This is a genomic window from Sunxiuqinia sp. A32 (assembly GCF_052690465.1).
In genome coordinates this window covers 1-57,671 of record NZ_JBQYLI010000011.1, presented here as the reverse complement: position 1 = coordinate 57,671, position 57,671 = coordinate 1, and the positions used below count along the sequence as shown (strand labels likewise).

Here is a 57,671-nt window from a genome sequence, read left to right as displayed (position 1 = left end):
TCGACTCTCATGAAGATTATTACCGGCTATTTGGCTGCCGATTCCGGATCAGTTATGATTGAAGGAAATGTGGTTCGTCCGGAAGATCATCAACTGAGAACTCACATTGGCTACTTACCCGAACACAATCCACTATATACGGATCTTTACATTAAGGAATACCTGGAAATGGTTGCAGGGTTCTATAAACTGGACCAACGCATAAAACGAATCACCGAAGCCATCGAAATGACTGGCCTTGGATTGGAGCAAAAGAAGAAAATTGGAGCTCTTTCAAAAGGCTACCGGCAACGGGTTGGACTGGCACAGGCTCTGATTCACGATCCATCGGTTCTAATTCTGGATGAACCAACCACCGGGCTCGACCCCAATCAACTGGAAGAAATTCGTGCCCTGATTCTGCGTGTTAGCCAGGAAAAAACCGTGTTGTTTTCCACCCACATCATGCAGGAAGTAGAAGCTATTTGCTCTCGTGTCTTGGTCATCAATCGGGGGAAACTGATTGCCGACGGTTCGGTGGATGAGTTTAAATCCCGTAAGCTCACCAAAAACCAGCAAGTATTTGTGGAGTTCAACCAAGCGGTAAAAGAAGATTTGCTCAACAGCTCGCTGCCGATCGGAATTGTTGAGAAGAATGGCCTTCACAGCTTTCTGCTCACATCATCCGGCGAACAAGACCTTCGTCCCTTGCTTTTTGACTTTGCTGTAAAAAATAATGTGAAGATACTCGGCATGAATGAGCAGCAGTCCAGTCTCGAAGGCATTTTCCAACAGCTAACGCAAACCGTTTTAAAATAGTATTTCCTGTTAAACTCAACTTAAAGGGCTATCGGGGTCACGACATGTCGTGACCGTCGATTACTCTTCTTCATCTGGGGATATTTTGTTGCGCCCGCTGGGATTAACTCGGTCTAAGTTTTTGTAGACGGGGCACCCATAGGATGAAAAGGATGGCCGTCCAATGACGGAAAAAGAAAAGCTGTCTGAGTCCGTAAAAACGGACGAGTTCTTTTCTTTTAATCGTTGAATCCATCATGGGTCGGCGAGAAACCAAAGTCTTGATCTTTTCGTTCTTTTGGATCAAGCCAAAAGGACATTGAAGTTGATCATCCTCAAGCCGGAAGGCTTTTCATTTTTCATTCGATAAAAGCGAAGATCGGTGGTTATATATACTGACTCTCCCCTGATTTGGATACAATCCTTTTAGTTTGATCCAACTCTTCCCCTCTCTACCTGTAGCGAGGGGCAAAGCAAGCGCAGCAAGCTTGGGGTGAGTCAAAAAATTATGCCTGATAAAATATATGTCTTATCAATGCGGCGCATGAAGCGATATATCCCCAATAAAACATAGCTAAAGAGTGATTGGGGGTCGACAATAGCCAAAAGGACAATGGAAATGCGATATGAAACAAAAAACCCCTCGCTGGAAACGAGGGGCCGTAAAGGCTGGGTTACGAATTCAGCCTACCTTTTCTCAACCATAAGAATATTTTTATTGCTTGTCAAATACGAATTTCTCGGTTCGATCTCCATACGAAGAAGAAACACTGGTCTCCACTACCAAATCTCCATCACTCAACTGATACACCTCTACAATGGTTAATTCACCATTATCTCTCATTGGAAGTTTGGAAGTAATCGTCAGTTCTTTCATATCAACTCCCCAAACAGCGGTGGATTTCTTTTGAGAATCTCTCCATCCCTTATTAATACATTCCTTACCATCTAAGGTAAATTCATCGTTAATGGTATAATCATTTCCTTGATAAGATGCATGTTTTTCAAGCTTCAGTTCGTTATCCGCCTGAGCAATGATAACTGATTTTGGAGCCATACTCCAATCCTCATTGAGCGTACTTTTTGAACTGTTTAATGTCCAGCTGCCAGAAAAATTGGATTGGGAATAAGCAGTACTTAAAATCATGATAGCTGCTAAAAGAAAGAAAGTCTTTTTCATTACGTTTAGTTTTAGTTGATGAGATTTAAGAACTTGTTACATGCTTAGAATAAAAAACTTACAAAAGGTTTAAACATGATTCAAAATAAATTCGATACTGTTAGTTTGATCTTCCCAATCACCACATCTAACAAGCGCTTCCAATTATGAAAAAAGAATGAGTGAATAAAACGGTTACAATTAGACTGACTTTTTATATCTTGCTCAACACTAATCCAAAAGCATCATATCATGAAAAATGCCATTCTATATTTATTTTCGATCGTTGTTCTTTTTTCCATTTCGATCTCGTTTAAAAATCCTCCGTCCAAAACAACTGGAGTTGGAGCGAAAGCACCTAAAAGTGCAGAAGTTCTTTTTGATGGTTCCCGCGAAATGCTGGACACGAAATGGACCTATTGGGAAGGCCCTCGATTATCAGCAGAATTGCCTATTAAATGGAAAATTGTTGATGATCCGGTAAATAAAGGAACTGCAGTAAACAGCAATGATCCAACAGCTGCAGGTGGTCAATATGGAACCGCAGACATTGTTACCAAAAAGAAGTTCAGGGATTTTCGATTGCATATTGAATTTTTAATTCAACGAGAGAAAGGGAATAGTGGTGTATACCTGCAAAATCGTTACGAGATTCAGGTATTGGATGGCGACTCGACTTCTCACGGAATGGCTACGGTTATCAACGAAACTGAATCACCCTATTTTGCCTACAATGGAGTGAGAAAATGGAATGCCTATGACATTCAGTTCAGAGCAGCTCGTTTTGAAAATGATATTTTAACCGAAAAACCAATGGTAACTATGTACTTCAATGGACAAAAAGTTCACACCAACGTACAGATCAATAAGGTTTGGGGCGGAAAATTCTCTGGCCTTGATGGAGGTAACGACGATGGCAAAGGAATCACAGACCGCCCCGGAGGCATCAAGCTTCAGGCCGAAGGTCATCCGGTAATCTATCGCAACATCTGGATTGAGGAATTGGATTTAAAGGAAGCCAATACTGACTTTTAAATAAATCAAATACTTTATTAACAAACATTTTAATTTCGTTAACACTACACATGCTAAGTGTTTTCTATTTTTGGATTGAACCAAATAATTAAACTTTATCATGAATATCAAAACCCTGCTTCTGGCTCTAATTCTCCTGTTAAGTAGCAATTTAACTTCATTATTCGCCTCCGGACTTTATCCAGCAAAAGATGACTCCAACTCTATTGTGGAAATTGAAAATGTTGATAATCTGTATCAATGGGGAGATATGTTTCTTGGTGGACAGCCCAACCTGGAAACCATGAAAATGCTGCATAAAAAAGGAGTTGACCTGATAATTAATCTGCGTTCGGAAGACGAAATGGAGGAATTTGCAGAGTCGGCATTTAACGAAGAGCAAATGGCCCAACAATTAGGAATGAAATATCTTTCCGTTCCTGTGAGTGGCTACCAATCGTATTCACCCGAAACTGTAAAGAAATTCAATCAGGCAATTAATACGCCTCACACCAATGTATTTATTCACTGCCGAAGTTGCGGCCGGGTTACCCAGATTATGATGGCATACCTGGTGAAGTACAAAGGCTATTCATTGGACGATGCTGTCGCAATTGGCAAAAAACTTAAATACCAATCAACTTTAGAGATGCTTCTTGGACAGGATATTTCTATGAAGCTAAAAGAAGATTAGGCACACATAAAACAGAGACAGGTGATTAACTATTTCTTTTAGTTAGCTTGATAAGGACATAATCTTTTTTGATGTGATTTTTGTTAATTTAGGCAAGACATGTGAAAACCACATGATAAAACAATTTAAATATCCTTCATTAAAGCCTACTACTGTGAAAAGAAATTTAGCCATTTTTATCCTTACCACCCTGATCATTTCCTCCATCCAAACGATAGCACAATCGGTTGTAAAAGGAGTTGTTTTCGAAGATCTCAACCAAAATTCGACACAAGACCGCAAAGAAAAAGGCATTGCTGGTGTTGCGGTTTCAAATGGAGTTGATGTTGTTCAAACCGATGATAATGGGGAATATCAATTAAAGGTGTCTAATGATCAAATCATCTTTGTAATAAAACCTTCGGATTACCAGATCCCGGTAAATGAATTCAAACTTCCACAATTCTATTATATCCACAAACCGGGTGGTTCGCCAGAATTAAAATATGAAGGAACTCAAGGCACCGGAAAACTACCGCGAAATGTTGATTTTGCGCTGTATTCAGATTCAAGCCAAGATCAATTTAAAATGCTGGTTTTTGGCGATCCCCAACCTTACTCTAAGAAGGAGGTTGACTTCTTTGCTAAAGGTATTGTAAGTGAGTTGGAAGGAGTGGAAGGGGTTTCATTTGGGTTGAGTATGGGTGATTTGGTTGGTGATAACCTCAATTTGTTTCAACCATACAAGGAAGCTGTTCAACGCATTGGAATTCCATGGTATAACGTGATGGGCAACCACGATATGAACTACGATGGAAGCCAAGATAATTTATCAGATGAATCTTTTGAACGGCATTTTGGACCAGCAAACTATTCATTCAATCATGGGAAAGTCCACTTCATTATTTTGGATGATATTTTATACCCTGACCCAAGAGATGGGAAAGGTTACTGGGGAGGTTTCCGAAAGGATCAGTTAGACTTTGTTGAAAATGATCTGCAGTTTGTTCCAAAAGATTACCTGATCGTTTTGGCTTTTCACATCCCAATTAGCGAACCGGATGGAGGTGATCCTTTTCGGGATGAAGACCGCGACCGGCTTTTTCAATTGCTAAAGGATTTTCCGCAGACACTGTCAATCTCAGCTCACACTCATTTACAACGGCAGGACTTATTTTTTAAGGAAGATGGCTGGTTACAGGATGGATTTCACCATCATTTCAATTCCGGAACTACCTCCGGAGATTGGTACAGCGGACGCTTAAATGAAAAAGGTGTTCCAACTTCCACCATGCGGGACGGAACACTCAAAGGTTATTCCTACATCAGCTTTGATAAAAATCAATATCAGATTAAATACAAAGTAGCAGGGAAACCAGCCGATTATCAATTTGAAATCTATGCCCCGAAAGTGCTCGAGAAAGATAAACGGACCTCTTCCGGGATAATCGCAAACTTCTTTATGGGTAGCGAACTTGACACTGTTTTCTATCGAATTGATGACGGCTCATGGAATCAGATGTACCCCGTGGATGATTATGACCCTTCGTATTATCATTTGGTGCAGGAATGGGATTTTACGGATCAACTTCTTGATGGCAGAAGACCATCAAACCCAAAAAAATGCACTCACCTTTGGGCGGGAAATATCCCAACCAATCTTGAAGCCGGAGAGCATATCATTCAAGTAAAAGCTACTGATCTATTTGGTCAAACACATGTCCAGGAACGTAGTTATCAACTATTAAATCGATAACCAAACCAGTAAAATTGGGAGCAAAAAATAGCCTTCATTCTTTCGGATGAAGGCTAAAATATATTAATTGAGTAAACTATCCTTTCAAAATATCTTCAATTGTCTGTAGTTCTGCAGCTGAGAAATCCAGGTTATTGGTCATTGCCACATTATCTTCCAATTGGGCTACAGAGCTGGCACCAATTAGTACGGTAGTAATGCGAGGATCTTTCACGATCCATGCTAATGCCATCTGTGCCAAAGACTGCCCACGTTGTTGAGCCAATTCATTCAACTTCTTCACTTTTTCAACCGCTGGCTCCACTTGATCTGCCTTTAAAAATCCCCAGGATTTGGCAGCACGCGATCCCTCAGGAATCCCTTTCAAATATTTGTTGGTCAGCAATCCCTGCGCCAATGGTGAAAAAGGAATACAACCGATACCTTCTTCTTCCAATACATCCAACAACCCATCTTCAACCCAACGCTCAAACATCGAGTATTTTGGCTGATGAATCAAACATGGAGCCCCCAAATCACGCAGAATTTGAGAAGCTTCTTTCGCACGGTCCGCAGGGTAATTTGAAATCCCAACATAAAGCGCCTTTCCCTGACGAACAGCATTTGCCAGTGCCCCCATGGTCTCTTCCAATGGTGTTTCAGGATCGGGACGGTGTGAGTAGAAAATATCTACATATTCCAATCCCATGCGTTTCAAACTTTGGTCTAAACTTGCGGTCAGGTATTTGCGGCTTCCCCAGTTTCCATAAGGTCCGGGCCACATATCGTATCCAGCTTTGGTAGAAATAATTAATTCATCGCGATAAGGAATAAAATCCTGCTTCATAATCTTCCCAAAATTCTCTTCCGCTGATCCATATGGAGGACCGTAATTATTCGCCAAATCGAAATGTGTAATTCCTAAATCAAAAGCCCTGCGCAACATAGCACGACCATTTTCAAATACATCTACACCCCCGAAATTATGCCATAAACCCAGCGACACGACTGGTAAATTTAAGCCTGAACGTCCACAACGTTTGTATGGAATTCGCTCATAGCGTTTTGAGTCTGCTTGATAAATCATGGTTTACTTTTTTAGTCGATATGTAAAGATAAGCTTTCATTTACTAAATTTAAAAAACGAATTCAAAATCATTTTTAAAGCTTTATTGTTTAACAAGATAAAGATTTCAAACGATGGACAATCAGACACCAAAAAAACCGACAAAACCCATTTATGTTGTATCCGGAGGAAAAGGACTGGCAGGAAACAACATGGTTCAGTCGCTGCTAATTCAGTATCCCAATAACAATGTGCCGGTGATTATTGTCCCCAATGTAATTAGTGAAGACGAGATTGAGAAGGTGATCTTGAAAGCCAAAAAGAATGGTGGATTGGTAACCCACACCATGGTAATCCCTTCACTGAGAAAAAGACTGATTGAGCTAGCCAATCAACACGAGGTAAAACAAATTGATTTTATGGGAGAATTGGCTTCTCACCTGGATGGTGAATTAGGCATCTCCTCCCTGGAGTCTCCCGGATTATTCAGGGAAATAAACCAACAATATTTTAATCGTATTGATGCAATTGAATTCACTTTAAGGCAGGATGACGGAATGAGTCCAGAGCGATTGAATAATGCAGAAATCATTCTATGCGGCGTATCCCGCGCCGGAAAAACCCCACTGAGTGTTTACCTGGCAATGTATGGATGGAAGGTTGCAAATGTTCCGCTGGTAAACGGAATCAAACCTCCACGCGAACTTTTCGAAGTAGATCCGCAACGGGTTTTTGGCTTGCATATTGGGCTGCAACATTTAATTGCTCACCGCATTAAGCGCCTTAAAAGCTTCAACAACATGGACAACACCTTATACATTGATGAACGAAAAGTGAGGGAAGAAATTCGAAATGCCAATTTTATTTTTGAACGAGGTGGATTTACGGTGATTCATGTTTCCAACAAACCAATTGAATCAACTGCAAATGAAGTGCTGAACATTATGAACGATCGGTTCGATTATGGAGGACGTAAGATTGTCTCTCCATATAAAGATAGTGAAGTGACCGGTTTTGAAGACAACATCGGCCAATCTCCCGGACAGGGATTTTAGAAAAACTGCTCAATTTACCGTCTACATTTGGCAAATGATCATCCTGCATTGAAATTTCGATTTTCAATAGGATCGAATTTCATCCATCCCAAATTTATATTGTAAAAATATCTTCAAGAATAGACATTCTTAAATTTCTGAAATCTAAGGAGTAATAATTCTTTTGTGAAAAAAATGCCTTTTTTTAGCATTATATCCGCAAGTTTTCAGCCCTTCTCGTGTCAAAGCTGGTAAAATTAATATGTATTAGAAATAGCCACTCTTAAAGGAAAGGTGGACTAGAAGTAGTTAAGCAGAAACGTAAAAGATCATTTACTATGAAACAATTAATGCTAGGCTTTTTTTTGGTAGCTGTAATCTCAATTTTACCATCAGTTATAACCGCCTGTGAGATTGAGTATAAAATTTTGGAAAATGAAAAGGAGTACTATCAAAAAGGAGATGTTCTCGTTGTAAAAGTCAAAGTAATATATACCCATAAGCAATGCCCCGAGGGAATAGATGCCACAAAGTTTAGTTTCGATGGTTTAAAAGTTCTAGGAGCCACCAAATGGAAACAAATCACTTCGAATGAGTTTGAACGTAAGTTTAAGATTGAGGTTTCTAAAGATTCAAGCAAAAAACTGGTTTTCGGTACTGTTCGAAAATGCGACAAAGAAGGGGGAGCCGGAAGTATCAAATTACAGGTCGGTTAGCTCCAATTGACCAGTCTAACCAATTTTAATATAAACTGAACGTATGAAAGCATGCCCAAAAGCAGTGGTTAAGGTCTTAATATTGACTTCGCTATTGCTTAATTTTTCTATTTTAAGAGCTATCTCGCAGGATGACTTTTCACCTTATGAAGAAAACACCGAGCAAACCGAACAATTAAAGCATGAAGATGAGTTTGAGAGTTTCGAAGAATTTGAAAGTTTTGAGCAATCAAATATTGCAGTTGAAACAGTTTGCATCGGAGAAAAAGGTTGTTGCAAAAAAGATAGAACCGTCGTTTGGGTTCTTAGTATTCTTGCACTCACTTTGCTAATTGGGTTTCTCGTTAAATATCCGGCAATTCGGAATTTGAGAGGTATCTTCCTAATTGCATCAGTAGTAGTGCTCGGTTTTTACAAAGGAGGCTGTCCCTGTCCTATTTCCAGTTTTCAAAACGTAATACTTGGGGTTCTCGGTGTCGATACCCACTGGAAATCGATGATATGGTTTATTGGGTTAATACCTGTCACCTACCTGGTGGGAAGGGTCTATTGTGGTTGGCTTTGTCATTTAGGAGCAATACAGGAACTCATCCACCTTCCTGGTAAAATAAAAATCCTGCAAACTGAAAAATCTCAAAAAATAATGAGACTGGTTCGTATTGTTATTCTCGTCGTGTTGGTCGTACAGCTGGTTACTACAAGAACAAACATTTTTATTCATTACGACCCATTTAAAGTTGCTTTCAATATGATTGGCGTCCACACCTTAAGCTGGATTTTACTGGGTTTGTTGTTGGTTAGCTCCGTATTCATATATCGTCCTTTTTGCAAAACTGTTTGTCCAATTGGACTGATTCTGGGTTGGGTTAATAAAATTCCAGGTGCCCGTGTAATTGGGAACAATGGAAAATGTGTGGGTTGCAAAACGTGTAACAATGAATGCAAAATCAGAGCTATAACCCGCGATGAAAAATTCAGCAAGCTGGACAATCAGGAATGTATTGTGTGCGGTGAATGCATCGGTAGTTGCCATAAAAATGCACTTTCCCTTTTTAGAAATAATAAAAAGAACCATCATGATCAGATTAAATGTGAGCGTTTGGAGCTGGAGTAAAAGAGCGGTACTGGTTTTGACGGTGATGGCCATCACTCAATTAAAAGGAAATGCGCAGGCTGAATGCCGAAGTATACTTGGCGCATACCTAAAACCCTTTTCGGACGAATCGCAATGGAGCTGGGGAACCGAATTAATTGCTTCTCCAGGTGTCATGAGTGACCGCTTTATCTTTAACGGGATGAATTACTGGGGACTCAATTATGAATCCGTCTCCATGAAACATCAGTTCTATTTTGAAGGCGCAGCTAAATATTGGTACAACAGCAGTGATGGTCCCGGTTTAAGTGGGACCGGTACAGCCTATCAGGATTTTAACAAACCGGAAAAGAAACATGTTGGATTTCGAGAACTCTATTATTCGCACTATGGAAAATGGAATATGAAGGCTGGTATTCAAACAGGGAAATCGGAAGGGAGTTTCTTGTTTGATGAGCGCTTTTTGGGAATAAAGCTTTCAAAAGAATTGGGGTCTGCGAAAATTTCAACTACTGCAGGGACAGTTTATGATGATATTGCCCGCATGCAGGATGTTTGTGGTACCCGGCACTTATACAATCTCGCCCGTGGAAATAAAATCAATTTTGTTGGTGACAAATGGCTTCAGTCTAATTTTGTTATGACAGAATTCAGTTGGTATCCCAACAAACAAAAAGAAGCTGTTGCTTCATCAACAAATGAGTTCGCAGTTTTAAAGGATGATTCTGAATCCGAAGAATTTGATTCCTTCTCAAGTGATATCAAAGATGAATTTGGGACTTTCGGTGATAACTCGAAGACTAAAAAAGTATTCCAGTTAAATCAATTCTCGTTTAGACTCTACGAAGAGTTTGGGGAGGTTTTTTATTCCTATCAGTATTATGGCGGGCTGAATGTAAACTTGCGAATTCTGGAAAGTATTGACTTAAAAACAGAACTGCTTGCTCAACATTTTGATGGGAATAATGCACTTATCTATCAATTGGGAATAAGTAAAGAGAAGTTTTGGAGTAATGGGTCCTTCTCTTCTTTCAATATTGAGTATGATGGCATGCACGCGCTCTCCGATAGCATCAGTCATTTTCCATCGTTTTCTAATCTTTTTAAAGGTGAAGTCATGCGGCTGGATATGATGCATTTACCATTAATGGAACTATCATTTGATCATCAGCTCTCCGGTAAAACTAAACCTGGGTTTGGCCTAAAATACATTCATCAATTTAAAGATGCCCATACGCGTGAAGTAGATTTGGAGTTTTCCTTAAAACCATGGAAGCACTTTCAGTGCTTTGCTATTGGGAGCTATGTGAAATCAGACATTTTACCTGAAGACAACTTTTTACTCAAACTGGAAGCCCATTTGGCTTTTTAAATGATTAAGCTATGGATTTGAATAGACGTATCTTTCTTCAACGATTAGCGGCATTAGGTGCCGGAGGTTCTTTACTTTCTTTAACATCATGCGAGCTGGCACAAATTGATCCTTTTTCCCTCTATTATATCAAAGATGATGAATGCTTGGGGTGTGGCAAGTGCATTGATGTATGTGGTTACGATGCAATTTCTCTAAACAAAAAAAGTACCTTCGAACTGGATGCAGACTCTTGCTCATTGTGCGGAAGATGCATTGATGCATGTGACGAAAAGGCGATTCATGTTCCGGCAGTCAAGTATTCTATTATACCGTCAGAATGTACCAGTTGCGGGAAATGTAAAGAAGTATGCGAACCTAATGCAATTGTTTTAGCCGAAGTCAATTATGTTTTTGAAGAATCCTTGTGTGTAGGTTGTGGAGATTGCATAGAGGCATGTAAAAAAGAAGGAAATTGCATCTCCTACGAACGTGAAATTTATTCTGTGCGAGGACGGTGTAATGGTTGTAGAGAGTGTATCCCTGTTTGTAAGTCAAATGCTATCACGATTTCTTGGGGGAAGGCTGTAATTGATAATTCAAAATGTACAAAATGTGGGAAATGTGTTATCGCATGCCGCAGATATGCAATAAATCCAGCGAGAGTAAAAAAAGACGATGAAGAGTGCACAAATTGTGGAAAATGTTTACCCACTTGTGATTTTCACGCAATTACAAAAACGTCGCAATCAGAAGAAATAGTTGACCCTTACATTGATAGAGCAAAATGTGTTGCTTGTAACAAATGCTACGAAGTTTGCGAATTAAATGCAATTGAAAAGGAGGTACCTGAGGTAATATTTGCTCCTTATATTGATAAGGATGAATGTAGCTCTTGTGCGCGTTGCTATAGCATCTGTGTGGACGACAACGCCATTAAAGCAACTATTGAAAAAGCATCAGTTATTGAATCGGCATGTAAATTATGTGGAGAGTGCCTCGATGTATGTGAATTCAATGCTGTTGGCCGTTAAATACAGAATTTAAAGTTGTTAAGTAATCTACATAAAAAACCCGGAACAAAGTCCCGGGTTTGATCAGCTAAAAGCTAAATTATGGAATAACTACTTAACTTCTCCGGCATTAATAAGCCATTCGGCTATCTGAACTGCATTTAAGGCAGCTCCTTTTTTAATTTGATCACCTACACACCAAAAAGTCAATCCTTTTGGATTCGAAATGTCTTTACGCAAACGCCCCACATAAACATCATCTTTACCCGCTACAAATAGCGGCATCGGATACTCTTTGCTTTGTGGCTTGTCAATCACGGTCAATCCTTCAAAATTTTCAAAGGCTTCACGAACCTGCTCAACACTTAATTCTTCTTCAGTTTCCAACCAGATAGCTTCAGAGTGAGAACGAGCAACAGGAACGCGTACGCAAGTTGCACTTACTTCTGCATCGGTATGCATAATTTTTTTGGTTTCCCAATTCATCTTCATTTCTTCCTTGGTATAATCGTTATCCAGGAAAACATCTATGTGAGGGATAATATTCATTGCCAATTGATACTGAAACTTATTAATGGTAGGCTCCTCTCCATTGGCTATTTGCTTGGTTTGTTCTTCCAGTTCGGCAATTCCCTGTGCACCGGCACCGCTGGCAGCCTGGTAAGTCGCGACCTGAACCTTGGTGATTTTTGAAAGATTATCAATCGGTTTTAAGGCAACCACCATTTGAATAGTCGAACAGTTTGGGTTAGCAATGATATTACGAGGACGATCTTTCGCATCTTCAGCATTTACTTCAGGAACTACCAACGGAACGTCATCATCGTTACGAAAAGCACTGGAGTTATCAATCATGATGGCTCCATGTTTTGTAATTGTTGTAGCAAATTCCTTAGAAATGGAAGCACCAGCAGACGTAAGGGCAATATCAATGTCCTTAAAATCGTCATTGTGCTTCAATTCTTTTACAGTCAGTTTTTCACCTCTGAATTCATACACATTACCGGCACTTCTAGCCGATCCAAATAAAACTAACTCATCAAGGGGGAAATTACGTTCGGCCAAAACGTTCAGAAACTCCTGGCCTACCGCCCCACTTGCTCCAACAACTGCAACTTTCATAAATCTAAAAATTTTTGTTAATTTGATAGCAAATATTAACGTTCTTCATACGTTGTTTAACGAGCGTAAAATTAGTTGATTGCTTTTAATATAACACACCATGAGCCACAAATCTTGGTTATTTCTATTCCTGATTATAAATTTCTTAACAATTGAAAGTTTTGGTGAGGGGAAATTGGCTGCAACTTCCAAATCAAAAGCTGAATTGACAATTTCTAAAAAATCGGAAATAATCATCAACGAAATACTGTTTGACTGCTATCCGGGAGGTGCCAACTTTGTAGAACTGTACAACAATTCTGATCAAACAATAGAGCTCGATCAGATGATGCTTGCAACCAGAAACGAAAATTCAGAATTGGAGCAACTAACTCCCATTACGAATGAAAAGCGACAATTAAAACCGAAAGAGTATTTGGTAATCAGCAAATCAGCTGAAAAAGTATTGGTATTCTACCAAACTAAAAACAAAAAGAATTTTATTGATGTGGAGCAAATGCCCAAACTTTCAAGTAGCTCCGGAAACCTTGTTTTGGTGGATAACAATCAGGAAGTAATTGATGAAGTGAATTATTCATCAAGCATGCACCATGCCCTGCTAATTGATGAGGAAGGTGTTTCCATTGAACGGATTGATCCGAATACCGATAGCATGGATAATGCAAATTGGACATCTGCATCCTCCCGCGTGGGATATGCAACCCCCGGTTACCAAAACTCCATGACTGGAAATTTTGTAGAAATCAGAGATGAAATCTTCATTGAACCCAAAGTGATTACCCCCAATAATGACGGTGATAAAGATTTTCTTAGTATTTATTACAATTTTGAGAATCCGTCTTATAAAGCAAATTTAAGCATTTACGATTCCAGAGGCTCTCTGGTAAATAAAGTAGTGAAAAACGAATCTCCGGGGCAGCATGGGGAATGGGTTTGGCTGGGAACACGTGATGATGGATCAAAAGCATCGCTCGGAGTGTATGTTATTCTAATTGAGTTATTTGAAAAAAACAGAAAGGTCAAGGAATTTAAAAAGAGCTGTTCAATCACCGACCGACTGTAATTTTTTGACACACGTAACGACCCATTAATAAAATAATTTCACCCTAAAAACTGACACTGTGAAAAGAAGTCTATTTTATTTCACATGGAAAGAGGTATCTCGTTCTTCCCACCTGGGAAAAAGCATTTCCACCAAAATAATCCTTGGATTTATCGCTTTGTACTTTGCCGCTAACTTTCTGGTTATGGGAATGTTCATTCCACAAATATTGGCTAACAAATTCCCAAACGAAAATCCCGTCAGCAAGTTCAACAGTTTTTTGCTTATCTATTTCGGATTTGACCTATTGATACGGGAAATGCTGCAAAATCTTCCAACAATTAGCTTTAAGCCATTGATTATTCTAAATGTTAAACGCGAACGAATAGCTCGGTATTTACTGCTTCGTTCAGTCTTTCATTTTTTCAATTTTCTCCCTTACTTCCTACTGATCCCGGTTTGCTTTTCATTAACCTTTGTCCATTATCCAGGCTTACCAGGAATCGCATGGCTTCTCTCCCTTATTTTGCTCATCTTCACGAATCATTTCTTGTCAATTTATCTGAAATGGTGGATTAACAGCAACAGTTTTGGCTTTTATGTTTTTATCGGGCTTTTTGCTACAATCTATGCCATTGACTATTTCAATATTGTAGATATTGCTGGTGCTTTTGGGAGTTTTCTGGATACGCTTCTTCTGCATCCCACATGGATCCTCGCAATTTTGGTCTTACCGGTGTCACTGTATGTACTAAATTATAACTACCTGCGTAGCAAACTTTATCTGAATTTAATTGAAAAGCAGCATAAAAATGCCAAAATCCGTGATTATGGATGGTTAAGCAGATTTGGTGAATATGGCAAATTTATTTCGCTGGAAATGCGACTGATATGGAGAAATAAACGTCCGCGATCACAATTTCTAATGACCATTGCATTTTTGCTTTATGGATTACTGATTTATAAAGACACGGGAAGTGGCATTCCTGATTTTATCCTCATCATTGGAGGACTAATGATGGTATCTATTTTCTCTATTTCCTATGGCCAGTTCTTCCCCGCCTGGCACAGCAATTATTTCTCTATGTTGATGGTTCAAAACTTCCGCATGAAGCAATTTCTGCAATCATTCTATTTCTTGAACCTGGCAGTTTGTTTGATATATTATCTACTCACTCTTCCTTATGTTTTATTAGATGATCGGGTCATCTATTATCATACGACCATGCTGATTTATCACATTGGCATCAATATGAACCTGATCTTTTTATTCGGAAGAGGAAGTAGCAGGGCATTGGATCTAGGGGGATCATCCATGTTTAATTACCAGGGAATGGGTGCCACCCAATGGTTAATCGCTTTGCCAATGATGCTGGTGCCGGTACTATTATATATTTTATTCAAGCTAATTCTAAATCCTATGGGTGCCCTGCTGGTTTTGGCCGGATTAGGGTTAACAGGAATACTGGCTCAGCCTTATCTTTTTCAGTATTTCACGAAAGAATATCTTAAACGTAAACATCAACTAATCAAAAACTACAAAAACTCCTGATCATGATTGAAGTAAAAGAACTTATCAAAGCATATAATAAGGAAATCGCACTCAATATTCCGGAACTAAAAATTGAAAATGGTCAGTTATTTGGGTTGGTAGGAAATAACGGAGCTGGAAAAACCACCTTGTTTAATTTAGTTCTTGATTTAATTATTCCCAGCAAAGGAAGTGTCTTTAGTGGAGAAATTGAGGTTCAAGAATCCGAAGACTGGAAAGCGTATACAGGTGCGTTTATCGATGAAAGTTTTACTATTGGCTATCTGACACCTGATGAATATTTTGCTTTTGTTGGCGAACTGCGGAATATGAACCAAGCAGACATAAAACAATATCTCGATAGTTTTCAGGAATTCTTCAACGGTGAAATATTAGGTAAAAGCAAATTTATCCGTGATCTCTCAAAAGGAAACCAAAAAAAAGTGGGTATTGTTGCTGCAATGATGGGAATTCCGCAGGTAGTTGTTCTGGATGAGCCTTTTGCCAATCTGGATCCAAGCTCTCAATTTAAACTTCGAAAAATTATCAAAGAGTTTGCCGCCACGAATGGCTCAACCTTCCTGATTTCTAGTCACACGCTTGATAACATCACTGATGTATGTTCCAGAATTGTCATCCTTGAAAAAGGGAAAATCGTGAAAGATGTTGCTAAAACAGAAACCACACTCCAGGAATTGGAGGAATTCTTTATAGCTGAGAAAAGTGTAGCTTTTGATAGTTGAGAAGAATTCGGAAAGCTCAAATGAGTGCAAACATTATCACCAGCAAAATAAAAAGCATAAAAAGAATTAGCTGATTGCGCACGAACAATCCCAATAAGATTAAAGTTTCCAGCTCTTCGCAATTTGCTATATAAATCTCAATGGTTCCTTTGTCTTTGGTGAGCAATTCATTGCTTTGGTAAGTTATAATTTCTTCCCCGTTAAATTTCCATGCCCAACGAGATTGCCAAAAGTTTTTGATCTCCAATTCAAATCGTTTGCCATTGATAAGAACATCACTTTTGGGATTGAATAAATTTATCATGATTGATGCCAAAAGCGATTGATTGTTAGCATCGAATATTTCAAGTTTGGAAAGAAAAAAATCGCGTGAAAGTAAAAAACGGCGTCCCTGCAAAGTAGCAACAGCATCTGAACTCACCATATTTTTCCACTCAATCTGACCAATCTGCTCCTGGCTTCTGGAAATGATGAGCTTACTTCTAAACACTCCTTTTGTCCAAAAAAGCTTTTCCATATTTCATTGCATAACCGCCATGCAATTTATAAAAAATTGACTAAAAAAAACGAAGATTGATATTGTTTGAATATTAAAAAAGCTTCTTCCGTTTAAGCAAAAAACCATGGAGTACCTGTTGAAATTTCTCGTTAATATCGGCCTCAATCAAATCGATGTGATACTGTCCGCATTTTACTTTTAAATCATCAAAATATTCCTGTACGGCCTTGGTATAATTCTTTTTCAACTCATTAGGAGAAAACCGGATATGCTGACCACTTTCCAAATCAACAAACTTGTACGGGCGATTCTGGAAATCAAACTTTCGCTCCTGTTTGTGGTCAGTAACATGGAAGAGAATCACTTCATGCTTATTGTAACGCAGATGTTGCAGTGCTGAAAATAATTCATCGGTTTTGGTTTCATCCATCATATCACTGAAAATAATGATCAACGAACGTTTATGAACTTGCTCTGCTATTTGATGAAGTGCAGCGACTGTATTGGTCGTTTTTCGCAGTTCAGTCTGGTCCGAAGTCAATAGTCCTGACAGTTTCCCGTATAAAAGCTCAGCATGCACCGATGAAAGTCTATTTTCGGAATGGAATTCAATGTGATCAGAAAAAAGAGTTAAACCAACCGCATCCCTTTGCTTTCTCATCAGGTAAATTAGCGCGGCCGCTGAATAAACTGAAAACGCCAATTTGTTGAAAAGCTTTTTTTTCTTCCCCTTTTCATACGGGAAAAGCATGGAAGAAGAGGTGTCAATCACCAGCTGACAGCGAAGATTGGTTTCTTCCTCGTATTGCTTCACATACAGGCGATCGGAGCGGGCAAACAATTTCCAATCAATGTGTTTGGTCGATTCACCAGCATTGTACTGCCGATGTTCAGCAAATTCAACTGAGAATCCATGAAAAGGACTTCGGTGCAATCCAGTGATAAATCCCTCCACCACTTCTCGGGCAATGAGTTCCAAATTATCAAACTGCTGAAATTCCTGTATGTCAAATAGCTTATCCATGTATTGCAAAAATAGCCGAATTCAAGCCGAAAGCAAACTTATTTCACTACACATAAACGCAGCTTAACAAACATTCAGAAAAAGAAAATGCCATCACAATACCGGATGGCATCTATATCATCTTTATTCAAGCAGATTATTTAACTGGAATCTTAATAATGGAGTTCGAATCAATATTTAATGATTCCATTACTGAATTTATACTATTAATTTCAAGGGACTTATTTTCATAGCTGTCTGCTGGAATCACCGCAATCCTAAAAGTTTGATTTTCAGTTTCAGCTGGCAGCAGTCCGCCAACAGTTTCTTCAATGAAAATTTTGACATCTTCCACTGTATAATCAAAATTGTACTGAATTAATCCCTCATCCAGAAGAATAGTTTGTGGAAGCGGACGCCAAACATCCAGAACTCCATTATCTGTTTGAACTTCTTCCCACAAAAGGTAAACCATCACGATATCGGTAGAATAAATTTCAAAATCATTCGGAAAAACGAAAAACGCTTCAAATCCATTTTCTTCTGTAAAATCGACTGTTTTTTCAAAAATAGTCCCTAACAAAGAAGTCCCGTCAAATCCGTCCTGACCATCCACGCCATCTCGTCCCGGAGGACCAATAGGGCCTTCACACGAAGAAAAAACAGCAATTGAAAGGACGATTAAAATTTTAGTAATTGTTTTCATATGATTAAATTTTCAAGTTATTGTATTCAGATCTCTCGTTTATGAATTAATACTAAGAACGTGTATGGTACCCGTTAAAACAATATTAATGCCAGAAAATAGAGATGAAGATTTTCTGTCTGCTTAATCTAGAATGTCAACCAATCGAATATCAAAACTCAATACAGCATTCGGTGGAATCTTACTACTTGTTCCTTTTCGTCCCCAAGCCAATTCCGAAGGCACCCAAAACTTATATCGACTCCCTTTTCCCATTAACTGCAGTCCTTCCTGTAAACCTTCGATTAACTCTTCTAATTTTACTTCATCCGGCTTATTCTTTCGGTAGGTGTCTTCCAAAATATTTCCATTTAACAACAAGGCTCGTTGATGAATTAAAACAGTACTGTACACATTGGGTTTCTCACCTTCAACGTCTTCAACTACCTTGTATTGAAGTCCACTGGATGTTTCAAACACCCCTTCTTTTTGAGTATTTTGCTTAAGAAAGTCTTCACCAATTTTTTGATTGTATCCAGCCGAACTTTTATTCTTTTCTCGTTTCTCTCTTTTTGCCACAACTTGTTTTTTGCACAAAAGTAATAAAGATTAAATCCCTTTTCCACCAACAAAATACCCGTTGCGTGAAATTGCAACTATTCAAATTGCTCCGCACAACGGGTATTGTAGCCTGTTTATTAAAAATCAAATACCGCTAAAATCTATATTTTCAAATAATAATGACGGCGTTTGCCATGAGGAATCCAACCTTGGATCATTTCCCACTTCTGCGAGACTCATCCACAAATCCATCATATTTCCAGTAATATTCATTTCAGAAACCGGTTTTACCAATTCACTATTTTCAACAAGAAATCCATCAATCCCGTATGAAAAATCACCAGTAGTGCCATTGGTATTTCCACCATTAAAACCTGTCACCAGGATACCGTCCTTCATTGATTTAACGAGACTCTCCAGATCTTTGTCACCAATCTCAAAAATCAAATTCGATGTTTCACCTGTGGTTGGGTCCATTTCCAGCTTTTTACCATAATAGGTATCAATGAAGTAAGTTCCAAGTACGCCTTTATCAAAAACAGTGCGTTTTTTTGAAGCCAAGCCTTCTCCGTCGAAAAGTTGCGAACCTCGTCCTCCAATAATAAATGGGTCATCGGTCAAGGTCAACTTATCGGATGCAACCTTCTCTCCCAACTTGCCGATTAAAAATGAATTCTTTTGCTGCAGGTTGTAGCCATCCAGCGCACTCAAAAGCGGATAAAATAACCGACCAACAGAACGGTTTTCAACAATCATCGAATATTTCCCAGACTTAATTTTCTCTTGCCCGATTCGTTTAACCGCACGAGACAGGGCTTTTGAACCAATCTCCGTTTTCTTCAACTTGTCAAAGAAAATGGCATTTTCGCTCCAATGATCACTTGGACGAGCATCACCACCATCAATAGAAACAGAAGCAGAAATACCAAAATTACTGTTCTGAGTATCTCCTTCAAAACCATTACTGTTCACCATAATTCGACTATTCATCCCGTCGTTGTATGAAGCCGTAACTGAAATAATCCGCTCATCCTTTCCAACAGCTTCCTTTTCAGCCTCAAAAGCTAATTCTACTTTTGTAGCAGGATCTATTTCATCATAGGTAATGTCAAGAGTTTGTAAGTCTTTTTCCTCTCCTTTAAAATACAATTCTGGTTCAGGAAGAGTGCGCAAAGGATCTTCAGACAGAAAACGTGTGCCAGCAATTCCCTGCTCAATAAAACGAGCGAGCTCGTCCTTTTTCAACCGGTTTGTCCGTTGTACCGAATATTTGTTATCCACAAATAAACGAATGGTCATGCTACTTTGTATTGCTTCCTTAAGTGTGTCAATCTTTTGTTCGCGGACATCAATATTACTACTTTTACTTTCAGAAATGATTACACCAGCCTGACTAGCACCACTGTCCAAAGCATGTTGCATCGCCCATTTGGCTAATTTATATTTTTCTTCTTTTGTCATTTTAATTCAGTTTTTTCAGATGAATAATCAGTTAGGCATTCACACCACCTACCGTTAATTTCTTAACCAAAACGGTTGGCAACCCACAAGTAACCGGTACTGATTGTCCGGATTTACCGCAAGTCCAGGTGCCATTATCTATTAAATAGTCATTGGCACACATTGTAATATCTGCCAATGCTTGTGGCCCATTACCAATAATGTTAATGTCCTTTATTGGTTGTGTTAATTTGCCATTTTCAATCAGATAACCTGATTTAACGAAGAATGTAAAATCACCAGCTCCAATTTTAACTTCTCCATTACTGAAATTATCAACGTAAATTCCGCTTTTCACATTGGTGATAATATCGTCTTTCGAATGTGGCCCAACTTCCATGTATGTTGAACGCATTCGCGGGAGTGGCACGTGACGGAAAGATTCCCTTCGTCCATTTCCGGTTGGACTGACATCATAGTGCTTGGCACTGATTCGGTCGTGAATATAACTGTTCAGTACGCCATCTTTAACCAAATAGGTTTTTTCAGATTGAGTACCTTCATCATCCATATTGATTGAGCCCCGGTTGCCCGGAAGTGTACCATCATCAATAATATTGACAAAATTTTCTGCCACTTTTTTGCCCATTTTATCTGCAAAAATAGAGGTGCCTTTTCGATTGAAGTCTGCTTCAAAAGTATGACCTATTGCCTCATGCAATAAGATACCCGATCCTCCAGCTCCCATTACAACCGGCATTTCTCCTGCTTTGGGTTTGGTCGCGTCAAACAAGATCGACGTTTTGTCAATCGATTCCTGAGCAAGCAAATCGATGAGTTCGTCATTTAAAAACTCAAAGCCTTTGCGAAAAGAACGGGACGTATATGAGTTCTCCATTTTCCCGTTTTTCTCCATAATACATACTGCTCCCATACTGACCAATGGACGATAATCGTAAGTAACCAAACCCTCTGAGTTATAGAAAAGCACGTAGCTTACCTCGTCTGTCTGGTATACATTCACCTTTGAAACTCGCTCATCCAAAGAAAAAATCTTATCATTCAACTTTTGAACAAAGGATACTTTTTGTTGAACACCCACTTCTTCCCACGACTTTTCAACAGAATAAAAATCAGGGGGAATAGCTTCTGCCAACTCATCTGCCGGAATATTTTTTGTCCCACTTGCAATATTTGCAGCTGTCTTGGCTGCTTTCAACATGGCATCAGTGCTTATGTTCTCTGAATATGCAAACCCCGTTTGGTCTCCTTTCAACACCCTGATTCCAACACCGAAATCAATATTGGAATATGCCCTATTCACTTTCCCGTCTTCCAAGCCAAGACTATTCAAAATTTTATGCTCAAAATACAAATCAGCATAATCGCCACCTTTACTTAAAGCTGTAGAGATAACTTTTCTCAATACACCTGGGCTTACTTCAAAATGATCCAGATAAGCTTGAACATTAGGAGGAATTACTGTGCTTTGACAAGACTGCACAATGGATGGAATTAATAAACTCCCAGCCATTCCAGCCCCGCTTGTTTTTAGAAATTTTCTTCGGTTAACATTCATTGTTGTTTTTTTAAGGTTATAGAGTTGTAAGTATTATCAAATGTTGTTTTGGGGGTTAATAATAGAATATGTATTGAAGTGAACATTAAAATTACGAAATGTTCGGCAAAAGATTACATAGTGAAAAACATAATTTCAATCGCCTTCCAAACAATATACCGCATACTGCGTAATAGGGGGTACTTCAAATAAAAATGTATTCTTTTTCCCAGCACAGGGTGTTTTTACAAGAAGGGCCTCCAGCAAAAATAAGACTTATGAAACATATCCCTATCAGACAAAGGGGATTTGATCAAAAAGACAACAACTATGTAAATTTTGTATTAATTTTTTACAATTTGTTTCGATAATATTTATAATTTTGGCATTTCGTTCTATTTTTGATTCCAAATTTCTGAAAAATAATATCATTAACTTATAAATTGTAACAACATGAAATCAAAATTGGAGTATATCTGGTTGGACGGATACAAGCCAACACAAACATTGAGAGCAAAAACAAGAATTGCTGAAAATTTTAGTGGAAAATTAGAGGATTGTCCAGTATGGTCTTTTGACGGATCTTCAACTCAACAAGCTGAAGGTGGAGACTCTGATTGTTTATTGAAACCAGTTGCTATTTATCCAGATCCAACAAGGAACAATGCTTATGTTGTAATGACAGAAGTATTAAATGCTGACGGAACTCCTCACGCAACGAATGGTCGTGCGACTATTACTGAAGAAGATGAAGATTTCTGGTTTGGATTCGAGCAAGAATATTTCTTGATGGATCCTCAAACTAATAAACCTCTTGGATTCCCAGCTGATGGTTATCCAGCTCCTCAAGGACCTTACTATTGTGGTGTAGGTGCTGATAAGGCTTTTGGCCGTGAAATGGTTGAAGAACATTTCGATGTTTGTTTAGAAGCTGGGTTAAATGTTGAAGGTATCAACGCAGAGGTAGCTGCCGGACAGTGGGAATATCAAATTTTTGCTAAAGGTGCTCATGACGCAGGAGATCAAATTTGGGTTTCACGTTACTTTTTAGAAAAAATTGGTGAAAAATACGGAGTTGTTGTTGACTGGCATCCAAAACCACTTGGAAAAGAACTTGACTGGAATGGTTCAGGTATGCACGCAAACTTCTCTAACGGTTTAATGAGAACTTGTGGTGACAAAAAAGTATTCGATGCAATTTGCGAAGAATTCGGAAAACACATCCAAGAGCACATTGACGTATACGGAGCTTATAATGACCAACGTCTAACAGGTCTTCACGAAACTGCTGCAATTACTGATTTCAGCTATGGTGTATCTGACCGTGGTTCTTCTATCCGTATTCCTGTTGGAACTGTTGAAGATGGTTGGAAAGGTCGTTTGGAAGACCGTCGTCCTGCCTCAAACGGTGACCCATACAAAATTGCTGCTGTGATTATCAAAACTACTCACAAAGCAGTTGCTGCATTGTAATATTGACAAACAAAGCATATAAAAAGCTGTTCCGTTTGGAACAGCTTTTTTTGTATCTATTCTATACCTCTAATATACAACTACTCCACAGCAACTGATTCACATACATAGTTCGGTATTATTCCAGAACTTCGGATTTTCATTTTTGCATTCTCAGGCAAAGTATTCCCCGATAAAACCAGGGCAGTGTCAAAACCGAATTTATTACCACCAATAATATCAGTATACAAAGTATCTCCCACCATTAAAATTTCATCCTTTCGAAGCGGTCCTTTATTTTGAGCCATTTCATAGGCGAACATAAACATCTGAGCATCGGGCTTCCCAAAACGAATGAAACGTTTACCAACAATTTCCTCAACCATATCAGCTAGTCCGCCAATCGCAACAGCAATATCCTTTCGATTAACCGGATAATTTATATCCGTATTGGCAACTACAACTGACATATTTCTACGTCGCAATAAATTAATCACCTTATTAATATCATGATTCCAGTCAAATCCTTCATCATCTAAAAAAACCAGGCATTTAATACGATCCAAATGCTCTTCTTCATCCAAATTTAACGTGCTAATGGGGAGCGTTTGAAGTCCGGCAGTCTCAATATAATGTGCAGAGCGCTCTGTTCCAAGATAAGCAACAGTACCCGTCTTAATTTTAGCTTTCAGGAAATCCATCGCGAGCATCCCCGAAGAAATTACCTTATCTGTTGTGATCGTGCTAATCCCTTTTGAGTGATAACCTAATGCCAAATCCTTTTGACTTCTTGAAGCATCATTTGTCAGAATGTAATAATCAATTCCTAGAGAATCCAGGTATTCAAAAGTCTTATCAATTCCATTGATTAGGCCCTTATGATTTTTTAAAACACCAAATGCGTCAAAAAATACAGTTTTGTAATTTTTAACTATTTCTCTAAACTCCACTGTCTTCATCTTTCTATAATTTTAGGGTTTTCAGGATCTTCTCTACCTGATAATTTTTATCTATTGCTGGAAAATAGAGATCAAATGCTTCTTGTCTAAGCTTTTTGGCAAAATTCTCCCTGAAAAAGTAAGGCCCATCCTTAATCACATAATTCAATATAAAGAATCGATAAACCTCTTTTATCAATCTAACTTCGGGCTCAGTCAAAGGATAAATTCGATGATATTCTTTCAGGAACATCATGAAACGCTCCTCCATCAGGGGATCAACGAGATAGCTAAATACGGTCCGATCACCAACATCAGAAACCACCCTGCTGAAGAAATAAAAATCCATCACACGGCTCGATTCACGAAACCAATCATAATCCCAGCGTGAATAAAATTTACCATCACTCCGAACGGAAAAGTTTCCTATATTCCAGTCAACAAATACAGGGATTGTTTCTATCTCAGTTGTATAATTAACCTTATCAGCTCCTTCCAAAAACAATTCGCATTGGCGACGAAGCGTATCTTCATGTTGTTGATTTTCACAGAATCCACCACAATTAAGAACCTTCGTTAGTTTTCGAATATCGGTAATCACATTTTTAGAAGCCATTGGCAATTGCTTACTTACATTATAACATGCTTTGTGAAAGCGTGCCAACTCTCGTCCCATTTTGCGAACCTGCTTATCATCAAGCCGTCTGGGTAATTTTTGCTTAAACTTAATTGGATTGTAAAAAACTACCCAGGCTGAACTTTTATTTTGATGATAACGATAAATAAAAAGCTCATTCTTTTTCACTAATGATTGGGCAAGAAAATTCTCATAAGGCATTTCCAAATTATTGGCCAAATTATTGATGATGATATGATCCTCACGGAAATCCTCAAATTTCCCATATTCAGAGAGTTTTGCAAAAACGGGTTGTCTGTTGAAAAACGAAATCTTATACACATGATTGGTCGACACATGGGCACTTACATCGTAAATACCTCTTATCTCGTGACGGTCATCAAACTCTTCCCATGCCAGTCGGATTATCTGAAAATAATCAAGCGTTTGCATAACTTCTATTTTAGTCTGTTTCTCTAAAATTTGCATGAATTAAATAATTTCAAAATATCTTTTTAGTTCCCAATTGGTAACCGCTTTAGAAAACTCTCTCCATTCCCACTTTCTGGTATTGGTAAAATGATCAACAAAAGCTTCGCCAAACAGCTCTTTTGCAATTGCAGATTTTCGCATATTATTACTCGCATCCATAAGATTTTGAGGCAATCGAATAGCCTCCTTCTGCGCATATGCATTTCCTACCGTCGGCTTGATATCCAATTTCAATTTATTTTTTATTCCATATAATCCGGAAGCCAATGATGCTGCCATTGCCAGGTAAGGATTAGAGTCAGATCCTGGAACACGCATTTCCAGACGAGTTGATTCTTCATTTCCATTAATAACCCTTACGGCAGTTGTCCGATTATCTTTTCCCCAGGTCATTGTCGTAGGAGCCCAGGCCCCCTCCCTCAAACGCTTGTAACTATTTATAGTAGGTGCGTACATGGGCAGAATATCCGGCAAGCAATAAAGCAGACCTGCTAAATAACTTTGCATCGTTTCACTCAAATCTCCATTCGTTCCAAGCAAAAACAAATTACGATCTGTTTCCTTATCCCACAAACTTTGATGCAAATGCCCGCTACACCCCGGAAGATCTTCATTCCATTTTGCCATAAAACTGGCAATGATTCCATGTTTATATGCAATTTCCTTTACTCCATTTTTAAACAAAATTGCCTTATCAGCTGCGGCTAAAACTTCGTCATAACGAATAGCCGCTTCATAGACTCCTGGTCCAGTCTCGGTATGAAGCCCCTCAATTGGAACATCAAACTTTGCCAGCATATCAAACAAGTCATTGAAGTAGTCAGAATACAAAGTAGGCCTCAACATCGAATATCCAAACATACCCGGTGTGAGTGGAGTCAATTGATTGTAATTAGACTCAGCCAGCTCGTTCGGTGTACCCACGAAATTAAACCACTCAAACTCCTGTGAAAAGATCGCTTTATACCCTAATCCGTCAGCTTGCTTTCTTATCCTTTTCAACAAACTTCTAGGACAAGCAGTCAAATCCTCTCCTTTATCGGAACTAAAATCTGCAAGGAAAAAAGGCAGTGAATGATCCCATGGAATGGTACGATAAGTATCCAAATCAATACGGGCTCTTGCGTCCGGATAACCGGTATGCCATCCTGTTAATTTCGAATTGTCATAACACTTATCATTGGCATCCCATCCAAAAACCACATCACAAACGCCTATATCCTTTTGTGCAACCTCTAAAAATTTATCCTTATGAATAGTTTTTCCTCGCAGAATACCATCAATATCAGATAAAGCAAACTTTACTTTAACATGATCGTTATCCCTAATATTCTTTATAATATCTGTCTTGTTCATTCTTCTATACTTATTCAATTTTTCGGTGTCTCTTACCAAATTAAAACTAATGTAGCATTTTTAACAAATATTTTATTGAAATAATGAAAACACTTCCTACCTGTTAGATAACAAGAAATAAATACGAAGGGAAAAATCACAAGAAACTATATTGATAAATAGAATAGAGATTTAGATAAAATATAGTTCATAAAAACTTCGAATGGAATCTTCCCTTAGACAATTAACAAAACACAAAAAGCAAATATTTGCCAGGAACCTATCAAAAAATACAAGGTCTTTGCTTAAAAAATAGCAAAATGCGAATAAAATAATACAAAATCAACAGGGTTCATTCAAAATTCATTATTTTTGAAAGGTTTTTGACACCGGCTTGAAATTGAAGAAATTATACTAACAATAAACAGATTTAAAATGGCTGAATTTAGATTTAAAGCACTTCAGGAAGTTCTTTCCCGTCAACCTTTGGTGGTAAGACGTGAAGATAATTTGACCTCAGATTTTTATGCGATCAATGTATTCGATAGGCCAAAAATGAAAAAATACCTTTCAAAGGAAGCATTCAAGGCAGTAAGTGATGCTATTGATCACAGCTCTCCAATTGATCGGAAAATGGCTGATCAGGTAGCTCAGGGCATGAAAGCCTGGGCTACAGAAAATAGAGCAACCCACTATACACACTGGTTTCACCCTCTTACGGACGGAACTGCAGAAAAACACGATGCATTCATCACTCACGGTGAAAGCGGAGGCGTTGTTGAAGCTTTTTCAGGTAAATTATTAGCTCAGCAGGAACCTGACGCATCTTCATTTCCAAGTGGAGGTATTCGACAAACGTTTGAGGCACGTGGCTACACAGCGTGGGATGCTTCATCGCCCGCATTTATTGTTGACGGAACTCTTTGTATTCCTACTGTATTCATTTCATACACAGGTGAAGCTCTGGATTATAAAACACCACTGCTGAGAGCTTTACAAGCTGTAGACAAAGCAGCAACTGCAGTTTGCTCATATTTCGACAAAAACGTTACCAAAGTACATGCGAATTTAGGATGGGAACAAGAGTACTTCCTGATTGATGATGCATTGTACATGGCCCGCCCCGATCTTGTATTGACTGGCCGCACCCTAATGGGACATGCTTCAGCCAAGGATCAACAACTAGACGACCATTATTTCAGTTCTATTCCGACGCGAGTTTATCGTTATATGGAAGATTTGGAAAATGAAGCTTACAAGTTGGGTATTCCCGTAAAAACTCGTCATAATGAGGTAGCTCCAAACCAATTTGAAGTCGCACCAATTTATGAAGAATGTAACCTGGCTAATGATCACAACCAATTGCTAATGGACATTATGAAGAAAGTGGCACGTCGCCATAACTTCCAGGTTCTTTACCATGAAAAACCATTTGCAGCAATTAATGGATCAGGAAAACACAACAACTGGTCACTGGAAACAAATACTGGTGTTAACTTGTATTCACCAGGGAAAAACCCAAAAAGTAACCTACAATTCTTAACTTTTGTTGTTAACACATTAAAAGCGGTATACGACAACCAGGATTTACTACGAGCAAGCATTTTAAATGCGAACAACTCACATCGTTTAGGTGCAAATGAAGCACCTCCTTCAATCCTTTCTGTATTTCTTGGCTCAGAAGTCAGCCAAATGCTGGACTTGATGGAAGAAGCTGTAGTTGACAGAAAGATGACACCTGACGAGAAGACTGCATTGAAATTAAATATCGGACGTATTCCAGAAATTATTTTAGATAATACTGACCGCAACCGGACTTCTCCATTTGCCTTTACCGGAAACCGATTTGAATTCCGTGCAGTTGGCTCATCTGCAAACTGTGCTCCTGCAATGATCGCTTTAAACACAGCCGTCGCAGCCCAGCTAAATAGATTTAAAAGTGAAGTGGATGAAATTATCGCTACTGGCATTAAAAAAGATGAAGCAATCTTCCAAGTATTGAAAAAACTTATCATTGAATCAAAACCAATTCGCTTTGACGGAAACGGATACAGTGATGAGTGGGTTGAAGAAGCCGCAAAACGTGGATTAACTAATGTTAATAGTGTCCCTGACTCATTGGCTGCCTATTTAACTGATGATGTTAAAAAACTTTTCGCCAGCCAGGATGTGCTTTCAGAAAAAGAATTGGAAGGAAGAACAGAGGTTGAGTATGAAAAGTACACCATGAAAATCCAGATCGAAGCTCGCGTTCTGGGTGATTTGGCTATTAATCACATTGTTCCAACAGCGGTGCAATACCAAACCACTTTGCTCAATAATGTGAGATACCTGAAAGAAGTATTCTCTGAAGCTGAATTTGAAGAATTAGCAGTTGGACGCAAAGAACTGATTAAAGAAATTAGTGGACATATTTCATTCATTAAAATCAAAGTGAAGGAAATGGTCGATGCAAGAAAAGTTGCTAATGTTATCGAAGATCCAGTTGAAAAAGCAAAAGCTTACGAAAAAACGGTTCGCCCTTACCTGGATGAAATCCGTTATCACATTGACAAGCTTGAACTAACAGTTGACAATGAGCTTTGGCCGTTGCCAAAATATCGCGAACTATTATTTGTAAAATAATATCAATCAATTCCATTTATGCAGACCCTCATGCTATGCATGGGGGTTTATTTTTTAACAATCAGTTTTATTCTGAATTAGAATTCTTCATCCGTACCCACAATTATTTTTGTATTTTAGGCAGCCATGAATCATCAAAAAACAACTTATTCAGCACCTGCCTTGATCTTTCTAATGTTACTTCTTACTGCTTGCGGAAGCAACAAGTTTTTATCAGGACGTAAACATTTCAATAACGGTGAATATTTTCTGGCTGCTGAGGAATTTAGAGACGTTTACTCAAAACTCAAAAACAAAAATGAAAAAGCAGAAGCAGCCTATATGCTGGGTACCAGTTATAAAAAACTGGGAGAGTATAATAAATCAATTCCATGGTTAAAAAACGCATTACGCTATCAATATCCAGAAAAAGAATTACCTCTAAAACTCGCTGAGGCCAACAAGGCATCCGGAAAACTTGAAGAAAGCACCTCTTTGCTACAAGAGTATCTTAAAAATAATCCTGGTCATATTGCAAGTCAAAACAGCCTGGAGGCAAACAAAAAATATCCCGAATGGGAAAAAGTCCCCACTCTGTGCAAAGTTGAAAGAGACTCCAGGCTTAGTTCGCCATGGAATGAGCATGCAATCAGTTTCATAGAATCCGAAAAGCAAGTAGCAATTTCCTCCTCAAAAGAAGGAGCAACCGGCAAAAAAAACAGTCCAGTGGATGGGCAAACTTTCGCTGACATCTATTTCTCTGATTTTAACAAAGAACTTCAACGATGGGAACTTCCGACAGAACCGAAGGACGCAAACCTGAACAGCAATGAACATGAAAGCTATATTAACTTTTCACCAGACGGAACGAAATTAATAATGGTTCGTTCAGGTTATTCTGAAAATGGCCCGGGCAAATCACATTTATATGTAAGTGAAAAAAACAACGAGGAATGGTCTCCTCTGCTTTTAGTGCCTTTTTGTTTAGATGGAGCAGATTACCCACAGGCAAGTTGGGCATGTAATGGGAAGGAAATATTCTTCGCGTCAAACAGAAATGGTGGGTTAGGTGGATTCGATATCTGGAAAACGAAATGGATGGAAAATAACCAATTTGAAGAACCTGTTAACCTGGGGACACCAATTAATACTCCCGGCAATGAAATTTATCCATTTGAAAGACACAGTGGCACTCTCTATTTTTCCTCTGATTTTCATCCGGGAGCAGGAGCCCAGGATATCTTCAAAGCCAGCAATCTCGGAGGAAAATGGAAAGTTAAAAATATGGAGCTTCCTATTAATTCCTATGCAGACGACCTGGGAATTGTTTTTGCAAAAGAAGGAGAAAGTGGATTTCTACTTTCAAACAGAAAAGGAAGTCGGGGCTTGGATATATATCGTTTTTCACTCCCGCCCCATTTATTCATGTGTTTCGGGAAAGTTTTCAATGATGAAACCGACTCCATCATCCCAAATGTAAACATCCGCGTTCTTGGAACGGATGGCTCTGTAGCGAAATTGGTTACCAACAACGGCAAATTTCAGCTTGAACTGCTACCAGATAACGAGTACACATTGATTGCCTACAAAAAAGGCTTTCTAAATGCACAAGCTAAAATATCAACCATTGGGCTGAACAATGCAAAAGAATTTAAGCTTGACTTTAAACAAAAACCAACTGATAATCCCATCCGCCTGGAAAATATTTTCTATGAAACTGGCAAATGGGAACTGTTACCAACATCTCAAAAATCATTGGATGAACTGATTGGAATTCTTAATATCAATCCTGACATCAATATCGAAATTAGTGCTCACACCGACGAAGTTGGAGCGGATAATTTCAATTTGGAATTATCCCAAAAAAGAGCCAACGAAGTGGTAAATTATTTAAAACAGAAAGGAATAGCATCAAGTCGACTTCAAGCCAAAGGATATGGTGAAAAGAAACCCTACATCGCAAACACAAAACTTGCCCGGAAAATGAAATTTCTACAATCGGGAGTTTCCCTGTCATCAACATACGTTTCAACTTTAAATACAGAGCAACAAGAAATTGCCAAAAGCCTCAACCGGCGAACGGAGTTTGAGGTAATAAACCATTAATAATACTCATGCAATAGCCAGAGTAAGCAAACTTATTTTGGCGTCACATTTCTTGTGAATAGCAGAAATACAAGCTTCAAGAGTTGCACCAGTTGTAACAACATCATCAACAAGCAAAATGTGTTTATCTTCCAATTCAGATGGATTCACCAATTCAAAAATACCTTCCACATTTCTCCAGCGTTCATACCTGTTTTTTCTAGTCTGAGTTTTGGTATTAACGATCCTTTTCAATGAAGAATTATCAATTGGAATACCTAACGAATTCGACAATCCCAACGAGAGATGATAGCTTTGATTATAACCACGCTTTCGCTCTTTCTTAGGATGAAGTGGAACTGGCAGTATAAGATTCAAATCATTCACGAATTTAGAACCCTGAAGATTCGAAGCAAATAGTTTTCCGATGTATTCTCCCAATTTATCCATGCCCCTATATTTCAAATGATGAAGAATTTTTTGATAATCACTCCCTTTTTGAAACTCAAAGAATGCAGTGGCTCTTTCAACTCTGCCACGGCCATAAAATAGTTGCTCCATCGGATTATCCGTTTGATTGTGAAAGTTGGTTCTGGGCAAATGAAGCTGACAATTCAAACAAATGAATTCTTCCTGACTAACTAATTTGTTACCACAAACGACACAAACTCGTGGGAAAAATAGCTCAGAAAAATGTTGAAGGGTGGTTTTTACAAACATTTAAAATTCAATTTAATTGAAAAGTTACAAAATAAATGATTGAAATTGAACCATGTAGTTCAAAAACAAGAAAAAAGAATGAACCATAATTCCATTAGAAATCTGAAACTGTCAACACAGAATCAATTCACAATATCACTGCAGTACAAAACTGATAGGTACACTAAACGCAACCCGAACGGGCTTTCCTCGTTGTTTCCCAGGTTTCCATATAGGAAGATTGGAAACTACCCGAATAGCTTCTTTATCAAGCGCCGGATCAACACTTCTAATTACTTCTGCGTTAGAAACACGACCATCTGCATTAACGACAAATCTGACATACACTTTCCCCTCAATGCCATTTTCCTGAGCCACTACCGGATACTGGATTGAATTTGCAATAAATTTGCGCAAAGCTAATTCTCCTCCAGGAAATTCTGGCATTTCTTCAACAATGTAGAAAACTTGAGATTCTTCTTCCTCTTCCTCTTCCTCGATAGTTGAAACTACCGGATTAATATCAATTTTGGTGTCTTCATCTGCTTCCGTATCTATAATCTCTAACTCATCTTCAATCTCCACATCATCAGAAACAATATTCAACACCTCAACAACCTTGGGAGGAGGCGGTGGCTCAGGTGGTTTAACCTGCTCCTGCCTGGTAATAGGAATCATCTCGTTTTCTATTTCCTGGACAACCAACTCTCCTTTTAACTCAGTTGATTTAACTTCAGTTTTTAATTCAAAAGCTAAAAAGCAAATGCCTAATGATAAAACGAATCCGATCTCAAGAAAAACATGGTGGAATCGGTCTAAATCCACATTTGGAGATTTCTTTGTTTCCATGATTATTCGGTTTTTATATTTATTGCTCTCAAATGTAAAAGCACTTATGTTTACGAAAGGCCATATCTTTATGTTTCTGACAATGAGCTGATCTTAATCATGAAAAATCATTTTTATTAAGTCCCATTTTACACATTTAAGTAGATTCATTAAGTATCAATCATTTCTAAAATTGATTTTATCTGAGAATTAAAACTGTTATTTTTGTCTGAAAAAATGATTGAAATACTTCGCGAAAGAAGAAGCTGTCGCAAATTTCAGGAAACAAAGGTTGAGGAATCAAAAATTGAGTTTCTAAAAGAAGCACTTTTACGATCTCCATCTTCAAAAAACATCAATCCGTGGGAGTTTATATTTATTGATCGACCTGGAATCATTGAAAAACTTAGCGGTTGCAAAACTCATGGAGCTGCTTTTTTGAAAAATGCTCCGCTAGCAGTTGTTATCGCAGCAAATGAAGAACTGAATGATGCTTGGATTGAAGACTGCTCAATTGCCAGCATTCTGCTGCAACTAACGGCTCAATCATTGGAGTTAGGAAGTTGTTGGATTCAGGTACGAAATCGCAATTTTAACGAAGAGCAAACTGCCGAAGAATTTATTCAAGCAACATTAGCAATGCCGAAGAACCTGAAAGTTCTTAGCATTATTGCAATAGGGTATCCTTTAAAACCGAGAGTCGGCAAGTCATTTGAAGAACTTCAGCCAGAAAAAATACACTTCAACAGGTTTCAGTAATCACTTTTGATAAAGTTGATTTAATAGATTAAATTTGCCAACTACCTGAAAAAGCTGATAAAAAACTTTTTAGGTAGATACTTACCATTTTAGACATACGAAAATGAGCAGACAAAAAATAAAAATAGGCATTTCTCAAGGTGATATTAACGGGATTGGATATGAAGTAATTATGAAAACCCTCTCCGACGCCCGTATTTTGGAAATGTGCACTCCAATTGTTTACGGCTCGCCTAAAGTAGCGGCCTATCACCGGAAAGCATTGGACATGAACAACTTCAACTTCAACAACATCCGAACTGCGAATGAAGCTGATCCTAAACGTGCCAACATTATCAATTGCATTGATGACAATATCCGGGTCGAACTTGGTAAATCGTCCGACATTGCAGGCGAAGCATCATATATGGCATTAGACGCTGCTGTTCAAGATTTAAAATCAGGATTAATTGATGCCTTAGTGACTGCTCCTATCAATAAGGATAACATTCAATCAGAAAAATTCAATTTTCCGGGACATACCGAATTTTTGGCAGAGCAGTTTGAGTCCAAGGATTATCTTATGCTTATGGTAAGTGAGATGATGAAAATTGGAGTGGTTACTTCACACGTGCCTTTAGCCCAGGTTCCAGAATTAATTACTGAAAAACTAATTCTGAACAAACTCCGAATCATGGCAAATACGCTGGAAAAAGACTTCAGCATTAAAAAACCACGTATTGCTGTTTTAGGTCTTAATCCGCATGCCGGAGATGGCGGATTATTAGGTAGCGAAGAAAAAGACGTTATTATTCCTGCTATTGAAAAAGCAAAAGAAGATGGAATTCTAGCACTAGGTCCATACCCAACTGATGGATTTTTTGGATCTGGAGATTATACCAAATTTGATGCAATACTGGCCATGTTCCACGATCAGGGACTGACTCCATTTAAGCTTATTTCTTTCGAAAAAGGAGTTAACTATACAGCAGGACTTCCAGTAATCAGAACATCCCCATCTCATGGAACTGCATTTGATATCGCTGGCGAAGATAAAGCATCGCCGGATTCATTCAGACAGGCATTATACCTGGCAATAGATGTTCACAAAAGCAGGGAGTTATATAAAGAAATTAGCAAGAACCCACTCAAAAAATATGAAATCAACCCAAATCAGGTTGATGAGACAATTGACTTGCAATCTGAGGATCAGGAAATTTAAGAAACATGTTCGAATATATCCATGGAAAAATTACCGGGCTTACCCCGGCCAATGCAATCATTGAAGCAGGATCAATCGGTTATTTTATCCATATATCACTAAATACCTATTCCCTTATCAACGGGAAAGAACAAACTCGTTTATACCTTCATCAGGTTGTTCGGGAAGATGCTCACTTATTGTATGGGTTTGCTGAAAAGGAAGAAAGAGAACTTTTCAGGTTGTTAATTTCGGTAAACGGAATTGGCTCAAGCACTGCATTAATGATGCTTTCATCCTTGACACCGGAAGAAATCAGAGCTGCAATTTTGGGGGAAAATGTCACTCTCCTAAAAAGCATCAAGGGCATTGGCGCAAAAACTGCCCAGCGAGTTATTATCGACCTGAAAGATAAAGTAGGAAAAGGACCTGCAAGTGATCAAATTTTAATCTCCCAAACAGACAATACTATTAGGAATGAAGCGTTATCTGCATTAGTAATGCTGGGATTTGCGAAGAAAAGTGTTGAGAAAGAACTTGACAAAATTCTAAAGATTAATCCTAACCTAACGGTTGAAGAAATGATCAAAATGGCTTTAAAAGGCCTCTAACGTTGAAAAATACAGGCATTGAAAACGAGCTTGAAAAATATATTCCTACTAGTTATTTTTTCAGGAATAGTCAGTATGGGCTGGATCAGCAAGCCCCATACAAATTCCTATGGACCAGAGTCAATGCTGGTTCAACAAAGTGATACTTTTGATATTGACACAACCGGAGTACTTCCCTACCCATTCAAAGATGAAAAAGCTTTTGAGTATCCGGATTCGAAAGACAGCTCTGTTCTATTTCTAGATAAGCCTTCCAATGTTAAAACAGAAATAGAATACGATCCTGTCACAGGAGAGTATATTTTTTATGAAAAAATTGGAGATTTCAATTATCGGCTTCCTAAAACCATGTCTTTACAAGAGTTTGTAAAGTACGATTTTCAGAACTCCGTCAGAAATTATTGGAGACAACGAACCAACCAGGAAGACTTTGAAAATCAAGGCTCACTGGTTCCAAAATTAACAGTGGGAGGTGAAGCCTTCAGTCGCATCTTTGGAGGTAATACAATTGACGTACGACCACAAGGATATGTTGAGGTGAGCTTTGGTTACCAGATGAACACCACGGAAAACCCCGCGATTCCTGAACGCCTAAGAAAAACCCCAACATTTGATTTTGACCAGAAAATTCAAATGAATGTGATGGGGAACATCGGTGAGAAAATGAAAATGCGGGTCAATTATAATACTGAAGCCACCTTTGACTACGAAAATAAAATGAACATCGAGTACACCGGACTCGAGGATGAAATACTGAAGAAAATTGAAGTTGGAAATGTTTCTCTGCCATTGCAAGGATCTTTGATAACCGGAGGAACAAACCTGTTTGGTTTAAAAGCTGAAATGCAATTTGGCCGATTGAATCTAACCACTATTGTTTCTCAAAACAAAGGTGAAACCAAGGTTGTTGAAACGGAGGGTGGAGCACAAAAAACTACCTTTGAATTTGAAGCATCAAACTATGATGCTAACAGACACTTTTTCCTTGCACAATACTTCCGGGATCAATACGATCAGTCCCTATCAAACCTGCCAATCATCCAATCTTCCATTACGATTAATAAAATAGAAGTCTGGGTGACCAATAAATCAGGAAATTACAACGAATCCAGAAATATTTTGGCACTAATGGACCTGGCCGAACATAACCAAAATATTTACAATACAGTACCTGGATTTCAAGAAAGTGGAGGTCAGCCGTATCCTGAAAATATTTACCCTTACAACGGGGCAAATGGCATGTACGATGAATTTACGTCGAACTACAACTCAGTTCGTCAGATAGACCAAATTACTTCAACCATGGCTCAATTTTCTGCTAACAATTTTGTTGGTGGTCAGGATTTTGAAAAGATTGAACAGGCACGTAAGCTAAATCCTTCTGAATATACAATTCATGAGAATCTGGGATATATTTCCCTCAACTCTTCGTTGAATACCGATGAAGTTTTAGCTGTTGCATTCAATTACACCGCCAATGGAAAAACCTATCAAGTTGGTGAATTTTCGACAGATGGAATTGAAGCTCCGCAAACACTCGTGTTGAAGTTACTAAAAGGCACCAATCTTTCCCCTAAGCTTCCAACCTGGAAATTGATGATGAAGAATATTTACAACCTGAATGCCTTTCAATTGTCGGCAGACGACTTTATTCTGGATATTCTTTACCTAAACGATTCAACAGGAACACATATTAATTATTTGCCGGAATCTAATTTGGAAGGACATATATTGCTGGACGTAATGAACGTTGACAACCTGAATTCTCAACTTGACCCCGGTCGGGATGGAGTATTCGACTTCATTGAAGGGGTGACTGTAAACTCATCCAGTGGGCGAATTATCTTCCCGGTAATTGAGCCATTTGGTAGCCACCTGAGAGATTCAATATCGGATCCACAATTGGCAGACAAATACGTTTATCAATCACTTTATGACTCGACACAAACCCAAGCCGAGCAAGACGCAGAACACAACAAGTATATCTTAAAAGGTAGTTATAAGGGCTCATCCAGTTCGGAAATTGCATTGGGGACATTAAATGTTGCAAGAGGTTCGGTAAAAGTAACAGCAGGTGGACGTGAATTAATTGAAAACATCGACTATACGGTTGATTATACGTTGGGACGCGTAAAAATTATTAATCAGGCATACCTGGAATCTGGTACGCCTATTCAAATTTCTACGGAAAGTGAAGACCTGTTTAGTGTTCAAAGAAAGACAATGTTGGGAGCATATGCCAACTATACGTTCTCGGACAATTTCAATATGGGTGCTACTGTTCTTCACATGAGCGAACGGCCATTAACTCAAAAAATTAACTATGGAGATGATCCTATCTCCAACACGATGCTTGGAGTCGATTTAAGCTACAACACAGAATCACAACTACTAACAACGCTTATTGACAAACTACCGTTTATCGAAACGAAAGAGCCATCGGTTATCACAGCGGAAGCAGAGTTTGCGCAGTTGCTACCGGGTCACTCCAAAGTAATTGAAAAAAGCGGAACTGCTTATATTGATGATTTTGAGGCAACAAAAACATCCATTGATTTGAAAGCGCGCCAAGCATGGGCTCTGGCAAGTACACCACAGAAGCAAACCACTCTATTTCCGGAAGGAGACTTGACAAATGATTTGGCATACGGTTATAACCGTGCAAAACTTGCCTGGTACATCATTGATCCATCTTTCTTACGGAACAATGCCAACACACCAGATCACATTAAAAACGACAAAAACCAGCAATCCAATCATTTGGTACGTGAGGTTTTTGAAAAAGAAATTTTCCCGGACAGGGAAACTCCAACTGGGGTTCCAACTAATATTCCGGTTTTCGACCTGGCATTTTATCCGGAAGAAAAAGGGCCCTATAACTATGATGCACAAGCTTCTTCGTATTCAGCAGGTATAAACCCGGATGGAACACTTGCCATGCCAGAATCACGCTGGGGTGGTATCATGCGTAAAATTGAGACCAGTGATTTTGAAGCTGCAAATATTGAGTTCATTGAATTCTGGATGATGGATCCATTTGTCAATGACACCCTCAATCAAAATGAAGGTGGAGATCTGTATTTCAACTTGGGAGACATCTCTGAAGATGTACTAAAAGACTCCAGAAAAGCATTTGAAAATGGTCTTCCTGAAACTGAAGAAATAGCTGAGATCGACACAACGATCTGGGGATTGGTATCAAAAAGACAACAAATTACCCGAGGATTTGTGGCCGATGAAAATGTTAGAAGAAGACAAGATGTTGGTTTTGACGGTTTAGGCGACGATAATGAACGAACATTCTATGGAAGTTATCTCCAAACACTGGAAAACATATTGAACCAGGACGCTTTGCAGAAAGCACTTGATGATCCCGCAAACGATAATTACCACTATTATCGGGGTGTTGATTACGATCAGGAAAAATTAAGCATTCTTGATCGATACAAACGATATAACGGTACAGAAGGGAACTCTGTGAATGATGAGAATACAGGCCTTTCGCTCACCACTTCAGCATCGACCATGCCTGATGTGGAGGATATCAATGATGATAATACATTAAACGAATACGAACGGTACTATCAATATAAATTAAGTATCCGCAGGGAAGATATGACTTTGGGGAATAACTATATTACTGATATTAAACCTGCAAAAGTTCCACTTGCCAACGGGCAAGTTGGTGAAGTACGGTGGTTCCAGTTTAAAGTCCCTGTAAAACAACCCGATCAGGTATTTGGATCAATTAGCGATTTTAAATCTATCCGTTTTTTAAGGATGTTTTTAAAAGGCTTTCAAGATCCAATAGTAATGCGTTTTGCCACATTGGATCTGGTTCGCGCTGATTGGAGAAAATATACTCAGGAACTGGACAACACGCAAGTCGTGCAAACCTTTAACACCGAGTTTGATGTTTCAGCTGTTAACATTGAAGAAAATGGTAGCAGAGAGCCTGTAAACTACATATTGCCCCCGGATATTGATCGGGTGATTGACCCTGCAAATCCTCAGCTTCGTCAGCTTAATGAGCAATCGCTTTCACTAAAAGTTATTGATCTGGAACAGGAAGATGCCCGTGCTGCCTATAAAAATATTTACATGGACTTCCGCCAATATCGAAGAATAAAATTGGAAGTTCATGCTGAAGAAATTGACGGCTACCCTCTAAAAGATGGAGAACTTCAGTTTTTCATTCGGTTGGGTTCTGACTATAAATTTAACTACTATGAATATGAAGTACCTCTGAAATTAACAGAGAGTGGTGTTTATAGTGGAGATATTCTTCAAGATCGTCTGGAAGTTTGGCCGGATGAGAACCGGATTAATATTCCGCTTTCGCTTTTCACCGATGCAAAACAGGCCAGAAATGCAGACATGAGAAGTGCCGATTCTAACATTCGTATAAATGAAGTGTATTCTGTCGGTCATACGGATGAATTTTCGGGAAGTCAACGTGTGGTGAAAATAAAAGGTAATCCGAACCTTGGCAACGTGGAAGTAATGATGGTCGGTATTCGTCATAAGAAATTAGGAGACTTTAATCCGGGACCAAAATCGGCAGAAGTGTGGTTGAACGAACTTCGATTGACTGACTTTGAAGAAGATGGTGGTTGGGCTGCAAACGCTCGGGTTTCTGCCCGATTGGCCGACTTGGGATCTATAGTTATGGCAGGTCGTACCCGCACGGCTGGATTCGGTAGCATTGACCAGCGCGTTAACCAACGTGCCATGGACAATCTGGTTGAATATGATATCTCTTCAAACCTCGAATTGGGTAAATTCTTCCCAAAAGAATCGCAGGTTCGAATTCCAATGTACGTGGGAGTTTCAAAGAGTATCAGTAATCCTAAATACAATCCATTGGATCCGGATATTGAAATGAAGGATGCTCTTGATCTGGTTGATACTAAAGCAGAGAAAGACTCGATTAAAAAGATCTCGCAAGACTTTGTTAGCAGAAAAACCATCAACTTCACCAATGTGAAAGTGGATAAAATGAATAAGTCGGGTAAACCTCGTATTTACGATCCAACCAACTTTTCACTTACGTATTCCTTTAATGAATTAAATCAACGAAATATTAACACCGAGATTAACCTGGAGAAAAACTACCGGGGCTTATTCTCTTATAATTTCAACAATCGTCCAGACCTTATTGAACCTTTCAAAAAGGCAAAGTTCCTGAAAGGAAGCATGTTCCGTTTGATCAAGGATTTCAACTTCTACCCAATGCCTACGCAAATATCCTTCAGAACGGATATGTACAGGCATTACAAGGAAGTTAAGTTGAGAAATATTACAAATCCAAACCTGATTCTACCACGAACGTATGAAAAGGATTTCATTTGGAATCGTTATTTTGATCTGCGGTACAATCTGACACGTACTTTAAAGATTGACTTTTCATCGCAAGGGACTGCCCGTATTGACGAGCCTGCTGGAAGAATAAACCGAAGTGACGACGATTATGAATTAAAACGTGACTCAATTATCACGAACTTGCTAAATCTTGGTCGTCCGGTTTTGTATCATCATATGCTCAATGCGTCATATGTCGCCCCATTGAATAAAATCCCAATGTTCAACTGGATGACCTTATCAGGTCGTTACCAAGCCATGTATGATTGGCATGCAGGTCCAATAACCGACGAAACCATCGAATTAGGTAATGTAGCCGAAAACTCAAGAGTTGCTCAGGCAAATGGTCAAGTAAGCATGCTAAACCTGTACAACAAAATACCTTTCTTAAAAGAAGTAAACCAAAAATTTGGTGCCTCTACCCGCTCGGCCAGAAGCTCGCGAAGCAGGGCGAGAGCAACTCAACAGCCAACAAAAAAGCAAGAAGAACCACGCTTTAAGCAAGTTGAATTTGAAGATAAAAATGTCAGTTTTAAAGGTAAAACGGCAAAAACAATCAACCATAAATTAAGAACAGAAAGTGTTGAAGTGATTGTTACTAGTCCATCTGGCCAGCCGGTCAAGGGAGAAACAAAAATAATGAGCGAGAACAGGGTCGTTTTCACTCCCGAAGAAGATGTAAAAGGAGCAAATATCCTGGTTAAAGGAAGGCGAGAAATGAAGGACGATATTGGACTTAAAATAGCCCAATACACTGCTCGAACCCTAATGAGTGTGAAAAACCTGACCATTTCCTACTCAACTTCTGATGGTACCGTAATGCCTGGTTTTATGCCTGAGCCTACCATTTTTGGATCAGGAAGATATACTCCTGATCCAAGCAGATTTGGAGATATTGCCTCAAGTACAGCGCCTGGCTTGCCTTTCCTTTTTGGATGGCAGGATAAGAACTTTGCAAGAAAAGCTGGTGAAAAAGGATGGATCACCAATGATTCAACCCTGAATTCTCCATTCCTGATGAATCATAACGAAACATTCAGTATCCGGGCAAATGTTGAACCTTTACCATTCTTGAGAATCGATATTAATGCCAATCGTTCATACTCCGAAAATATAAGCGAATTCTACAATTACAATTCGTCAACAGGGGCATTTGAAGCTCAAAACAGAACATTGCGCGGAAACTTCTCCATGTCTATCAACACATGGAACACCGCCTTCGACAAAATGGGCGACGCAACTGTTGAAGCTTCTGATGCATTCCAATCAATGTTAGACAATCGTATTACAATTGCACGCCGTTTGGCAGCAAACCGAATTCCAAATGCAGCTGCAGGCTATGATCCAACAGCAACAAATGCAGAAACCGGATTTCCGGAAGGCTTTGGTCCAACATCTCAGCAAGTTTTAATTCCTTCATTCATTGCGGCCTACACCGGACAAAGTGCTGAAAAAGTTGCACTTGATCCATTCCCTTCCATTAAGTATATGCGACCCAACTGGCGCATCACTTATGATGGTATTGTTTCCCGTATCGAAGGCCTGAACAAGATTGTTAAAACACTTAATTTCAGTCATGCATACCGGTCTACCTATAACGTTGGGTCATTTATTTCCAATTTAGGATATGACGAATCTGTTTATGGAGATGGTTTTAGCTATGTAACCAACCAATTAAATGGAGACTTAGTCAATCGCTTTGATATTAATTCAGTAAGTATCAATGAGCAGTTCAGTCCGCTGATCAATATGGATGTGACCTGGACTAATGATCTAACAACAAGAGCTGAAATAAAGAGAACACGAAACTTAACTTTAAACTTTGCAAACAACCAGCTGACAGAAGTTCTTAGCAATGAGGTGATATTTGGTGTTGGTTACAGATTCCAGCGCATGGATTTAATTGTAAAAACAAAAGGTTCTCAAAAATCATATTCCAATGACTTGAATATACGGGCAGATGTTTCATTCCGCAAGAACAAAACACTGTTGAGGAAACTGTTGGAACCGGGTCAACTTACCGCCGGACAAAATGCTATCACGATAAAAACAACTGCTGATTACATGCTAAGTGATCGATTCCAATTGCGTGTTTATTACGACAAAGTGATTAATAAGCCATTTACATCCTTGTCATTCCCAACATCAAACACCAACTTTGGATTAAGCTTCAGGTTCACCTTAGCTCAATAGTATTTGCCCACAACCCACTGTTGGAGAGTGCCAAAATAAATGTAATTTTGCCGATCTAATTGATTTACCGACATGGAAAGAAGAGATGTTGAAATTATGGCTCCGGTAGGTTCCTATGAATCACTGGCTGCCGCTATTCAGGGAGGAGCCGGTTCGGTTTACTTTGGAGTGGAGCAATTGAATATGCGTGCCCGATCATCCAACAATTTCACACTGGAAGATCTGAAAAATATTGCAGAGAAAGCGCATTCAAATGGTGTAAAAACATACCTCACGGTTAACACCGTTATTTTCGACAACGAGATTGAAAAGCTGCACCGAATTATCGACGCTGTAAAAGAAGCAGGAATATCTGCTATTATTGCCAGCGACATCTCAGCTATTTCCTATGCCCGATCAATTGGAGTTGAAGTTCACATTTCAACACAGGTCAATATTACCAACTTTGAAGCGGTTAAGTTTTATGCACAATTTGCTGATGTAGTCGTTCTTGCCCGTGAAATGAATTTAGGACGGGTTTGGGAAATCAGCAAACAAATAAAAGAGCAAAATATTACCGGTCCAAAAGGAGAATTGGTGAAATTGGAAATGTTTGTGCACGGTGCACTTTGCATGGCCGTTTCCGGGAAATGTTACCTGAGTTTGCATGAAATGAGATCATCGGCCAATCGTGGCAGTTGCATGCAAACGTGCAGAAGAGCATACACAGTTACCGATAATGAAACCGGGGCAGAGTTGGAGATTGACAACGAATACATCATGTCTCCGAAAGACTTAAAGACTATACATTTCTTAAATAAAGTGCTTGATGCAGGCGTTTCGGTTTTAAAAATCGAAGGTCGGGCACGTTCTCCCGAGTATGTGAAAACAGTTGCTGATTGTTACCGTGAAGCTGTTGACGCGTATTTTGATAATGACTTTACAGATGAAAAAATTGCGAACTGGGACGAACGGTTAAAAACCGTTTTTAACCGTGGTTTTTGGGATGGATACTATCTTGGCCAACGTTTGGGTGAATGGAGTAAAAACTATGGTTCAATGGCCACTCAGCGCAAATTATACATTGGCAAAGGAATGAACTACTTCCCTAAAATAAAGGTGGCAGAGTTTAAAATGGAATCCGGAAATCTAAAAGTTGGTGATCAAATTTTAGTAACCGGTCCTACAACCGGGGTTGTTGAAGCAGAAGTCAAAGAAATCAGGGTTAATTTAGAGCCAGTTGAAGAAACCCAAAAAGGTGAATTCTTTTCAATTCAGCTAGACGAAAAAATTCGACGTTCAGACAAATTGTATAAAATTGTAGGTGCCAGCGAAGTGCATCAACGAAAGTAAGATTTATCCTTTTAAGTGCTGAATTCAGCGTTTATTAAGAATCAATTGTTTGTATCTTCTCTGAAATTCAGTGAGTCAACCTTTTATTCTACTTAGCATTCTTTGTATTTTTGAGCTAAAACACGGTTTATGCGTAAATTTGTCTTTCCAGCTATTCTTATTTTAGTTATTTTGGTTGGTGCTTTCTTCATTTATCTTACCAATCAAAGTAAAAACTATTCAGAAAATTCAGCATTTAAAGCCGTTCCACTTCATACGCCCCTAATTGTTGAAGTTCCCCAGATTAAAGATTTTCTGAACGAACTCAATGAGAAAACTCCCTTGATTGAAGAGCTTCAATCCATCAATGAGCTTTCAAAATTCTTCCAGGAAATAAATGTGTTAAGAAATCTATTCAAGGATAATAATACAGCTCGAAAACTATTTCAAAGCAAAGCAGCAGTTATCTCTTTCAATTTTGCTGGGAAAGATGAAATTGGTTCGTTAATCGCTATCAGCCTGAACGACCGTTCGGAAAGAAACCAAATTTTAAGCCTGATTAATAACTATCCGACTGGTAAATTCACCAAACGTATGTATGACGATGTTGAAATTTATCGATGGACCAATGATCAGCAAGAATATCATTTTGCAGTTAAAGATGGTGTTTTTCTGTTTAGCCATTATGCTCTGTTTGTTGAAGAAGCAACCCGTCAACTCTCCGCAGAAAACATACTCAATCAAAAACAATTTAAGGATTTATACGGCACTGTTGGAACCAGTTCCGATTTCAACCTTTATTTTAACCACGATAAATTTCCGCAATTAATTGGCCGGGCTATTCCCCGCGATTTCAGAAAGTCTGTCAATGCATTTGGGCAGTTTGCCGACTGGTCTGAGTTGGATGTAACAATCGATGAAACGTCCCTGTTAATGGGTGGATTCAGCTTTTCAAATGACTCCAATAATAACTATCTGAATGTATTTCGAAAACAGGAAGCAGGTCGATCGGGAATGGAAGACGTAATTTCGGCAAACGCCAGTTTCTTTATCAATTTAAACCTGGATGATTTATCCGTTTTCTTTCAGGATTATGAAGAATTCCTGAAAAAACAAGGTGACTTTTACACCCGGGAAACTGAATTGCAAAAAATTGAAAAAGCCGGCAAAAGTAATTTCATCAAACTTTTCACCGAAATTGCTGATGACAATTTTGCTATGGTTTTTGGAAATGTCACGCAAAATCAACCTACTTCAAATCGATTCTTTATCGCAAGCGTAAAAAGTCAGTCGCAAGCCAGAGAACGACTGTTAAAAGTGCTCGAGAATAATGCAAAAAGCGAAAAAAGAACATTAAAAGATTTGAAAACCAGCTATCAAATTCAGAATGAACAATCTTTTGATATTTATGAATTTCCATTTGCGAACTTACCCCAACTACTTTTTGGCAAAGCATTTACAGGTTCTCAAAGTAATTACCTGTGTTTTTACGAAAATTACCTGATCTTTTCGGATAATGTTTCTTCTATCAAAAACTATATTCACGATCTCGTGCTATCCGAAACGCTTGACAGGGACATTCATTATAAAAAATTCGAACAGCAATTAGCATCAAAATCTACCTTCTATTTATACCTGAATTTTTCGAAAGCATTCTTTTTAAAAGATTATTATTTGAATGAAAAATTTAGCGAAGTACTGAAAGAAAATGAGGAATCTATTCGCAAATTTCATGCTTTGGGCTGGCAATTCTCTGGTAACTCCGGGCAATTTTTAAATAACCTGTACCTAAAGTTTGATCCGGTGCTAAAAGAAGAACCACAAACCGTTTGGCAAAGCAAACTTGATAGCACTGTGGCTATCAAACCTCAATTAGTCGACAATCACAATGATCCTAAAAACAAGGAAGTCATTATTCAGGACAATAAAAACAATCTGTACCTCATCAACAAAGAGGGTGTACGCTTGTGGAAAGTAAAACTACCTGGCAAAATTATGAGTGAAATTTACCAGGTCGATTTCTACCGAAATGGCAAGCTGCAATACCTGTTCAACACCAAAGATAAGCTTTACCTGATCGATAGGAATGGTAATAATGTTGCTCGTTTCCCAATTAATTTCCGATCTCCTGCAAGCAATGGGGTGGCATTAATTGACTACGATAACAACCGCAATTATCGCTTCTTTATCGCCTGTGAGAATAAAAAGGTTTATGCGTATGATCGGGAAGGTAAAATTGTCAATGGATGGAAATTTGGAGGAACTGATAACCTGGTAAGTCAACCCATCAAACATTTTCGTGTGAACATGAAAGATTATATTGTTTGTGCTGACCAATACAAAACATACATTCTGGACAGGCAAGGTAATATAAGGGTTAAAACTGCGGGGAATTTCGAGCACTCAGGAAATGATCTATTCCTGACTAAAGGAACGACACCTGCTATTGCGACTACCGATATCAATGGTGAAATCCATCTCCAATATTTTGATGGCGCTTCTAAAACTCTAAAAACTGAAAGCTTTGGAAAGGATCATTTTTTCCTTGCCAGAGACGTTAATGCTGACGGTAAAAGTGACTACATTTTTGCCGATGATAATAAGCTATATGCTTTTTCAGATCAAGGGAAGAAATTGTTGGAACGACGCTTTAATTCAGCGATCTCCGAAAGACCAAACCTCTATATCTTTTCCAATACAGACCGAAAAATTGGCGTAGTCTGTAGAAAAGAAAACCGCGTTTACTTAGTAAACTCTAACGGAAATATTTATGAAGGATTCCCTCTGCACGGAAATACTGATTTCAGTATCGGTTATTTCAATCGCTCTAATTCATACTTTAACCTGGTTGTTGGAAATGAAGACAATAGCTTTTTCAACTATAAGGTTCAATAATATGTACTATTAATATGATGGCTTCACATATTTAAATAGTTAAATTTTTATTTAGATTGTTTATTAACTACTCGATTTTAGGCTGTTTGATCTCTTTTATCAATCAAGTTTTCTATTTTTATTGACAGCGATTGATGGTTTGATAAACATAAAATAAACGACTTAAAAAATTAATTCACTGGTTATGAAAATTATTGTTGTTCTTGTTATTGCAGTGTTCTTCTTTTCATTTTGCCCAACAGCTGAAAAATTAGAATCAACCACCCATAATGGATTTCTAATAACAATCGAAGACCATACCACCCGAACTTTTCATAAATATTTAGTTGAAAGCAAAGATTCTGTAAATATTATTTTCAATGAATTTTTTAATTCAGAATTGGAACTTGGCGTAGTTGATCGCCCGATGTCAATTGACAACGGCAAGCACGAATTTTTTATCGCCCGGGTAAACTTGTTTACAAAACCGAATGGTAAGAAGAGTTTCAAGAATCTGAAATATCCACCTATATACATTAAATCAAAAGATAGAAAGCAGCGGGAGCAGCGAGATCCTGTTTACATGTAGATTGTTATTGAATGTAAGCTCTGCGAATGCAGATCTACAATCTGGACCCAATTATGTAGCAATTCAAATCAATTCGAACGTGTTAAGGTGTTTGCTTTGCAAACAATACTTGAATTGCAAAGCTGTGCTAGCAGAGAAAACAAAATTGCACTTACACTTTGTCCTTGTACCACTCGTGTTTTCCTCCCTGAGCGTAGCTATATGTTTTGCTTAATAGCGAAGCAATTTCATCTTCTGTCATCGGTTTAAAATTGCGGGTAATTTCAAGGTTTTGTCGCAGATATTCTATTTTATCCATTCCCGAAACGACCGTTGAAACCGGTAAAGTCATCACAAAACGCAAACTTTCTTCAATGCTTGCAATCCCTTCATTCACAATTGCCCCTGATGCAGCTGTTTTCATTGCAATAATTCCAATATTTTTTTCTCGAAGGATTGGAATTATTTCCTGTGAAAAGCTCAGATAATGGTGATCCAGAACATTGATTGGCATTTGAACTGTTTCCCAATCGAAACCTTTATCAAGCATTGCCTTGTGGATATCGGGGCGTGTATGCCCGGTAAAACCAATATGCCTTATAATGCCTGCCTCTTTCTTCTTTTGCACATAATCGAGTACACCACTCGAATATATTCTTTCAACAGCATCAAGACTTTCTATCTCATGAAATTGCCACAAATCAAGGTAGTCCGTTTGCAATCGTTTTAAACTGGCTTCCAGGTGCTCCTGAGCTATTTTCGGATCGCGGCCATGGTGCTTGGTCATCAGCAGAGCCTTTTCGCGATAACCATCCCGCAAGGCTTTACCCATGAGTTCTTCACTTCGTCCTTCGCTGTAGTGCCATGCATTATCGAGGAAATTAATCCCATTATCAATGGCCTCTCGGATGATTTTTACAGAATCTTTTTCAGTAACAGACCTTTTACCAATGTGTGCTCCTCCAACACTGAGCAAAGAGACTTCCAATCCGGTTTTACCCAATGTACGATATGGAATACCATTTTTTGTAAAAGAATAGGATATACCAGCCATAGACATCCCGGCCATGCTGGCAGCTGTTGTTTTTATAAAATCACGTCGCTTCATCATCTTTTTCTTTAAACAACAATGCGATTGCAGATTTAGTTTATGGCTTGTATATGAGCCTACTACCACTTGATGATTTACCTACCAGTGCCAGTTATGGATGTAATTCATTCAACTTTAAACCTTAGCATGAATATTTTCTTGTTCAATCCTTTTCAATTGAGTTGACAGTGTTTTCTTGATATCTGTATGGTTGGCTGAAATGATAGTAGCGTAAATCGCAACGATGATGAAACTAAAAATTAAACCTACCGTTGATGAGGAAAGGTAAAATGGGACATTAAAGATAAATCCCAGGATTAAGAATTTCATTAAACTACCGAATGGTATTTCAAACGAACAATCTATTCGAATCTTATTTTTTTCTTCGTGTAAGGTTCCTTTTGCCAGTATTTCGGTTCTAAAGCCGTTTATTTTAGGCTTGTACAAATAAATGGAAAAGGAATTGCCAAGCTTTCTTCCTGCAAAAATATTATCAAAACTCGGGAAATATTGAGTTGAATAACTGATCTCCGGATTAACATTCTGACCAGCAGTAATTTTATCTAACTCGTTCCACAAAACCTCCTTTTTGATTCCGTCTAACACGTATTTTTCTTTGCTCAGTACAATCATCGAATTTGACTTTAATTAAAACATTGTCCACAGATCCGCGCTAAAGAGAAGTCAACAATAAAGAATAAGGCTTGCTGAAACGAATTAAAAACCTTATCAAATAAAGTAACCTCAGTAGTGATTTAATAGCCCAAAGATACCGAACCTTATTGACCTTATTTCTTCAAAGTATGTTGATAATGATCAACAAATTTTTGATATTCTTCTGCGAAACTGGTTTTCTTATGATGATGGGGCTGGTTCAGAATATACTTACAAACGTTTTCAATATCAGATTTTGACACAGAAAATGCTGATGCCGATTGTTGCCACTTAAAATTTCCTGTAGAGAGGTTATTTTGATTGATGAATTGTTCAGAACTGTCTGCAATTATAGTAGCTAACTCTTCTTCTGATAGTGAAGGTGACCGTGACACGAGAAGATGAACATGTTCCGGGTTTGCATAAATCGCGTATAATTTTGAGGAATTGTTATTGACTATTCCTGTGATGTACTTCTCAACTCGCACCCGGTTTTTTTCTTTTATCAGGGGAATCCTTTGGAAGGTTGAAAATATATAATGAGTGTACAAGTTGTTGTATTCTATTCTCATAGAAAAAATAATAAGGTTGATTATTGAGGTGGCCTCAAGCTACTAAGGTTACTTTATTTGATAAGGTTTTTTATGCTGAGCCCCTAATTGCACTGCCATTTTAGATAACTGTATTTCAAAACTATTCTTTGTTTTTCAAACAGAACATGGTTCGCAGATCCGCGCTAGCTTATGAAGGAAGCGTTCATATACTATTTAAAAGTTTTTAATTCCTTAAGGTTGCCTTGAGCCTGTTTGGTGATTTGAAGTATGCAAAAACATCTATGATTGAATGACAGGCAATATCTGCAGCTAATAATGACTCAACAGAAACACCTTCGTCCTGAATAACAGCAATACTTATGACTGCTTCCTTCATCATCAACCTATCATTTCTACCATTTCCGACACAAAGCGTTTTATCTTTTCCCAAACCCAGCACATAATCCAGCTTGGCAGCATCCTGCTTGTCCTTCGGAATAACAACCACCTTGCAGTTTACAGAAGCTAGCTCTCTTTCAACCGACCCAAAAGTATCTGCTGTTAAAACGTGAAAATTTAGTTTGCCGGATAGCTCATTTATTAATGCAGCAACACCTTCAATCAACTTGCCGTCAATTGCGATTGTGCCGTTGTAGTCCAATACAACATTTTCTATTTCAATAGTATCATTTCCGGGGATTTCAAAAATCATATGCTATTCTTTTTTAATCAAATAATTCCTCGTCGCTTACAGCGAGGTTCCCTTGCACAGTCCCCCAAAAGAGGAGATATCAGTCGACTGACTGACAGAGAGGTTAATAAAGAAAATTCGTGTTTCAGCTTTTGAGCTGAAGAAAAGTTGGCGGAAATCCTCCTTTCCCACAGGGATAGTCAACTTTAAGAATTTTCTTGTTCCATCACTCAAACTTACTTGCTTTTGCATACAAAACACGGATCGCAGCTCCAAGCTAACTATGGGAATTCCAATTTATCTTTAATCTCAATAATAGAAGTAGTATTCTTATTAATCTCATCAGCATGTTCATTTAATGTTTTTAATAAATTATCTACGTTAATTGCTGGAAGCTTTGCAGTATTTTCTGCAAGTTTCTTCACTTTTTGGCTAAGACTGCTTGCACTTTTAGCAATCTCAGTAACTAATTCATTTAGTTTGGTGATTCTCTGATCATGTTCAACAAGAACTTTTACATTAGCCTGTAAAGATTCATTAAGGCTATTAAGAAATTCACTTTGATGGGATCTGACATTGCCACCTGCTTCTAATAATTGAATGATTGATTTTAAAAGAGTTAAGATACCACTTACTTGACTTTTACTATCAGTTGATTCTTCAAGAGTGTCAATAAATTCTCTTATCGTAAAGAATACTCCGCTCGTCTCCTCAGATATTTGTTCTGTTTGCATTTTTATATTTTTTAGTTTTGCTATCGATTTAATATCAAGTCATTATGAATCTTATTAAATATTTAAAGAATCTAATTGTTCATTTTTGATGGAATCAAGTTGATTCTGATTCTCTTGAAGTTCTATTTTTGGTTTTACTTCTTCTGATTCAATGGATATTGTTTTTTCTTTATTTAAAAATAAGTGAAACGTTTGAACACATCCAAAAAATAATCCTGCTAATATTCCTGTATATGTTATAGCTCGATAGATGATTTTATTTCTTTTCTTCTTTTTATTGTATTTCAGCCATCCACCTTTTCGACAGACCTTTTTACCTAACGAAGTCAGATGCAAGTGTCTCTGAATATTTGTTGTCAACAATCTATAGGTTGTGATCATTAAATTTAAATATTCCCTATTTTGATAAAAATGGGAGCCTGATTTGAAATCAATACAGTATTTACCTGATTTGCAAATATCAGATAAGATTTGGTCTATTTTTTCATCTGTCGTCATTGTTCGATATTACAAGTTTACCAATCGGTTTTTCAAAAACCGAAGATGTGGGTTAGCCAAAAATTTAAAACCATCCTCGGTCTTTTCAATAAAAAGCCAACCACCAATAAATTTCGTTTGTTCGAGATTGGGGCAGTTTGTAGTTTTTCCAAATCAGTTCCTAATTTACAAAATTTCAATCCTGTAACTGACCCAGATCAAAAACTTACTATAAAATAATTATGAACACTGGTGCGGATGGGGGATTTCGTTATACGATGGTGCCATTCATCCAAATTTCAAAAAGTTAGGCCATGGCATCGCGCCATTGCTTAGAAATTCAAAAAGTGGAGGCATGGCAATGTGCGATTTGGAAAAATCTTAAAAATTTGGCACGTGGCATCTTGACAAATAATGAAATATTGAGAAAGAAGCAAACGGCAGAGTAAAAAGATTATTTAGGGGATGACTTGAAGTCACCTCCTAAATAATCAGTTGCTATTTTTTGCTGGTCATATCAAACAGGTGGGTGGCTTGTTCGCCAAGGAATCCGGAGAACATGATCTGCTTCCCATTGGATTCAACCAAGCCACGTTCTGCCAATTCGTAGTAGGCGTAAGTCCACGGTATTTTTCCAATGGAACCATCCACTGTAGTCACTTCAACCATTTCGCTTACCGCTTGTGTTGAGGATTGCTGCAGCTTACTGCCCTTTTGCCCTTCAATGGTTTCTTTCATAGGGACGCCAGCTTCGGCAAGTGCTTCGCAGGTCGTTTGTAAGTCGGGCCATTCTTTCACCTCCTGAAAATTAATAAAGGCCGTAAAGTGGTTAACCGAATTACCATGTAAAAGGGTCCATGCTGCGTATTGTGAAACTTCATTGAGCTTTTCAATACTCCTTTGCTTAGGAATACCCCACGGACGGGTAAAATAGCCGGGAAGCTCATCCAGCAAATGTTCGGCTTCGCTTTTTTCCAATTCACCATCAACGGTCAGTTTGCGAATTTCTTTCTCAGCCTGGCTCGTTAACAGGTAAGGGGAGTTTTCAACCTGTTCATCAATTAATTTCTGTGCCCAGCCTGGTAGTTCAGCGACTTCAAGCTGACTGATAAATATTTTGGGAAATAGCGGATTGGGATGCTGAAAGTGAATAGCGTTCAATTTTTTCTGTCTAAACGTATAGTGTCCTGCAGGTTGGTATCCAAGCGCCAGGAAAATGTGGCGTATGGCTTCAATTCCCGATGGTTGCTCGCCAGTATTGGTATTGAATGTCCGAAATGCGATGTGGTCGTTTACCACTTTCCCACCTTTTTCCTTAACCAAACCGACATAGGTTTTTGCATAAGAAACCCGTTTGAGGTATTTTTTCCACAGGGCATCCAAAAGGGCGGTCAAAATTTCATTTCTATTTGATTTCATATTGGGTAGAATTTAAATGAATTGATTCTTAAGATTGAATTTATCGTATATAGCAAATAACCATCCAACAGTTTATCGATCATCTGTGATCCTTTTTTAGAATTGTGTGAAATTTAATTCCATAGTTTTCCAGCTCGTCGAGGATTGGACCGTAGATTTCAGGAAGCGTGGGAATGAGCAATCCCGGTTGTTTTATTTCATCAGTCAAGAGCAGTTTTGCAGCCATTCCCATGGTCAATCCAACGGTTTTAGCCATCGCTGTAAAAATCTGATCATCACCAATGACAACAAGAGAACAGTGTTTCACGAGACGCTTTTTTGTTACAGCATCTAAGTAGGTAAACTTGTGCCACATAACCACCATATCCTTATCATCGGGTTCGAGCTTCCATTTTTCCCTGATGATTTTCTCCAAAACCTGCGCAGGAGTAGCCTTTTTCAGACCAATCGGAGTATCGTCAAAAATGCCCAGCCACTTTAGTTTGACAATGATACTGGAATCCTGATCGATTCGCTGATCATGGAAAAGCTTGGTTTCAACGGAGTCGCTTGGGTGGTAATACAAAAATGAATTTACAAAGTCACGGTACGTCATCTGGTCGATGTTCTTCATCTCGTAAGTGTCATCTGTCATTCCCAATTGCACGAAGACATTCCATGCCCTGCTAAATCCGGGACGCCGAAGCGTTCCCCTGTAAATAGTTGGCACACCCTGAAGATGATAGCGGTCAATGTACTTTAACGAATCCCGGTTGGCATAACCTTCGAAAGCCCCGAATCCTTCAATATTGATACGTTCCGTCCGTTTAAAAACCCGGTTGTACGGAATGTACTTGTATTTGCCCTCTTGCAGAAATTTAACAGTTCCTTCCTGACCGGCCAATACCACATTGCGTGGGTTCCATGTTAGCTTGTAATGCCAGGGATTGTTGTCCGACTCAGGGGCAATCAGCCCGCCTGTGAACGATTCAAATCCGAGCAATTGATGTCCGGCAACTTTCAGAGAATCAATCTCTTTCATTGCCGACATGTGGTCAATCCCGGGATCAAGTCCCATTTCGTTAAGGAATATCAGCCCTTTATCTCGAACTTCCTGTTCCAATGCTTTCATATCATCTTTTACATAAGATGGAGTAAGCAGGTTTTTCCCAAATTCCAGGCAGTAGTTTGCCACCAAAATATGAAATCGTGCAGGTAGCATAGAAATAACCAAATCAGCTTTTCGGATGGATTGTTTGCTGGTTTCCGCATCGTTGATGTCAAAAGGAATCATCTGCACGGCCTCTCCCAACCGCCTTTTGGCAGCTTCAATATTCATATCACCAATGGTAATTTCCCAGTGATAATCTGATGATTGTTTTTGCAAATAATTAATCAGACTGGTGGACGAACGTCCGGCTCCTATGATTAAGATTTTCTTCATACCTTAAATTCAATTCCTTGTGCCAGGGGAAGATCGGTGCTAAAGTTGATGGTATTTGTTTGTCGCCTCATATAGGCTTTCCATGCATCTGAGCCCGACTCGCGGCCTCCACCGGTATCTTTTTCTCCGCCAAAAGCACCGCCAATCTCTGCTCCGGATGTGCCAATGTTGATGTTTGCGATGCCACAGTCAGAACCTTCATGCGATAGGAACTGCTCCGTTTCCATCAGGTTGTTGGAAAACATTGCCGATGACAATCCTTGAGGCACGTCGTTGTGCAAAGCAATTGCTTCTTCCAAAGAAATGTATTTGATCAGGTAAAGCAGGGGTGCAAAGGTTTCTTCCTGAACAATTGGATAGTGATTCTGAACCTCGGCAATGGCCGGCACCACATAACAACCCGACTCATAACCCGGGCCTTCTTTTACAGTTCCGCCGCAAAGAATTGTTCCTCCCTGGGTTCTCACTTGATCCAGCGCATTCAAATAATTCTCCACCGCTGATTTATCAATCATGGGGCCAACCAGTGTTTTTGAATCCAGCGGATGACCAATTCGGATGCTTTGGTAAACGGCAATTAATTGGTCTTTCAAACTGTCGTAAACAGATTCGTGAATAATAATTCGTCGGGTTGAGGTGCAACGCTGTCCGCAGGTGCCCACCGCACCAAAAACAATTGCCCGAATGGCCATATCCATATTCGCATCTGGAGTAACAATAATGGCATTGTTTCCACCCAACTCAAGGATGGCTTTTCCAAGCCTGCTTCCGATCAAACCACCTGCCTTTTTGCCCACCTTTGTTGATCCGGTGAAAGAAATTAAAGGAATGTCTTTATCGCTAAATAGCTCATCACCCAAATATTTTGAGCTGGTTGCCACCAGGTTGACAACTCCCTCGGGAACTTCGTTTTCCTGTAAAACTTTGGAAATAATTTGATGAACGGCAATGGCGCACAACAACACTTTTGAAGATGGTTTCCATACAACTACGTCTCCGCAAACCAACGCAAGCATGGTATTCCACGCCCAAACTGCAACCGGAAAATTGAAAGCAGAAACGACTCCAACAATGCCCAGTGGGTGGTACTGATCATACATACGGTGATTCCTTCTTTCAGAGTGCATGGTGTACCCGTAAAGTTGCCGTGACTGCCCCACTGCAAAATCGCAGATATCAATCATTTCCTGAACTTCGCCAAGCCCTTCCTGGTAGATTTTCCCCATCTCGTAGGAAACGAGCTTTCCTAGAGGCTCTTTGTACTTTCGCAATTCCAACCCAATTTGCCGGACAATTTCACCGCGCGCCGGAGCGGGTATTTTTCTCCATTTCTGGAATGCTGACTTGGCAGTATCGGTCACTATTTTGTAATCTTCCAGGGTGGCTTGTTTGATCCTTGCAATGATTTGTCCATCTGCCGGTGACCACGAACTAAGTTCTTCGCCGCTTCCGGGGAACCATTCTGTGCCGGTGCAGATGCCATCGTTTACAGACTTGATTCCCAGCTTCTGGAATGCTTTCCTGATTTCAAATTGATCTTCTGTTTCCATAATGACTACGATTGAATGTTACATATCAAGGCTTTCAGCCTGTTTGGGGCAGTATTCAAGTAATCACTTTTTTTTATGAAAATGAATGATGAATATCAGCAAAGAAGACCTGATCATTTGCCTAACGACATGGAATCGAATCGATGAATAGGTTAACTACCAAGAGCTTATTTTAACATGAAACTATAATTATGCCTCACCCCAAGCTTGCTTTGCCCCTCTCTACTGTTTGAGAGGGGAAGAGTTTGATCAACCTGGAAGGATTGTATCCAAGTCAGGGGAGAGTCAGAATGTCAAGCCTTTCATTTTTTCAATCCTCTTACTCATAATCCATGGCTTTCATCGTTTTTGTGTAACCCTATTTTAAGACAAGTTAAAATGACCCCAACGGATTGAGATATTATAGCCCCGGAGTTTAACCCGGGGTTGGATTGGCAATGCTCGCTGAACCTTCAATTCGCTGTTTTTGTTTTCTTTAGCAATAGTATCATTAAAAATTGCAATCATGTGTTACGATGTCAAAGCACGCTTATATACCCAACTTAACCGGGCGAAAAGCCTGAATGATAAGAAGAAGATTAAGGAAATTGTGGAAAAGCTTCGGGAAATGGGGGCCGAAGACCTGTTTCACTGCTCGGGTTTTGAGCATCCCGCTATTTTGATTTACACAAAGGAACATCCCGACGATCCGGTTCTGGCGCGCTGGGGTTTCGTGCCCGAAAACACCAAAGATGAAACCAAACAGATGGCTATCTGGAACAAAACCCTCAATGCCCGGGGCGAGGACATGTTTGAAACCTGGTCATACAAGCAATCAGCTCACGATAAACGGTGCCTCATTTGTGTGGACGGTTTTTACGAGCACTACCACTACAAGGGCAAAACCTTCCCCTACTACATTCATAACAGTAATAACGAACCCATGACTTTGGGTGGCATTTGGTCGGAGTGGGAGAATAAGGAAACGGGCGAGAAGCTGAAAACATTCTCCATTGTTACCACGAAGGGAAACGACCTCATGGCCCGTATCCATAACAATCCCAAGCTGGATGGCCCGCGCATGCCACTCATCCTGCCCGAAGAGGCTATTAACGACTGGCTGTCGGTGGAGGTAAAGTCGGAAGCCGATAAAAAACGCATCCTTGATTTGATAAAACCGTTCCACGAAAAAGAACTCTCTGCCCATACTGTTCGGCGACTCCGCGGGAAGAATGCCGTAGGCAATATCCCCGAAGCCAGTAACCAGTTTGACTACCCGGAATTACCCAAGGAGGATTCGAAAAATGATGAGCTGAACTTGTTTTGACTCGTCCTAAAAAAAGTTTACAGGTTATATATTCAAATTTATCTGTTTTTTATAATAATTCTTCCATCTTTTT

46 protein-coding genes (1 of these 46 running past the window's edge) are annotated in these 57,671 nt (G+C 38.9%); 23 read left to right on the top strand and 23 right to left on the bottom strand.

Annotation, left to right across the window (positions count from 1 at the left end; all coding sequences use genetic code 11):
• Positions 1 to 798, top strand: the 3' portion of a protein-coding gene (locus tag ACUNWD_RS12560; protein ID WP_445588166.1) for an ATP-binding cassette domain-containing protein. The gene continues 123 nt to the left of window position 1, outside the view; only the last 798 of its 921 coding nucleotides appear in the window; its start codon lies beyond the left edge, outside the window; it ends in the stop codon at positions 796 to 798.
• A 694-nt stretch (positions 799 to 1,492) separates the two neighbouring features.
• Here the strand turns inward: ACUNWD_RS12560 and ACUNWD_RS12555 are convergent.
• Positions 1,493 to 1,957: a hypothetical protein gene (locus tag ACUNWD_RS12555; RefSeq protein WP_445588165.1), complete on the bottom strand. Its 465-nt coding sequence runs from the start codon at positions 1,955 to 1,957 to the stop codon at positions 1,493 to 1,495.
• Positions 1,958 to 2,188: 231 nt separating this feature from the next.
• Between ACUNWD_RS12555 and ACUNWD_RS12550 the strand changes: the two genes are divergently transcribed.
• From ACUNWD_RS12550 to ACUNWD_RS12540, 3 genes are all read left to right on the top strand, one after another.
• The gene (locus ACUNWD_RS12550; protein ID WP_445588164.1) at positions 2,189 to 2,971 is read left to right on the top strand and encodes a 3-keto-disaccharide hydrolase; all 783 of its coding nucleotides are present in this window, start codon (positions 2,189 to 2,191) and stop codon (positions 2,969 to 2,971) included.
• A 100-nt stretch (positions 2,972 to 3,071) separates the two neighbouring features.
• Positions 3,072 to 3,644, top strand: a complete 573-nt coding sequence (locus ACUNWD_RS12545) for a fused DSP-PTPase phosphatase/NAD kinase-like protein (RefSeq protein ID WP_445588163.1) — start codon at positions 3,072 to 3,074, stop codon at positions 3,642 to 3,644.
• Between the two features lie 154 nt (positions 3,645 to 3,798).
• The gene (locus ACUNWD_RS12540; protein ID WP_445588162.1) at positions 3,799 to 5,379 is read left to right on the top strand and encodes a calcineurin-like phosphoesterase C-terminal domain-containing protein; all 1,581 of its coding nucleotides are present in this window, start codon (positions 3,799 to 3,801) and stop codon (positions 5,377 to 5,379) included.
• 76 nt (positions 5,380 to 5,455) lie between these two features.
• Here ACUNWD_RS12540 and mgrA read toward each other — a convergent pair whose 3' ends face one another.
• Entirely contained in the window at positions 5,456 to 6,445 is a 990-nt protein-coding gene (gene mgrA, locus ACUNWD_RS12535; protein ID WP_445588161.1) for an L-glyceraldehyde 3-phosphate reductase, read from the bottom strand.
• 113 nt (positions 6,446 to 6,558) lie between these two features.
• Here mgrA and ACUNWD_RS12530 point away from each other — a divergent pair, with 113 nt between their 5' ends.
• The 5 genes from ACUNWD_RS12530 to ACUNWD_RS12510 all read left to right on the top strand — a co-directional run bounded on the left by ACUNWD_RS12530 (position 6,559) and on the right by ACUNWD_RS12510 (position 11,652).
• The gene (locus ACUNWD_RS12530) at positions 6,559 to 7,479 is read left to right on the top strand and encodes a pyruvate, water dikinase regulatory protein (RefSeq protein WP_445588160.1); all 921 of its coding nucleotides are present in this window, start codon (positions 6,559 to 6,561) and stop codon (positions 7,477 to 7,479) included.
• Positions 7,480 to 7,796: 317 nt separating this feature from the next.
• Entirely contained in the window at positions 7,797 to 8,174 is a 378-nt protein-coding gene (locus ACUNWD_RS12525; RefSeq protein ID WP_445588159.1) for a hypothetical protein, read from the top strand.
• A gap of 43 nt (positions 8,175 to 8,217) precedes the next feature.
• A complete protein-coding gene (locus ACUNWD_RS12520; RefSeq protein WP_445588158.1) occupies positions 8,218 to 9,288 on the top strand; it encodes a 4Fe-4S binding protein in 1,071 nt (356 codons plus the stop codon).
• Positions 9,251 to 10,639 (top strand): hypothetical protein, encoded by a 1,389-nt coding sequence (locus tag ACUNWD_RS12515; protein WP_445588157.1) that lies wholly within the window; start codon positions 9,251 to 9,253, stop codon positions 10,637 to 10,639. Before ACUNWD_RS12520 ends, ACUNWD_RS12515 begins: the two co-directional genes overlap by 38 nt.
• An 11-nt stretch (positions 10,640 to 10,650) precedes the next feature.
• Entirely contained in the window at positions 10,651 to 11,652 is a 1,002-nt protein-coding gene (locus tag ACUNWD_RS12510; RefSeq protein WP_445588156.1) for a 4Fe-4S binding protein, read from the top strand.
• 90 nt (positions 11,653 to 11,742) lie between these two features.
• Here the strand turns inward: ACUNWD_RS12510 and ACUNWD_RS12505 are convergent, their stop codons facing one another.
• On the bottom strand, positions 11,743 to 12,753 hold the full coding sequence (locus ACUNWD_RS12505; RefSeq protein ID WP_445588155.1) for an aspartate-semialdehyde dehydrogenase: 1,011 nt from the start codon (positions 12,751 to 12,753) through the stop codon (positions 11,743 to 11,745).
• Between the two features lie 100 nt (positions 12,754 to 12,853).
• Between ACUNWD_RS12505 and ACUNWD_RS12500 the strand changes: the two genes are divergently transcribed.
• From ACUNWD_RS12500 to ACUNWD_RS12490, 3 genes are read left to right on the top strand one after another with little or no spacing between them, the layout of a single operon-like run.
• Positions 12,854 to 13,816, top strand: a complete 963-nt coding sequence (locus tag ACUNWD_RS12500) for a lamin tail domain-containing protein (RefSeq protein WP_445588154.1) — start codon at positions 12,854 to 12,856, stop codon at positions 13,814 to 13,816.
• A gap of 58 nt (positions 13,817 to 13,874) precedes the next feature.
• Positions 13,875 to 15,347, top strand: coding sequence for a DUF5687 family protein (locus tag ACUNWD_RS12495; protein WP_445588153.1), 1,473 nt, complete (start codon positions 13,875 to 13,877; stop codon positions 15,345 to 15,347).
• A 2-nt stretch (positions 15,348 to 15,349) separates the two neighbouring features.
• On the top strand, positions 15,350 to 16,069 hold the full coding sequence (locus tag ACUNWD_RS12490) for an ABC transporter ATP-binding protein (RefSeq protein ID WP_445588152.1): 720 nt from the start codon (positions 15,350 to 15,352) through the stop codon (positions 16,067 to 16,069).
• 16 nt (positions 16,070 to 16,085) lie between these two features.
• On the opposite strand, the gene ACUNWD_RS12485 is transcribed toward ACUNWD_RS12490, so the two are convergent.
• From ACUNWD_RS12485 to ACUNWD_RS12460, 6 genes are all read right to left on the bottom strand, one after another.
• Positions 16,086 to 16,586 (bottom strand): hypothetical protein, encoded by a 501-nt coding sequence (locus ACUNWD_RS12485; protein WP_445588151.1) that lies wholly within the window; start codon positions 16,584 to 16,586, stop codon positions 16,086 to 16,088.
• A gap of 73 nt (positions 16,587 to 16,659) precedes the next feature.
• Positions 16,660 to 17,592, bottom strand: coding sequence for a DUF58 domain-containing protein (locus ACUNWD_RS12480; protein WP_445588150.1), 933 nt, complete (start codon positions 17,590 to 17,592; stop codon positions 16,660 to 16,662).
• Between the two features lie 136 nt (positions 17,593 to 17,728).
• Positions 17,729 to 18,277, bottom strand: coding sequence for a hypothetical protein (locus ACUNWD_RS12475; RefSeq protein WP_445588149.1), 549 nt, complete (start codon positions 18,275 to 18,277; stop codon positions 17,729 to 17,731).
• A gap of 123 nt (positions 18,278 to 18,400) precedes the next feature.
• Positions 18,401 to 18,835 carry an FKBP-type peptidyl-prolyl cis-trans isomerase gene (locus tag ACUNWD_RS12470; protein ID WP_445588148.1) on the bottom strand — a complete coding sequence of 145 codons (435 nt, stop codon included), beginning with the start codon at positions 18,833 to 18,835 and terminating at the stop codon, positions 18,401 to 18,403.
• A 126-nt stretch (positions 18,836 to 18,961) separates the two neighbouring features.
• Positions 18,962 to 20,278: a TldD/PmbA family protein gene (locus tag ACUNWD_RS12465; protein WP_445588147.1), complete on the bottom strand. Its 1,317-nt coding sequence runs from the start codon at positions 20,276 to 20,278 to the stop codon at positions 18,962 to 18,964.
• A 31-nt stretch (positions 20,279 to 20,309) separates the two neighbouring features.
• Positions 20,310 to 21,836 carry a TldD/PmbA family protein gene (locus ACUNWD_RS12460; RefSeq protein ID WP_445588146.1) on the bottom strand — a complete coding sequence of 509 codons (1,527 nt, stop codon included), beginning with the start codon at positions 21,834 to 21,836 and terminating at the stop codon, positions 20,310 to 20,312.
• Between the two features lie 432 nt (positions 21,837 to 22,268).
• Here ACUNWD_RS12460 and ACUNWD_RS12455 point away from each other — a divergent pair, with 432 nt between their 5' ends.
• Complete coding sequence (locus tag ACUNWD_RS12455) at positions 22,269 to 23,288, top strand: glutamine synthetase beta-grasp domain-containing protein (protein ID WP_445588145.1); 1,020 nt, start codon at positions 22,269 to 22,271, stop codon at positions 23,286 to 23,288.
• Between the two features lie 80 nt (positions 23,289 to 23,368).
• Here ACUNWD_RS12455 and ACUNWD_RS12450 read toward each other — a convergent pair whose 3' ends face one another.
• Genes ACUNWD_RS12450 through ACUNWD_RS12440 form a run of 3 tightly spaced genes read right to left on the bottom strand, consistent with a single transcriptional unit; the run spans position 23,369 to position 26,669 of the window.
• Positions 23,369 to 24,226 carry an HAD-IIA family hydrolase gene (locus tag ACUNWD_RS12450; RefSeq protein ID WP_445588144.1) on the bottom strand — a complete coding sequence of 286 codons (858 nt, stop codon included), beginning with the start codon at positions 24,224 to 24,226 and terminating at the stop codon, positions 23,369 to 23,371.
• A 4-nt stretch (positions 24,227 to 24,230) separates the two neighbouring features.
• Positions 24,231 to 25,274, bottom strand: a complete 1,044-nt coding sequence (locus ACUNWD_RS12445; protein ID WP_445588143.1) for a hypothetical protein — start codon at positions 25,272 to 25,274, stop codon at positions 24,231 to 24,233.
• Between the two features lie 39 nt (positions 25,275 to 25,313).
• Entirely contained in the window at positions 25,314 to 26,669 is a 1,356-nt protein-coding gene (locus ACUNWD_RS12440; RefSeq protein WP_445588142.1) for a glutamine synthetase family protein, read from the bottom strand.
• A gap of 414 nt (positions 26,670 to 27,083) precedes the next feature.
• Here ACUNWD_RS12440 and ACUNWD_RS12435 point away from each other — a divergent pair, with 414 nt between their 5' ends.
• Positions 27,084 to 29,273 (top strand): glutamine synthetase III family protein, encoded by a 2,190-nt coding sequence (locus ACUNWD_RS12435; RefSeq protein WP_445588141.1) that lies wholly within the window; start codon positions 27,084 to 27,086, stop codon positions 29,271 to 29,273.
• A gap of 126 nt (positions 29,274 to 29,399) precedes the next feature.
• On the top strand, positions 29,400 to 31,358 hold the full coding sequence (locus tag ACUNWD_RS12430; RefSeq protein WP_445588140.1) for an OmpA family protein: 1,959 nt from the start codon (positions 29,400 to 29,402) through the stop codon (positions 31,356 to 31,358).
• A gap of 6 nt (positions 31,359 to 31,364) precedes the next feature.
• On the opposite strand, the gene ACUNWD_RS12425 is transcribed toward ACUNWD_RS12430, so the two are convergent.
• Positions 31,365 to 32,057 carry a ComF family protein gene (locus tag ACUNWD_RS12425; RefSeq protein WP_445588139.1) on the bottom strand — a complete coding sequence of 231 codons (693 nt, stop codon included), beginning with the start codon at positions 32,055 to 32,057 and terminating at the stop codon, positions 31,365 to 31,367.
• Positions 32,058 to 32,192: 135 nt separating this feature from the next.
• Complete coding sequence (locus tag ACUNWD_RS12420) at positions 32,193 to 32,885, bottom strand: energy transducer TonB (RefSeq protein WP_445588138.1); 693 nt, start codon at positions 32,883 to 32,885, stop codon at positions 32,193 to 32,195.
• A gap of 216 nt (positions 32,886 to 33,101) precedes the next feature.
• On the opposite strand from ACUNWD_RS12420, the gene ACUNWD_RS12415 reads away from it, so the two are divergent.
• The 7 genes from ACUNWD_RS12415 to ACUNWD_RS12385 all read left to right on the top strand — a co-directional run bounded on the left by ACUNWD_RS12415 (position 33,102) and on the right by ACUNWD_RS12385 (position 47,742).
• On the top strand, positions 33,102 to 33,623 hold the full coding sequence (locus ACUNWD_RS12415) for a nitroreductase family protein (protein WP_445588137.1): 522 nt from the start codon (positions 33,102 to 33,104) through the stop codon (positions 33,621 to 33,623).
• A 103-nt stretch (positions 33,624 to 33,726) separates the two neighbouring features.
• Positions 33,727 to 34,824 (top strand): 4-hydroxythreonine-4-phosphate dehydrogenase PdxA, encoded by a 1,098-nt coding sequence (gene pdxA / locus ACUNWD_RS12410; protein ID WP_445588136.1) that lies wholly within the window; start codon positions 33,727 to 33,729, stop codon positions 34,822 to 34,824.
• Between the two features lie 5 nt (positions 34,825 to 34,829).
• Positions 34,830 to 35,414, top strand: a complete 585-nt coding sequence (gene ruvA / locus ACUNWD_RS12405) for a Holliday junction branch migration protein RuvA (protein WP_445588135.1) — start codon at positions 34,830 to 34,832, stop codon at positions 35,412 to 35,414.
• A 30-nt stretch (positions 35,415 to 35,444) separates the two neighbouring features.
• The gene (gene sov, locus ACUNWD_RS12400) at positions 35,445 to 42,968 is read left to right on the top strand and encodes a T9SS outer membrane translocon Sov/SprA (protein ID WP_445588134.1); all 7,524 of its coding nucleotides are present in this window, start codon (positions 35,445 to 35,447) and stop codon (positions 42,966 to 42,968) included.
• Between the two features lie 72 nt (positions 42,969 to 43,040).
• Positions 43,041 to 44,300 carry a peptidase U32 family protein gene (locus ACUNWD_RS12395; RefSeq protein WP_445588133.1) on the top strand — a complete coding sequence of 420 codons (1,260 nt, stop codon included), beginning with the start codon at positions 43,041 to 43,043 and terminating at the stop codon, positions 44,298 to 44,300.
• A 129-nt stretch (positions 44,301 to 44,429) separates the two neighbouring features.
• The gene (locus tag ACUNWD_RS12390; RefSeq protein WP_445588132.1) at positions 44,430 to 47,174 is read left to right on the top strand and encodes a hypothetical protein; all 2,745 of its coding nucleotides are present in this window, start codon (positions 44,430 to 44,432) and stop codon (positions 47,172 to 47,174) included.
• A 184-nt stretch (positions 47,175 to 47,358) separates the two neighbouring features.
• Positions 47,359 to 47,742 (top strand): hypothetical protein, encoded by a 384-nt coding sequence (locus tag ACUNWD_RS12385; RefSeq protein ID WP_445588131.1) that lies wholly within the window; start codon positions 47,359 to 47,361, stop codon positions 47,740 to 47,742.
• Between the two features lie 151 nt (positions 47,743 to 47,893).
• Here ACUNWD_RS12385 and ACUNWD_RS12380 read toward each other — a convergent pair whose 3' ends face one another.
• The 9 genes from ACUNWD_RS12380 to amaB form a co-directional block, all read right to left on the bottom strand.
• Positions 47,894 to 48,832 (bottom strand): aldo/keto reductase, encoded by a 939-nt coding sequence (locus ACUNWD_RS12380; protein ID WP_445588130.1) that lies wholly within the window; start codon positions 48,830 to 48,832, stop codon positions 47,894 to 47,896.
• Positions 48,833 to 48,946: 114 nt separating this feature from the next.
• Positions 48,947 to 49,444 carry a hypothetical protein gene (locus tag ACUNWD_RS12375; protein ID WP_445588129.1) on the bottom strand — a complete coding sequence of 166 codons (498 nt, stop codon included), beginning with the start codon at positions 49,442 to 49,444 and terminating at the stop codon, positions 48,947 to 48,949.
• Positions 49,445 to 49,599: 155 nt separating this feature from the next.
• Entirely contained in the window at positions 49,600 to 50,037 is a 438-nt protein-coding gene (locus ACUNWD_RS12370) for a transposase (RefSeq protein WP_445588128.1), read from the bottom strand.
• A gap of 205 nt (positions 50,038 to 50,242) precedes the next feature.
• The gene (locus ACUNWD_RS12365; protein ID WP_445588127.1) at positions 50,243 to 50,710 is read right to left on the bottom strand and encodes an HAD family hydrolase; all 468 of its coding nucleotides are present in this window, start codon (positions 50,708 to 50,710) and stop codon (positions 50,243 to 50,245) included.
• A gap of 260 nt (positions 50,711 to 50,970) precedes the next feature.
• Entirely contained in the window at positions 50,971 to 51,423 is a 453-nt protein-coding gene (locus tag ACUNWD_RS12360) for a hypothetical protein (RefSeq protein ID WP_445588126.1), read from the bottom strand.
• Positions 51,424 to 51,477: 54 nt separating this feature from the next.
• Positions 51,478 to 51,921 carry a hypothetical protein gene (locus tag ACUNWD_RS12355; protein ID WP_445588125.1) on the bottom strand — a complete coding sequence of 148 codons (444 nt, stop codon included), beginning with the start codon at positions 51,919 to 51,921 and terminating at the stop codon, positions 51,478 to 51,480.
• Between the two features lie 477 nt (positions 51,922 to 52,398).
• Complete coding sequence (locus ACUNWD_RS12350; protein WP_445588124.1) at positions 52,399 to 53,319, bottom strand: DUF1338 domain-containing protein; 921 nt, start codon at positions 53,317 to 53,319, stop codon at positions 52,399 to 52,401.
• Between the two features lie 79 nt (positions 53,320 to 53,398).
• Complete coding sequence (locus tag ACUNWD_RS12345) at positions 53,399 to 54,742, bottom strand: saccharopine dehydrogenase family protein (RefSeq protein WP_445588123.1); 1,344 nt, start codon at positions 54,740 to 54,742, stop codon at positions 53,399 to 53,401.
• Positions 54,739 to 56,292, bottom strand: a complete 1,554-nt coding sequence (gene amaB, locus ACUNWD_RS12340; RefSeq protein WP_445588122.1) for an L-piperidine-6-carboxylate dehydrogenase — start codon at positions 56,290 to 56,292, stop codon at positions 54,739 to 54,741. The genes ACUNWD_RS12345 and amaB overlap by 4 nt, the downstream gene beginning before the upstream one ends.
• A gap of 505 nt (positions 56,293 to 56,797) precedes the next feature.
• On the opposite strand from amaB, the gene ACUNWD_RS12335 reads away from it, so the two are divergent.
• Complete coding sequence (locus ACUNWD_RS12335; protein ID WP_445588121.1) at positions 56,798 to 57,598, top strand: SOS response-associated peptidase; 801 nt, start codon at positions 56,798 to 56,800, stop codon at positions 57,596 to 57,598.
• Positions 57,599 to 57,671 lie beyond the last annotated feature (73 nt).

Bases quoted from the DNA above. Each gene is read 5' to 3' on its own strand.
- ACUNWD_RS12385 (WP_445588131.1), top strand. From the start codon at position 47,359: ATGAAAATTATTGTTGTTCTTGTTATTGCAGTGTTCTTCTTTTCATTT.
- ACUNWD_RS12350 (WP_445588124.1), bottom strand. From the start codon at position 53,319: ATGAAATCAAATAGAAATGAAATTTTGACCGCCCTTTTGGATGCCCTG.
- ACUNWD_RS12515 (WP_445588157.1), top strand. From the start codon at position 9,251: ATGATCAGATTAAATGTGAGCGTTTGGAGCTGGAGTAAAAGAGCGGTA.
- ACUNWD_RS12525 (WP_445588159.1), top strand. From the start codon at position 7,797: ATGAAACAATTAATGCTAGGCTTTTTTTTGGTAGCTGTAATCTCAATT.
- amaB (WP_445588122.1), bottom strand. From the start codon at position 56,292: ATGGAAACAGAAGATCAATTTGAAATCAGGAAAGCATTCCAGAAGCTG.
- ACUNWD_RS12375 (WP_445588129.1), bottom strand. From the start codon at position 49,444: ATGATTGTACTGAGCAAAGAAAAATACGTGTTAGACGGAATCAAAAAG.
- ACUNWD_RS12520 (WP_445588158.1), top strand. From the start codon at position 8,218: ATGAAAGCATGCCCAAAAGCAGTGGTTAAGGTCTTAATATTGACTTCG.
- mgrA (WP_445588161.1), bottom strand. From the start codon at position 6,445: ATGATTTATCAAGCAGACTCAAAACGCTATGAGCGAATTCCATACAAA.
- ACUNWD_RS12420 (WP_445588138.1), bottom strand. From the start codon at position 32,885: ATGGAAACAAAGAAATCTCCAAATGTGGATTTAGACCGATTCCACCAT.
- ACUNWD_RS12485 (WP_445588151.1), bottom strand. From the start codon at position 16,586: ATGGAAAAGCTTTTTTGGACAAAAGGAGTGTTTAGAAGTAAGCTCATC.
- ACUNWD_RS12355 (WP_445588125.1), bottom strand. From the start codon at position 51,921: ATGACGACAGATGAAAAAATAGACCAAATCTTATCTGATATTTGCAAA.
- ACUNWD_RS12475 (WP_445588149.1), bottom strand. From the start codon at position 18,277: ATGAAAACAATTACTAAAATTTTAATCGTCCTTTCAATTGCTGTTTTT.
- ruvA (WP_445588135.1), top strand. From the start codon at position 34,830: ATGTTCGAATATATCCATGGAAAAATTACCGGGCTTACCCCGGCCAAT.
- ACUNWD_RS12500 (WP_445588154.1), top strand. From the start codon at position 12,854: ATGAGCCACAAATCTTGGTTATTTCTATTCCTGATTATAAATTTCTTA.
- ACUNWD_RS12360 (WP_445588126.1), bottom strand. From the start codon at position 51,423: ATGCAAACAGAACAAATATCTGAGGAGACGAGCGGAGTATTCTTTACG.
- ACUNWD_RS12425 (WP_445588139.1), bottom strand. From the start codon at position 32,057: ATGTTTGTAAAAACCACCCTTCAACATTTTTCTGAGCTATTTTTCCCA.
- ACUNWD_RS12370 (WP_445588128.1), bottom strand. From the start codon at position 50,037: ATGAGAATAGAATACAACAACTTGTACACTCATTATATATTTTCAACC.
- ACUNWD_RS12380 (WP_445588130.1), bottom strand. From the start codon at position 48,832: ATGATGAAGCGACGTGATTTTATAAAAACAACAGCTGCCAGCATGGCC.
- pdxA (WP_445588136.1), top strand. From the start codon at position 33,727: ATGAGCAGACAAAAAATAAAAATAGGCATTTCTCAAGGTGATATTAAC.
- ACUNWD_RS12450 (WP_445588144.1), bottom strand. From the start codon at position 24,226: ATGAAGACAGTGGAGTTTAGAGAAATAGTTAAAAATTACAAAACTGTA.
- ACUNWD_RS12395 (WP_445588133.1), top strand. From the start codon at position 43,041: ATGGAAAGAAGAGATGTTGAAATTATGGCTCCGGTAGGTTCCTATGAA.
- ACUNWD_RS12465 (WP_445588147.1), bottom strand. From the start codon at position 20,278: ATGACAAAAGAAGAAAAATATAAATTAGCCAAATGGGCGATGCAACAT.
- ACUNWD_RS12510 (WP_445588156.1), top strand. From the start codon at position 10,651: ATGGATTTGAATAGACGTATCTTTCTTCAACGATTAGCGGCATTAGGT.
- ACUNWD_RS12530 (WP_445588160.1), top strand. From the start codon at position 6,559: ATGGACAATCAGACACCAAAAAAACCGACAAAACCCATTTATGTTGTA.
- ACUNWD_RS12390 (WP_445588132.1), top strand. From the start codon at position 44,430: ATGCGTAAATTTGTCTTTCCAGCTATTCTTATTTTAGTTATTTTGGTT.
- ACUNWD_RS12415 (WP_445588137.1), top strand. From the start codon at position 33,102: ATGATTGAAATACTTCGCGAAAGAAGAAGCTGTCGCAAATTTCAGGAA.
- ACUNWD_RS12335 (WP_445588121.1), top strand. From the start codon at position 56,798: ATGTGTTACGATGTCAAAGCACGCTTATATACCCAACTTAACCGGGCG.
- ACUNWD_RS12455 (WP_445588145.1), top strand. From the start codon at position 22,269: ATGAAATCAAAATTGGAGTATATCTGGTTGGACGGATACAAGCCAACA.
- ACUNWD_RS12365 (WP_445588127.1), bottom strand. From the start codon at position 50,710: ATGATTTTTGAAATCCCCGGAAATGATACTATTGAAATAGAAAATGTT.
- ACUNWD_RS12490 (WP_445588152.1), top strand. From the start codon at position 15,350: ATGATTGAAGTAAAAGAACTTATCAAAGCATATAATAAGGAAATCGCA.
- ACUNWD_RS12550 (WP_445588164.1), top strand. From the start codon at position 2,189: ATGAAAAATGCCATTCTATATTTATTTTCGATCGTTGTTCTTTTTTCC.
- ACUNWD_RS12430 (WP_445588140.1), top strand. From the start codon at position 29,400: ATGAATCATCAAAAAACAACTTATTCAGCACCTGCCTTGATCTTTCTA.
- ACUNWD_RS12440 (WP_445588142.1), bottom strand. From the start codon at position 26,669: ATGAACAAGACAGATATTATAAAGAATATTAGGGATAACGATCATGTT.
- ACUNWD_RS12505 (WP_445588155.1), bottom strand. From the start codon at position 12,753: ATGAAAGTTGCAGTTGTTGGAGCAAGTGGGGCGGTAGGCCAGGAGTTT.
- ACUNWD_RS12545 (WP_445588163.1), top strand. From the start codon at position 3,072: ATGAATATCAAAACCCTGCTTCTGGCTCTAATTCTCCTGTTAAGTAGC.
- ACUNWD_RS12480 (WP_445588150.1), bottom strand. From the start codon at position 17,592: ATGGATAAGCTATTTGACATACAGGAATTTCAGCAGTTTGATAATTTG.
- ACUNWD_RS12555 (WP_445588165.1), bottom strand. From the start codon at position 1,957: ATGAAAAAGACTTTCTTTCTTTTAGCAGCTATCATGATTTTAAGTACT.
- ACUNWD_RS12345 (WP_445588123.1), bottom strand. From the start codon at position 54,742: ATGAAGAAAATCTTAATCATAGGAGCCGGACGTTCGTCCACCAGTCTG.
- ACUNWD_RS12445 (WP_445588143.1), bottom strand. From the start codon at position 25,274: ATGCAAACGCTTGATTATTTTCAGATAATCCGACTGGCATGGGAAGAG.
- ACUNWD_RS12435 (WP_445588141.1), top strand. From the start codon at position 27,084: ATGGCTGAATTTAGATTTAAAGCACTTCAGGAAGTTCTTTCCCGTCAA.
- ACUNWD_RS12460 (WP_445588146.1), bottom strand. From the start codon at position 21,836: ATGAATGTTAACCGAAGAAAATTTCTAAAAACAAGCGGGGCTGGAATG.